Genomic DNA, 57,671 nt, shown 5'->3' with positions numbered 1-57,671 from the left:
GTAGGATGTCAAGATTTGATGAGAGGCGATCTGAATTTCCTCTGGCACCAAAATCTCGACATTACCATGAATTCGTGTCCTACAGGCAAGGCGATATCCCGCTTTCCATTCATCCTCCGAAAAAAATTCCCTGCCGCCGAAAGATTCAGCATCACCCTGGACAATGACACGACATTTTCCGCATGTGCCTTTTCCACCGCAGATGCTGTTTATCATGACCCCAGCGTGATAAGCAGCTTCAAGTACCGTTGTTCCAGGGGTCACTTCAACCGTCACATTTTGAGGTAAAAATCGTACCAATAGATGCATAACATCAACCGAATCAGATACAAGTTATTTAACAGTCATGCATTTTCAGAGCACCGGCAGGACAATTGTCCAGACATATCCCGCATGATCGACAAAAAATTTTCATGATCGTCGCTGTTTTTCCTTTCATCACGATCGCATTTGAAGGGCAGGAAGATGTACAGGCACCGCATCCCTGACAAATTTCTTCAACAACCCTTACGACCATCGCATCACCTTCCAGATAGCATGAATTCATTTTGATTAATGAACATTTAGCCGAAAACTTGCGCCCTTACGGAAAATTTGAATCGAACATATGATAAGCCATTTTTCGTTCACGAAATTTCTACCAATCTTGGCGATTGCCGTTCCTTCGATTGTCCGATCACTTGACAATAACTTCAATCATGTAGAAGGGACGGATCGCTGGCGTAACCGCATTGTATTTAGAGATGTCGCACAAATACCAATGATATCAACTTTACTCGAACTATTCATGAGGGAGGAGAAAAATGAATCAGAACAATCCTTATGAAATGGCTGTTAAACAGGCTGAAAATGTTGGAAGACTCCTCGGACTAGACCGCGATCTGATCGATTTCCTGAAAAGACCGCAACGTGAGCTTACAGTCAACTTTCCCGTCAGGTTGGACGATGGCAGAGTAAGAATATTCACGGGATTCCGCGTTCAGCATAATTTTGCGCGCGGACCATGCAAGGGGGGAATCAGATATCATCCAAACGTTTCGCTCGATGAGGTGAGGGCTCTTGCCATGTGGATGACTTGGAAATGTGCGGTTATGGGTATTCCATTTGGTGGGGCCAAAGGGGGCGTCATCTGTAATCCAAAGGAAATGAGCCGAGGGGAGATTGAGCGCATGACGAGACGCTACGTCACGGAGATTTCGATGATTATCGGACCTCACAAAGACATCCCAGCACCCGATGTTTACACCGATTCACAGACCATGGCATGGATCATGGATACCTACAGCATGAATAATGGATATACGATACCTGGGGTCGTGACTGGAAAACCGCTGGAAATTGGCGGATCCAAGGGACGAGATGAAGCGACTTCTCGCGGTCTGATGTATATGATACGAGAAGCCGCCAAAGTGAAGAATATTGAATTAAAAGGGGCAATGGTTGCCATTCAGGGTTACGGTAATGTGGGTTGGCATGCGGCGAGACTCCTTCATCAGGAAGCCGGATGCAAGATCGTTGCGGTGAGCGATTCAAGGGGCGGCATCAGGAATCAGAATGGACTCGATCCGATTAAGGTCTATGAACATAAGCAGAGGACTGGTTCTGTTCAGGATATGGAGGGGACGGATAACATCACGCAAGAGGATTTGCTTGAGACCGAATGTACAATCCTCATTCCAGCAGCGCTTGAAAATGTCATCAGAAAAGACAATGCGGATAAAATTAGGGCTGAAATTATTGCCGAGGGGGCAAATGGTCCGACGACACCAGAAGCAGATAGGATCCTCTTTGACAAAGGAATCATGGTGATTCCAGACATCCTCGCAAATGCGGGTGGCGTGACGGTCAGTTATTTTGAATGGGTGCAAAATCTGCAGTTCTATTTCTGGTCGTTGGATGAGGTCAAGAACCGTCTGTTGCAGATGATGACAGAGGCTTTCGAAACAGTGTACGGGATTGCAAGGAGTCAGAATGTAGATTTAAGGACTGCTGCCTACATGTTAGCAATGAAACGCGTCGCGAGGGCGATGGAACTGAGGGGATTCTATCCATAGGAGTGATCGGTGCATGATGGAAGCAGTCATATCACTGAAAATGCCAGAAAAATGGATCAAGGATGCGCTCATGCAATATCCTTCAGTCATCAAGATCATCGGCTCAAAGCCCGTCAACGGGCACGCAGTGAGAGATCTCGTCGAGATCGAAGTTGAGAGGGAAGAGGACGTGCCGTCAGTTATTGAATCAATTAGATCGAGTCCCAATATTTTCAATGTTGATATCACGCCTATTGAAAGGGGAAAGGTTCTCGCGATTTTCTCGACAACTGAGTGTGCTGTCTGTCGATTGCTTGCGCATACAGACTGTTTCCTCACCTCTTCAACTTCAACAAAGGACGGTCGGCTCGAATGGTCTTTGCTCCTGACAGAAAAGGAGCCACTTCAAAAGTTGATGAAAAATCTCGAGAAAGCAGGCGCGGAGCCGAAATTGATCAAGATTACGGAGATCAGCGACAAGGATGCGCTGACTGCGAGGCAAGAACAGATCACACGGATGGCCTTTGAAAAAGGGTATTTTGATTTCCCGCGGAAAATCAGTCTCAAACAGCTGGCTAAGAGTTTAGGTGTTTCGACATCGACGCTGTCAGAAATCTTGAGGAAAGGACAGAAGCGCATCCTCGCGAAATATTTCAGGGAGCACCGCGAGGTTTAGATTCGAAATCACCGAATGAATTCGGGAAAAGGTCTATCATAGGCATTCTATCATGATACGAAAGTAAAGTCCAAAGGGTCACTGGACATTGGACAGATTTAAATGCTGGTATTGTATCCCCTGAAGAACGGAGGTCATCGATTATGCCACCAAAGGTTGATGAAGATTTGTGTACTGGATGCGGAAGATGCGAAGAGGTCTGCCCTGCAGGCGTTTTCAAGATCGTCGACAGCATTTCAAAAGTCAAAAATCCCGACGAGTGCACTGAATGCGGTTCCTGTGTTGATGAGTGCCCCGTCGAAGCGATCAAACTTGAATAACTCTATTGAAAAAAGAAAACAGAATACGATTCACACAGTCCACATATCATCATGACAGTAAAGAAGATCGTACTATCATCAGAGCTTTCCGGCAGCGAAATAGTTAGAGCATTATGGATTCTCGCCAAAGAACATGGCATGTCTCTCGATTATCTTCCAGTGACGATCGCGTACGCGAACATCAGTTCGTCAGAGAGAAAGGTCTATTGCAATGTCCGCATCTCGTCAGGAAACGCGGCATTCGCGATCTCATCATCTGAAAGGAATGACGCGATCGATTCTGAATGTCGATATCGCGAAATTTTTCTTGACATACCTGATGAATCGATACACGCTTTTTCCCCCTTGATCGAAAGCCTTGGTGAAAAGATTGTAGACTATAGCGTAAGGGAATTAACTACGGAAAAGACGGAAACTCATGAGGAAAAAGTCGATTCGTACACCGCTCCCTCGCCAAGAGATTATTCAATTGGCTTCAGGGTGCTCGTGGTTGTGCAGGGAGAATATGGAAATAGGATATTCAAGAATTTAAAAAAGAGAGCTCCGCCTCATTGGGAAGTCTCCGCGTTGCAGGTATCGAAGGATCTTCCGACAATCATTGATGACGTAGCCGGATACCTTCCACAAGAGATTCCAGAAACGGATCTTCTTCTTTTTCTCTCCGAAGGCCCGAATTCTCCGCAACTGATACCAGAACTTGTGCGTCGATCGAAGGCGCGGGGGCTCATCGCTCCAATCGATAATAGCGAGTGGATGCCATTTGGGCAGGCTAACCAGATCAGCCGGATCATGGATCAATGGGGCGTCGAATATTCTTTTCCGAGGCCGTTTTGTTCTCTTGACCCGATTGGCAAGCAGACGATTGACGAATTTGCCCGATGGTTTGGCAAACCCCTCATTGAGATTGAAACCAAGGATAACAAAACGGCGAGCAATATCAAAGTAATCCGAGGTGTACCATGTGGCAATACGGAATACGTTGCGGAAAACGTGAAGGGGGTACGACTTGATGAGATCGTTGAGAAGGCCGCGCTCACTCACCATCACTATCCTTGCCTAGCATCGATGAAGATCGAGCCTGATTTAAACGACACATTGATGCACGCCTCAGGATTCATTACAAAGAATGTGTTCGAGGAGCAGGTGAAGAAATATCTTAAAAAGAAAGTGGGATATCTTGATCCGTCTCAATTCAGATGATGCAACGAGGATCGGTATCGTTTTTGGTTGATTTTGTGGCCGCTAATTCATCGTTTCTTCCAGATCAGTACGGGAAAGAAATAAATATCGTTTCTGTTATTGTTCACTTCATACCACCGCAAGGGAGGTTTAGCATTGGCAGACGAAAACACGGTATACATTGGAAAAAAACCAACAATGAACTATGTTTTGGCTGTTGTGACGCAGTTTAACAGCGGCTCGACCGACGTGATCATTAAAGCAAGAGGAAGAGCCATCAGTCGTGCGGTTGATGTCGCTGAGATCGTCAGGAACAGATTCATACACGACGCTGTGGTGAAGGATATCAAAATACAAACTGAAACAATTCCAGCAGAGGGCGGCGGCAGCGCCAATGTGTCTTCCATCGAGATCTACATGAGCAAGTAATGAAAAACTCGATGGATCGTTTAGGAAATTAGGTGCCGCTCTAGAGGAAACTTTCCACAGCTCTTTTTTTTATTTTTTTCTAAGTTAGCACTGTTCTTAGCGATCACCAACGGAACAGTACAGAGCTATCTTCCCATTTCAAGTTCGAATAAACTGAGATCCCTTTGTTCGAACGTGGAAGGATCGATTGGAAGCAATAGTATCGATTTTGATAAGACAACTTGATCTTTCACGTTTTGCAGAAACTTTAAAACATTCCTGAAGTCATTCTGTGTGATGAGATATTCAACGCCTTCAAGCAGAATAACCTTCGTCGATTTTAAATCATTTCCAGATTTGTCTGAAGTGAAAGTCTTCAGTATCGTCGAGAGCCTTGGTAGATCCGTTGGTGAAACGTACATCTGCTCATCGGCACCATCTTGCTCAGGTGGCAACATTTCCTCTTTTGTGAGCCACACCATCGGGACATTCAATGTAAATTTCCTTCTTACTGTTGAGGGGTGCGATCTCGTCACACAAAGGCCTTTGAAGCCTTTTTCTAAGAGTGATTTAAAAGAAATGAACGCTCTGTCAATTTCCTTTCCCTTAAGAATAAAAACCGATCCAGGAACAAATTCTGCGGGAACACTCGTATCTCCCGCTGCTCTGGCCTCCTCTTCGTCAAGCTGGCCAAGTTCCTCTTCGAACTTCTTTCTTTTCTGCTTTATTCTTGCACTGATTGAGCTACGCGATGACTTTGCGAGCACCTGTATTTCGCGTGCGCTGTAACCTTTCATCGTTAATGAGATCAGTTCTTCCCATGCCTCTTTCAATCCATCTTCATATCCCTTTAGATAGCCCTTCGCGTAGGACTTTTCATCCGGCACCGCATCCCTCAACACGAAAATGAATATCTCATCCGTTAAATCCTTTTGTATTGATCTGCACAAAAGCTTATCGTAAGAGCATCACTTCATGTAAGGTAATCATGCAGAAAAGTTTCAAAACACGTGGATTAAAAATCACGCCGAAAAATCTGGAAAAGGAATTGATTGAAAAGGCGAGAAAACTCGCCGAGAGTCCTTCAATCCTCTTTCCTAAGTGCATCTCAAAATGCAGGAAATGTTCTTTTGAAAAAATGCTCAGCAAGATGGAAAAGATTTCCGAATTCGGAGACGACACGGAACGCTTGATTTCTTTTGCCGGTTGGGGAGACCAGCTTGTTAGAAGCTACGCGGCCACGATATCGCTCAAGAATGCAACGAAGATCCCTTATCTCGCTTTTGTCGATTTGCCGATTGGAAAAATCTCGTACGCGGTGCGTGGAAAAGTTGACAAAGAGAAACTGATTGGAGTGCAGTATTTCGATGACCCAGAATTAAGGTTATTGGCTTTCTGGGATATCGCGCAAAAAGACAATTTATATCTTTATTCCTCTGAGAGCGGTTTCTTTTGTTCTTCGAACTCGCCAAAGGCGCCGATAGAATATGTCAGGGATTCATTGCGAACGGCGCCCTACAAACTCGACGATCACGGCCATTGTCCTCACACATCAGCGAGAATGAAATTCGAAATTCTATGGAAATCGGCAGGTCTCATCATATCAATATGCACAGAATGTCTCGGCGATGAGAATCTTCTGCACCACCTTATGAAAGGCATTGCTGGAAGGGATCCAGCATCAGACTTTGACGTGAGTGTCAAAAATGAATTCGAATGCCTGTCATCGTGCGAGGTGTGCAAGATTAAGGACAGTATTAAGGAAAGCGGTGCGTTGCACCGCGACTATGTCAACGGCAAAATCGGAGATCGCGAGTTTTTCGAATCATATTTGAAAGAAATCGTCATGCATCTTCAGAATCGAAGCGATCCAATTCTGATGATCGGCGAGAAATGCTTTGGATCGGATGTCGATGCATTCATTTCGCACTTGAGGGGGAACAATGCAGAAAAAGAGGCGCTCAAAGGTCTCCTTCTCAAAGAAAGGATTTCAATCATTTCGACTAGCGACCAGGCAGGAAAAATCATTGGAGAACTGTGGGATCAGTACGAAAAATTGCTTCTCGAACAAGTTGCCTCACCAGTTGTAATGGAAACGATACTCAATCACCGGTCAGACCTGAGTCCCGCTCAGATGATTAACGAGGCGAAGAGGCTGGAATTGGCGAATCAGGTTCACGCTCTTTTGCCTTCATATTCATCCCTTGGCGACATTGGACGATTGGCCGATAGGCTTGCGAGAATCGTCAAGACACAGGATAAAGAATCCTTGTTGAAAATCACAGAAAAGGAGCGGCAGCTTGACCATCGGGCACGCGCTGTGACTTACGCTTTCTTGAGCGTCGCAAATATTGGTGATCAGAAATCGTGGCAATATACCAATGAGGAGAAAAATTTCGGAACCTATCTTGCAAACTTTGCGAGTGAGCTCGTCAGAAGCGAAGGGGAAGCATACCATGAAGCACTTGTGCGGTTGATCGCGGCAACCGGTTCAATTGAACAGATTGTGCGAGAGGAGAGGAAATAAAATAGGAGGTCATAAATTATTCAAGAACACGCACGTCCACGACGATGTGAATTGTCGAAGGCCCGTAAGATTTCACCTCTCGCACACTGATGATCTCATACCGTCGCCCATTCATCGCATCGTCGATGCGACGCATTGGTTGTTCAGGAAATAGATCGATCGGACACGTTTCATGATAATGAATTGTTCCGCCGGATTTTATGAGTTCTAGCGCCTTAGGGAGGTAATGGTGTGTTGTGCCGATATAACCCATGATGATTCTATCTGCAATACCCTTGCCTGGCAAATGACGATTATCACCGAGGAATGCTGTAACCTTCGACTCGACGTGATTGAGGCGAATGTTTTCTTCCAGATAACGATAAGAGAGAGGATTGATTTCACAAGCGATGATCTTCCTCGCATTGGTATAAACGGCAATTGGTAACGTAAAATACCCAATGCCAGCAAACATATCGATGACCATCTCACCCTCACATTCAAGTTCGCTCATTCGCTTTCGCTCGTTGATGTTGCCGGAGGAAAACATGATCCTGGCGACATCGAGTTTGTATTTGATTCCATTCTCAACATGCACGGTCTCCGTCTCACTACCAAAAATCACCTTAAGATTCGGTTCCCGATATGGCCCCGTGATAATTCCGACTTCCCGACAAACGGTTTTGGCGCGCAAAACTCTTGCATAAATTTCTGCGATCTGCGCCTCGTAGTCGTCAAGTTCGGAGGGTATCTTCAGGACGAGAACATCTCCGAGTTTCTCCCATTTATCTGGTAAGTATGACTTGAGCTTATCAGGTATTTCGATGCGGTCTCTTATTTCTTCATAGGGTGATCTGTAAAACGTGCGCGGATGACTTTCCCCCTCAATGAGTTCCAAACCAAATTCTCTGATGGTTTCCGCATCGATATTCTCCTTCAGAGGGATGAGTATACTGTCTTGCTCCTCCAGAATCGCGAGGTCTTTTCTCACCGCATCCCGTGCGAAGAGACTTCGTCTGACCGCTTCCGCCCTGCGCTTTTCGACTTTCGCCAGTAACATTCCGGAGCTTCCAAAATCGACCTCCTATTTCTTTTTTTCCGGATCATCAGGTCATTTTCCTATAAAGGAGCGCAGAAGTTGCGGCGAGAATTTGAGAAGAGACGGCGCAGCCTTCAAAATAGATGGAGCGATGAGACTCGGAAAATCGATGTCCCCTGTCGAAAGAATTTCGATGACTTCCTCCCTTTTCAAGATCGATCCTATCTCATCGAGTTTTCTGTCATCAAGCCGGGTGAAAACCTTGCGGATACGGTATCCGCGATCCAATTCTCGACCGATCTGTCGTTTCCAAGCTCTCTGATATGTTGAGGTCAAGCGCGCAGAAAAGTCTTCCTCCTCAAAACAACGCAAGGCTGCTTCGGTCGCGCACTGTGCAGCAACGCATCCTGTATACAAGCCCCCTCCACTCAGCGGTTTGGCTTGACCAGCAGCATCGCCGACAATCATCAATCGATCAGCATATGTCTTACGCAAAGAGCCGATCGGAATGATCCCAGAACTCGCCCTGATTCTCCTGCGTTGATCGAGACCTAGCTGTTTGAGAAGTCGCCTAAGATAGTTCGCTGGTGTTCCAAATTGCTCTGAAATGCAAAGACCCAACCTCGTGAATGAACCACAGGGGATCATCCATGCAAAGAATCCTGGTGCTACTTTTTCGCCGAGGTACACTTGTACGGTATCCTGTTCATTCATTTCATAGTCAATGTCGACCTGGATCCCCTTCACCCTCTCCAAAGGTCGCCCGAGGCCCTCGATTTCGGAAACACGGGATCTATAACCATCAGCACCGATAAGGAGTTTGGTTGAAATGATTTGCCGCTCTCCATTCGTTTCAATAGCCAGTTTGAGTTTGTCTCCTTCATTCGAAAAGTCAATGAATTTTGAGCTGAGAGAAAATGATGCGCCAGCAGAAACGGCTCTTTCATAGCAAATCTGATCGAAACTTTTCCTGTCAACAACGAAAGCCTTTGTGCCCTTTCCTCTTACTTCTAGGACTAGACCATTAGGAAAATGAAAGTGTGCCGAAGATAATTTATTAAGAATTGAATCTTCCGTCCTGGTCATTTCAACTACTCGTGGCGTGATCAGACCAGCACATTGAACAGGAAGACCGATTTGCCCATGCTCTTCGATCACGAGGGACTTCAAATCACATCCAACACGTGCGGCGATCTCACAGCCGACGGGGCCACCGCCCACGATGACGAGATCGTACTCCATCGAACCGTCATGAAGTCCACGGATATATCTTATTTTTGTGCCAGCACAGAAATCATAAGAATTCAATTTGCGAGAATACCTAGAAATTATCTTTGTCATCGTTCGAGGTCATCGGAAGAACCAAAATGAAAATCTCATAATAATTCCCGTCGTTCGAATTGATTCTTTGCTTTGTATTGTTCCTCATAAAGGCGCTTGACCGTCTCCAAAGTGTCTGCTTCTTCTGGAGACTTATCGTTGCGGATTGACTTGATCCTCGCGAATCTCAATGCAACGCCCGATCGATACCTCGGACTCTTTTGAATTTCGTCAAATGCGACCTCGACGACGATCTCTGGTTTAACGAAAACTGTGGTCGACGTCTCTTTAACTTTAATCGATAGAAGTCTATTCGTCATCCATTCAAATTCATCATCAGTCAAACCCTTGAACGTTTTTCCAACGATTTCAAAGTCGTTCCCGGAAACAGCAGCAAGATAATAATCGCTGAGCCATCCCTTCCTTCTCCCGTGCCCCCAATCCGCGCCGACAACAACAAGATCTAGCGTCATGCTCTTTTTAATCTTTAACCAGTGACGTCCCCTCCTGCCAATGACATATGGACTGAATAGACTCTTCGCGACGAGACCTTCATGACCTTCAGACAGAGCACGTTCGAAAAAGTTCCTTGCCTCTTCACGATCATCAGTCACGATTCTTGGTGCGATGAATTCCGACGGCACTGTCTCTTGCAGAATACTCCAGCGATCGACGTATGGCTTATCGAGAAGAGATCGCCCATCAAGAAAGAGAATATCAAAGAGGAAGAGTTTGACCGGCACGAGTCTCATCATCTCATCAATTTGATGACTACGCATCATACGATGCATCAATTCTTGAAAGGGCAGCGGTCGATCGCGAAAACCGATGACCTCGCCTTCAAGAATGACTGACTGAGCAGAGATTGAACGGAGAACCATCTCAATAACATCCGGCAAACTGCTTGTCAATTCTGTGAGACGGCGGCTGAAAATTCTCACAGCTGTCCCCGACTTATGGATCTGAACTCTCACGCCGTCGAATTTGAACTCGAAAGCAGCCTTTCCGAGGATTTTCAGAGCCTCATCGGTTGATGGGGCAGTCTCCGCAAGCATCGGTTTGAGCGGTACAAACAGGTTGATACCAAGGGATTTAATCGCATTCCTTCCTCGCGTCAATGCAGTTTCGGCCATGAGTCCAATATCCCCTGATGTCATGTTGGCCATCCTGATCTCCTCAACTGGAACAGAAGATGCGTGAGCGATCGCCTCGATCATGATACCTTCGTTAGCGCCGATTCTCATTTCACCAGAAAGACTCCGCACAACGTATTCTTTCTCTTCCTCAGTGAGCCTTGCTAAGAGACCACTGAGGAAGTCTTTCTTGAATTTTCTCGAGCCCCCGCCCTTCGCGTCGGCAACTTTACTAATCATCGATGCGAATTCAGGAATTGTCAAATTCATTTCAACTGGAAGGCGCTGTTGATGAACCATCAGTGCATCAGCGATCGTGGAATATCCCACATGGAGTACTCTTGATTCAGATTCCGGTAGCGGTCTGCCCAGCAAGAATAGGACTGCAGGCTTAATTTCGCTTGCATCTAACCTTTTAAGGAAAGATGAGAGAAGCTCGATCTTTTTCTTTCTGCTTCTTGTCGATTCAATGTCCTTGCAAAGCGATACCAACGATGTGAGAGACGTTGGCACAGATTATAAATGATGCCTCATCGTCTTCAATCTTCGCGTCTTCTTGACACCCACCAATTTCTCATTCTCAGAAATAAGAATCAACGGTAAGAATCAACGGCCACTCACTTTTTCCCAATCCTTGAGGAAACGTTCGATGCCGACATCCGTCAAAGGGTGCCTGAACATTTTCTTGAGGACGTCGTATGGTACCGTTGCGATATGAGCGCCCATCATCGCTGCTTCGATCACATGACCAGGATGTCTAACACTCGCGACAATCACTTCTGATTCAAAATCATAATTGTCGAGAATATCCAGAATTTGCCCAACAAGTTCCATTCCGCTGTGGCCGACGTCATCAAGACGGCCAACAAACGGCGATATGTATTTCGCACCAGCCTTGGCGGCGAACAACGCCTGGGCCGGCGAAAACACGAGTGTCATATTGACCTTGATGCCTTCCTCTGACAATTTCTTCGTTGCCTTCAGTCCTTCCTCAGTCATCGGAATTTTTATCACAATGTTCCTATGAAGGGCAGCGAGAGATCGCGCTTCGTTGATTATCTCGTCTGCGGTGAGACTGACCGCTTCGACGCTGATTGGTCCATCGACAATATCGCATATCTGCCGAATCAACGATTTGAAATCAGTCTTTTCTTTTGCAACCAGTGTGGGGTTTGTTGTCACACCATCGAGGATGCCCCAGCTGGCAACCTCTTTGATCTGTTCGACATTTGCGCTGTCGATGAAGATCTTCATTTTCTCTTCCTCCTGATAACTTCCATCGCCGCTTTGACAATCTCATCACTCGTGAGGCCGTATTTGACCATTAATTCTTCGCTCTCCCCCGACTCTCCGAACGTATCGGGAATCCCGACTCTTTTCATCGGCACCGGGTAATTCTCGCAGAGGCATGTCGCAACAGCACTTCCCAAACCTGATAGAATGTTGTGTTCTTCCGCCGTAACAATCGCACCCGTCTTCTGAGCGCACCTGATGATCGTTTCTTCGTCGAGCGGTTTGATTGTACTCATATTGATGACTGATGCCGAAATCCCCATCCTCTTGAGCTCCTCTGCGGCATCGAGAGCGACAGCAACCATCTGGCCAGTAGCGATCACCGTCACATCATCGCCTGGAAGCATCTCGGTTGCTTTCCCGATCGAGAACGGTGTCTCTGGGGTTGTCACAACAGGAAAATCCACTCGACCTAGCCTTACATAGCAAGGTCCCGGCCAATCAACGACAGCCTTGATCGCTTTGTACGTCTCTGGTGCGTCAGCTGGAACTACAATGGTCATATTCGGCAAGGTGCGCATCAGTGCGATATCCTCCGCCGTCTGATGAGATGCACCATCCCCACCAACGGTGATCCCAGCGTGTGTCGCGACGATCTTAACGTTAAATTTCGTATAGGCGATCGACTGTCTGATCTGATCCCAACACCGACCAGTCGCAAAAACTGCGAACGATGATGCGAAGACGATCTTACCGCTAGCCGCCAGCCCAGCGGCGGTTCCCATCATATTCTGTTCTGCAATCCCACAATTGAAGAACCGGTGAGGAAATTTCTTAGCGAATTCCGCAGTTCTCGTTGAAGTGGAAAGATCCGCATCGAGAACGACGACGTCGGGTCTCATCTCTCCTATTTCGACAAGTGCCCGGCCGTACTCTTTTCGCTGGCTGGCGAGCGGTCTCTTCATATCTCCTCCCCTAACTCCCTCAATCCACGCCGAAGTTCCTCTTCGTTCGGCGCCTTGCCATGAAAGCTTATCGAATTTTCCATGAACGAGACGCCTTTTCCTTTAATCGTGTGCGCGATGATTACCGTTGGCCTACCCTTGATCGTTTTGGCTTCCTCACATGCATTCCAGATCTGTCTCATATCATGACCATTGATTTCGATGACATGCCAGCCAAAACTCGCCCATTTCTTTGCCAGCGGTTCAATCGACATGACGAATTCGGTTGGCCCATCGATCTGCAGACCATTTCTATCGATAAAAACGGTGATGTTATCGATCTTGTAATGCGCCCCAAACATCGCGGCCTCCCATATCTGGCCGCTCTCAATCTCCCCGTCGCCGCATAGGCAGTAAACACGGTAATGCTCTCCATTCAACTTCGCGGCAAGTGCCATCCCATTGGCGACACTGAGTCCTTGCCCCAGAGATCCGGTTGACATCTCAACTCCTGGTGTTTTTCCCCTGGATGGATGACCCTGCAGTCTGCTCCCTAGCTTTCTCAAAGTGAGAAGCTCGCTGACTGGGAAATAGCCACTTTCGGCCAATGCAGCATAGTACGCGGGAGCGGCATGACCTTTTGACAGCACGAAACGGTCCCGACCTTCCCAATCAGGCTGATATGGTCTGTGATTGAGAATTTTGAAATAAAGCGCGGAAAGAATATCGGCGCTCGAAAGCGATCCGCCCGGATGCCCCGATCCAGCTGCAAATGTCATGCGAAGCACATGTCTTCGAATAAGATTTGCCTTCTGTTCAAGATAACGCACGTCTTCATCGCTCAAAGTGGCCAAACTCAAGCACCTCGGGAAGGGGGATTGGAGAATAGCATGACTCCGATTAAAAAGCTTTTGCGCTTTTCTGATCGCTGTTTGACAGGTTTTCTGCAGATACAATTTTTAATGATTTGATAGAATATCAATTGATGATGAAAGGAGTTTTCAGAATCCCCTGCGGTTCAAATACGGTTCTTGCGAAAATTGTTGACAAGATTAACGACGACCAAGAGATTTTGGCACTCTGGAAGGTCTCTAATATCATGGCAATTGACAGAATGGGCTATAACGATCATGGACCAACGCATGTCAAGATTGTCGCCTCCATCGCACTTAAGATGCTGCGCCTCCTGATCGAAAGTGGAGAAAAGCCAAACATAGTTGAAGACCATGGGATGAGAAATGAAGATGCAGAGGTCGTCGTCGTTCTTGCGTCAGCACTCCACGATATTGGGCATGCGATCCATCGAAGGGCGCACGAAGATTTTTCACTGATACTGGCGCCACCGATAATCCGAAGAATTCTCTCTGAATTCTATTCGGAGCCGACGCTGACACTTCTTCTCGCGGAAATCATGCACGCGATGATCGCGCATCACGACGAATTTACGCCATTGACGTTAGAGGCGGGCGTCGTCAGAGTCGCCGATGCACTTGACATGGAGAAGGGAAGAGCGAGGATTCCTTTCAAAGCGGGAAGCATCAATATCCATTCAGTTTCGGCTCTCGCGATCGACAAAGTCTCAGTGTCGAAAGGTAAAGAAAAACCAATCAGAATCGAGATCAGAATGAACAATTCTGCTGGGATCTATCAGATCGATGAGCTACTTCGTGATAAAATCGAAAAATCTGGCATCAGAGATAAACTGTCCGTCGTCGTAGAGCTCCCTGATCAGGAAATGAAAATTCTTGAGAGTCTCAAACTCTAATCGCTTTCAATCCTTGGCGCAAGCAGATAACTGACTTCGCCCTTCCCATCAGCAATCTGGAACTCGAGTTTCACAGGAAAATCATTACCCAAGCTGATTTTGATCGTTGTGCCTGAGGGGATTGCCCGAATCATGTTCGAGAAGTAATCGAGCGGGAAGAGGCTTCGGACTTTCTCCTTGCATTCAAGTGAAACAAGAAGATCCTTAGAGAGCTTGAGACTCACGGAATCCGTATCACCCTCTGAAAACATCTCGAATCCGTCGGGCGATGCAGTCAGGGCGATGTAATCGGATATATTCTCCGCCGCTTTGATGCCTTTCTGGAGCTCATCGGAGGTGACAACAACTATTGCGGGCAGGTTGAGGTTGGGAACCTTGGGGTCAGACATGCCCGTTGTATCTACAAGATTCATTCTCCTTGTGATGTTTCCGACATTGATGACGAGCCTATTATGGTTCTCGTCCTGTTCAATCTCGAGGATTTCCCCTGCCTTCGCAAGTCTCAGAACTTCTTTAATCTTATCAAGATCGATCCCGAGTTCGGTATCGTCTGCTTTGTATTCTTCAAACGCACCCTTCTGAAGCAAGAGGTTAACCATGGCAACGTGCGCGGGATCGACGGCCTTCAAACTGAGCTTATCCGGCGCAATGTTAAACTTTGCTTCGTCTACAAGCGTCGAAACGACATCAACAATGCTTTTGAGAATCTCTGACTTCACTTTCGCATGAAGCATGAGTTCCCCCCATTGTTCGATAAGCGTTTATACAGTAATAAACCTTACTTAGAGCACTATTGACTGGAATTAATATTCTCTCCAAGAATATCCGCATTCCGTGCAGCGGTAAATACGCGTTTCGGGCTCATCGGCGGCTCTCGTTTGCCTTAGGACCCAAAAAGCTTCATTGTGTCCGCACTTCGGGCACTCGACCTTTGTTTTCGGAAGGGTCGGTGCGTTCGAGTCAATCACCACCAATTCCTTTTCTCGAATCCTCGTCGTGAAAGTTTGTCTTTCACCGTTCATTTTCTGTTCTTTGCCACATTTACTGCATCTGAATACGCCGTTCTTGGGAAACATTAATGATCTACATTCCGGGCAGAACATCGTTCAATCGCCAAGTGCCGTGGAAAAAGATTTCCCTATAAATATTCTTCTACGAAATTGCGCTTCATCTACTGATCATTGAAAATCATAGGTCTGCGGCGCTTCCATCTTCTCCGATGAAATTGATGCCACAGAGATCGAATTGTGTCCCGATTCTCGCTGATTTCCAGGAAACTCTAAAATCATTCCATTTTAGACTGATATTTGAGAAATAAAACGATTAAGATCCTTTTTCTGGCTTGGGATTTCACTTACATGAATTCCCAATCACCTGAGTTGGAATCGACTTTTTCTGGAGCAACGGACTTGCTCGTGCGTTTCTTCATCAGTGCCCTATTAATCAAGCCTTCTGGCAAACTAGCTGACTTCTTCACTTTTTTCTCAACCATTCGCTGCTTCTTAGCCATCAGATGCGCTCTTCTGTCAATGAGCTTCGCTTCCCTGGGCGACATCGATCTCGGTGATTCCTTTGATTCAATAATCCTGTGAGCGGATCTGAGTGGCGGAAGTTCCTCGTCACCGTATTCAACACTTGCTCCAAGCGCTTGAAGCTCGTCAAAGCTCATTCTTTCAGGTCCCTGCCGTCTCGGGCGAAGAGAAAAACTTGACCAGGAGGGTCGAGGGGAGACAGTTTCGTGCGGGAATTCGCTTCCTTCCACGACAACCGTTGTTCGGTGGCCGCCGTGCTGGGAAATGTATTCCATTTCCCTCCTGGTCTGATCAGCGATAATTCCTCCGATATACGCAAAGGCGATCGTCATCAGATAACTATCGAGCCTGAATGAAATTGTTGATTGAAGCAACGATACAAAATTGTGAAGGTACAGCGAAGCGAAATTCATGTATGAATCAAGAAGCGGAATATTTGAGGCCAGTGCACTCAGAATTGCTCCTGGGGTGATATTGATCCCGTTGATCGTCGTCGGAATCCAGCCAACATCGACGGCAGCGGTGATCGCAAAGATAATGGCCAGTGGAATGAAAGCTGCCATAACACCTTTCCATGGGCTTCCAGCTCTTCTGCCTCCAACATAGCCTGCAATCATCTGACCAATAATCGGAAGCCACCAGAGGAGAAATGATAAGATGAAGATGTATTTGACAGCACTCCAGAAACTGTAGACGACCTTTGTACTCTTGAACCTTTTCGATTCCTCGCCGTCATCCACCTCAGCGACTTTATATACGCTCCGGTGGATAATGTGATTAGCTTTTTGATCAATGATAGGATCTTTCTTTCTAAAGAGCACCCCAATCCCTTCGGTCGGACATGCGTCAGACGACAATTCTAATGTTGTTTAACATATTTATTTTTTTTGGATTTATCTATGAAGTTCTATCCACATTTTAGAGATACGATATTATGAGAATGAATTTTGTGGTTGTATTGCAGCGATGATATGAGTTGACAGTCCGTCAGACGCTACCGGGGGATATAATACCAAAGACCGTGTTCCTGCAGAGCTCGCCTCGTGCTTTCAAAGGTCACCTTGTCGCGCTTTGCCTGGTATTTTAGTATCTCATCCATCGACCATCCAAGATAATCCGCCAAACGCGCGAGCCTAGTGTATGGAAAAGCTTGCTTTCCCAAAAGTATTTGTCTGATGCTCCACCCAGGATGAACTCTTGAGCGATATCCGAGCTCTCTTCCTAACTTATTGATGCTACCAGCCTTATCAATCCCATATTTTATCAGCTTAACCCTGAAATCGGACTCCAACCAGATCCGCTCAGCTTTCAAATCCTTCTTTCCTAGATATATACCAGCACCTAGGACGGGATTGGACACAGCCTTATTATTTGAATTCGAATTATTAATCTTTTCTCCACCGATTCGTATCGAAATTATTTCGTATCATTAAGAATAGAACTTTCCTATCTGAATCAGCTGGAAGGGGTCGCAATTCTCTCGAAAGAGATCATTGAGGAATAGCAGGAAACAAAGTCAGTGATCCAGAATAATATTTTTCGGAATGTTTCAGTGGCGACGATATTCGAAAAGAGTTTATAGGGAAAATCATGAATTTTTATCATTGTAGTATTCTTATGCACAATTTGTGCTTGCCCTCTAGGTCTATTCCCAAAAATATGTAATCCTGCAATCCAATTTCTACCAAAAAATGCTTATATGTACGCTTTAGTTGGCGGTTTCGTGAAATGATGTTCAGAAAGACGGTCACCATTGAAACGAGAGGCGAAGAAGATCTGATCGACATCACCGATCATATAAGGAGTGCAATTAAAGAATCGGGGGTCTCCGACGGACTCGCCTGCGTTTTCGTCCCTCACTCAACAGCAGCGCTGATAACGATTGAAAATGAGCCGGGACTAAGAAACGACATCAGGAAAGCCCTCGAACGCATTGCGCCGAAGAATTTTAGTTATGACCACAACAGAGCTTGGGGAGACGACAATGGACATTCTCACATCAGATCATCATTTCTCGGAACCTCTCTAACCATCCCTTTTTCTGGAGGGTCTCCTGATCTGGGGACATGGCAACAGGTCGTTCTCGTGGAATTGGACATCAGAAGAAGAAGCCGAAAAATTATCATTCAGATTATAGGCGAGTAAAAAAAAGTGTATTGGAGCTGTTTAACATGATGATCAAATTTCTAGGCGGGGCTGATGTTGTCGGAAGAATGGGTATATTCCTTCGACACAAAGATGCAAATTTGCTTCTTGAATACGGAATGAGACCTTCAAAACCACCTCAGTATCCGATGCCGAGTCCTCCCGTTGATTATGCGTTCCTATCTCACTGCCATTTGGATCACAGCGGTATGGTTCCCTGGCTCTGCAAGAGATACGATACGGAAATCGTTGCAACCTCGTCGACAATGGCAATAACGAGAGTTTTGCTGGAAGATGCTCTCAAGGTTGCCGATTCGGAAGGATATCCCAGACCGTTTGAGAACACAGATATCAAGGCGGCCCTGAGGAATTTCACCACGATGGAATTCGGAGAGACTGTAGATGTGGCGGGATTTGAAGTAGAGATGCACAGTGCTGGGCACATACCTGGCGCAGCGATGTACGAATTGAGAGGTGACGATGTGACGCTATTCACCGGCGACATCAATACGAGAAACACTCAACTCGTCTGGGGAGCACATCCCGTAAAATGCGACAATCTCATCATCGAGGCAACGTATGCTGGCAGAACTCATCCAAACAGGGCAAAGACCGAAAAAAGATTTCTCGAAAAGATTGAAGAGGTCGTGGACCGCGGAGGCAAGGTCATCATTCCCTGCTTCGCCGTCGGAAGAACCCAAGAGGTTATGCTCATTTTGAGAGATGAAAAATACGATATGTGGGTAGATGGTATGGGAAGAACGGTCACGCGACTTTACCTAGACCAGCCTGAATATCTGCGCTCAGAGAAAAATCTCAGAATTGCGAAAAGCAGATTCAAGGAAGTAAGAACCCCAGCCGGTCGAGAGCGCGCAAAGAAAGGCGAGGTTATCGTGACAACTGGCGGGATGCTTGATGGTGGCCCCGTGATGGAATATCTCAAAGACATCAAAGATGATCGGAAAAGCGCGATTCTTTTGACTGGCTATCAGGTCGAAGGATCGAACGGTAGACAGCTCCTCGAGACGGGAATGATCGATATTTACGGGGTGAAGGAAAAGATCAAGTGTGAGGTGGAAGCATTCGACCTGTCAGCACACTCGGATCACAATGAATTGATCGCGTTTATTCGTGCCTGCTCGCCAAGGAATGTCGTGCTGTGCCACAGCGAGAACAGAGAAGTTCTCGCAAAAGAATTAGAAGGAGAATTCAATGTTTATCTTCCGAAACCAGGGGAAGAATTTGAATTGGGTTAATTTCCGTTTCCCTGACTGTTGCACCGGGAGATTCACGAAGCGGTGCAATTAGGCCACGGAGACATTAAAGCCCGTTATTTCCCCGGTAGATATGTAAATGCGCTTTCCCCTCTCCTTGTAAGGAAAGTTACCTTCCACGGCCCTTCCACCCGCACTTTGTCTTTCAAAATACCTGAAAGAATATCATGTTTGATTTCAATAACCACATCCGTGCTACTCCTTGCACCGGTGGAAAGAATCACGTCGCCTTCTGATCCGATCGAGACGGTCAATGATTCGCTTTCAGTCTCGAAGAGCCAATTCTGTTCTGTAGTAATATTTTTAAGAGGTAACCGCCCGAATAAAAAGATCCGATCTCAGCTTGACGAGGGTCTGTAATTTTTCCCTCATTCCACTGAGCAGGCCATAAAGGCATGACATTAATTGGTATGGTGCATCGAGCCTCCATTTATGTTATTCAAACATACTACTACAAAGTATATTTATAAAACAATAACTATAGAAAAAGAAAGAATGACGTCGAGGGAGTGCGTGATTCAGGTTGAGAGGAAGCGGTATTGTTGGAATGTACCAGCAACGATGGAATTGAAATAGGATTTAGCCAGATGATGAATAGATTTATATTAGAAAATATCCATCATAACTTGGATGAATGAGATTACTGACTATCTCAAGGAGGATGTAGGTTTTGGCGATATCACAAGTGACATCCTTCTCAAAGATGAAGTAGGCAATGCGAAGATCGTCGCGAATGAGGATGGTGTTCTCGCAGGTCTTGAAGAGGCAATCGAGATCTTCGAAAGGCTCGGGGTCAACACATTTCCGATGGCAAGAGATGGGGATAGAGTCACGAAAGGAGAAGATGTTCTTGTCCTCGAAGGACCTTTGAAAAAAATTCTGCTTGGCGAGAGACTCGCGCTTAATTTCCTTATGAAAATGAGCGGCATCGCCACAGCCACAAATAATATTCTGAAGGAGTGTAGAAAGTTTAACCCTAATATAAAAATCGCCGCGACGAGGAAGACCACACCTGGATTCAGAAAATACGAGAAGAAGGCAGTGATCATCGGCGGTGGAGATCCTCACCGTTATCGGCTCGATGACGCGATTCTCATCAAAGATAATCATCTGAGGGTCGTTGGAAGTATTACCGAGGCTGTGTCGAAAGCGAAGAGTGTTTCTTTCACAAAAAAGATTGAAGTCGAGGTCGAAACGATCGAGCAAGCAGTGGAGGCAGCCAAGGCTGGAGCCGACATCATCATGTTCGATAATATGCCGCTAGAACAGGTCGAAGTTGCGTCCCTTGCAGTGAAGAAACTCAATGATCGGATTCTCGTCGAGGTTTCTGGAGGCTTGACTCCTGAGACAGCACCAAAATATGCCAGACATGCGGACATTCTTTCACTGGGATGGATCACACACTCGTCGAAGGCGATCCATTTTAGCCTCGAGATCACAAGCGTCAAGACGCCCGAAACCGTCTAGAGAACAACTCTTGTCTTATGGTATCCTAAGCCAATTTCTTCCGGCGAGGCCCCCAGTGCGAGTGCCAGGAATTCGGAAAAATAGAGAACTGGAATACCTTGTTTTTGCCTAATGTCAAATTGAATAAAACAGAAAGGGCATGGCGTCAGAATGCAATTTGCACCAGCCGCAGCGAACTCATTGATCAATTCATCAAGTACCTTCGAAGACAGCACCTCATTAATACTGGATACTCCGCCACCGCAGCAATTTGGCCAATCCTCTTCCGCAACAACATCAGCACCGAGAGAACTAGCGATTTCGCTGAGTATCCGCGTATAATAACTTTGATCATACGAGGTCAATTTACTAGGCCGAACAAGATGACATCCCGGATGAATCGCGACTCGCATTCCCGCGCCTTGCCTCACGACGAGCTCATCAAGCTTTGTTCTTTTCTTGGCGATCAAATCTATGAGATGAATGATATCGATCTTACCAGTATATCTCCTACCGATCCCCGCAAGCACCTCGTTGACGCGATCTTTCATGCTTTGCGATTTGAGTGCGTGTTTTGCTTCTTTGAGGGACATCAAACATCCGTTGCACAGCGTGAGGATATTCCGATCATTTTCTTCAGCGATGGAAAGTAACCTTGCGGCCACAACCAACCATGTATCAACGGCGAGCGACCTTAATCCAATTGGTTCAACGCAGCACGTTGCACCAGGCAGCGGCTGATAATCAACCTGCATTTTATCCAGTACAAAGAGCGAGGATCGTTCGAGAAAGGGAAGTCTCGTTGGGATGAGACATCCGCGGAAGAGGTAAAAGGTGTCATTCAAAAGCCCAGCCTCCCCAATCGAGTTCTATTCACGATGAAAGTGATCTCAGTCATCGTTTTCTGATCGATATCAAAATCGTCGAGCTTCATTTCGCTTCTCATTTTTTTCGTCAAACCTGTTTTCGGAAATGAAAGACCGGTCTTCATGAATAATTTCGCTTCGTCCACATACTGCTTTGGAATATTACCTCTCTCTGAAGCGAGATTCCGAACCAATGTGATGATGAACGAGGGATTGACATTCAGTTGGCACCTTTCCGTGCAGCTCTGACACATCATGCAAAACCATATGGTCTCTTCCTTTTCAACATTGATTGCGCCTAACATCGCTCGTTCGATTATTTCTCTGGTACGAATGCCACCGTGCAGTTGGCTTGGACAGACGGCGGAACATTGTCCGCATTGGTGACATTCCCAGAGACTCAGATCAGACCAAACTTTTCCAATCGTCGCAGGGAGGAAAGGATCAAAAACGGATTTTCTCACAGTAAATGCTGATATTTCCGCTCGTTTATACTCTTTTCTTCCGAAAAGACTGAAAAAGGATCGATGTGAGGAATCCCGTAACCATCAAAGTAAATGACTACTATACCAACTTATCATGGAGATCGAAAAAGAGAGATGCCAGTTCTGTGGAAGGCAGGCGAAGCATTTTCTCTTCGCAGCATTCGTCTGTGATAGCGAAGATTGCATCGAAAAAGCGAGAATTGAAAGAGGTGGTCCGGGCGGCCATATGAAAAAGAAAATGAAAGGGGAAATTATCTTTGAGGAAATTGATAAAAAATAAGAAGACTTTTCTGGAGCTGTTACTATCATCTACGCTAATTTCTGTAGTTAGGCGTTAAAATATTAAAGTAAGAATCCTCTCCACTACGCAGGTGTCATATTGACAGATGATGTAAAATTCTGCCCATATTGCGGAGAAAGAGTGCATTCCGCAGCGAATTACTGCCCGAAGTGCGGAGCGCAACTTCCAGTTCAAGAAAGTCAACCGACTGGACAGCAACAATATCAGCCACAATACCAGCAACAATATCAAATGCCATATCAACAAGGTTATTCGACGCAACATCCGCGAAAGACGAGACCCGAAGGGGCGATTGTCCTCTCGATGATTGCAGGCGTTTTCATCATGATCAACGGATTGATCGTTACAATTCTTGGCGCTTTCATGACATTCATGTTCATGCCAGCGGGAATCATCGTTTTGATCGCTGGATTGATTCTTGGATTGGTCGTCTTTATAGCTGCAATCAAATTGAGCCAGAATCCAGAAGAACACATCACGTGGGGAGTCCTCATCCTGGTTTTCTCACTGCTGAGCATCGTCATCGGTGGAGGCTTCATCATCGGGATGATCCTCGGCTTCATCGGTGGTCTGCTGGCAATCGTCTGGAATGCATAAACTCTTTTTGATTGATTTTTCTTTTTCTTCATTCTACTGAAGAAGATCCTTTCTTGCTTTCTTCGCGTTTTTCGCGATATTCCTCGTCGAAACCATGTGGGTATGAAGGCCAAGTATCTTGTCCTTGATTCCGAAGGAGAGGCCGATCAGCTGATTGAGATGGAGTACAGGGATTTCGAATCTTGTTTTCAACCGCTTTTGTCCCTGATCAAGCTGCAAATGACAAAACGGGCAGATATCGAGAATGCAGTCTGCGCCTGCTTTCTTGATGAAGTTGAGTTTTCGCTGGAGAATTGCCATCGAGAGATCTTCATTCCCACTCCAAACCCCGCCACCGGCACCGCAGCAACTCAGTTTTTCCGGAAAATCCACGCTCTCACAGCCGAGACATTCAACGATTTTCTCGAGAATTTCTGGTCGCTCAGGGTTCTCGCCGCCATGAGCCGAGGGCTTCAGATAATGGCACCCGTAGTGAATCGCAACCTTCAAATCGAGCTCAACCTTCACCGCCTCTCTGATTTGTGGAAGTCTTTCTTTGATGAGATCGACGAAATGAATCACCCTTGTGGTCCCCTGATATCTCATCTCGATCATACCGAGGAATTTATTGACTCTCTCCACAGATTCAGGATGTTCCTTGAGGTATCTGTCTGCAGCACCAAGTGTCCCATAGCAGCCGTTGCATATCGTTAGGAGGGGGATTCCCCTCGCTTCAGCGGTCGCGATGTTTCTTGCGGCAATAACAAGCCACGAGTCAAAATCGTAGCTCCTGATGACACCAGGAGCTGGGCAACATGTGTATGGATCTTCAACAAGCTCGATTCCTAGCTCCTTGAAAACGATAGAAGTCGCTTTCTCGATCGAAGGATACAGATTCTTCGCGATGCATCCAGGAAAGAGTGAATATCTCACTTTTGAGCCTCCCGGATCATGTTGATAATGTCGATCGATTCCATTAATCGCCGAAATTTCGATAGCGCTTCTTCGTTATGAGCGACATCAGCTGGCTCTTTCGAAAGTCCAAGCAGCGACCTTATTTTTGAGATCTCGGGCGTCAAGGGAAACCCATTTGATGTGTCATATATGGCCTTGATCGCAGTGAGATGAATTCTTGGAAAATTACCCCGTCTCGCGGCGAGGTTTCTGAGAAAAATAATCGCGTCCGTCACCTTGACGCCTTTCGGACATCTTTCCTGGCACGTGTAACAAGTGGTACAGCTCCAAAGCTCATTCAGATCGAGGACATCGATTCCGGATTTGGCCATATAGATGATCATTCTCGTTTTTAGATTTGATTCGAAGCCCGCTGGGCATGAGGCCGAGCACTTCCCACATTGCATACATTTCCTCAGATCAAAATTTTTAATGATAGACGGAAGATCAAGCGCCATTTGAATTCCCCTCCAGAGCCTTCGCAATTATCTCGACGATATCAAAAACCTGCAGTTTCCCCTGTTCTTCAAGATTAAGCTCGCAGAATGGACATGAAGTCACGACGAAGTCAACTCCGAGTTCTTCTGCTCGCTTCATTCTTTTCTTGCTCAGCTCTGCAGCCAGTTCTCTCCTTGAAGACCTCACCCCACCACCTCCACCACAGCACATTGCACGATCTCTCGATTCTGGAAATTCGACGAGTTCGATCCCTGGAATTTCCCTCAAAACGATTCTGGGATCATCGTACACTTCCATTTTCCGACCGAGGTGACACGGGTCGTGGTATGCGACTTTCGCGACGTATCGTTTAAGACGAAGTTGACCAACATTGTCCTTTAAGAATTTGGAGATATGGATGACACCGATGCCCGTATAATCCCTTGCAAGCGTTGAGTAACAACCAGCACACGAAACGATGACTTTCCTCCCTCCGATGATCTCTTTATTCTTCTCAGCGAGAAAGGAGAGATCGTATCCTGTCCTCTTGAGCACGCTACCGCAACAGACAAGTCCATTAGGAATCTCGTAATCTACGCCAAGGGCATCGAGGATTGACATTGTGTTGCGCATCAGCTGCGGTCGCCTATAGACCGCGACGCAACCTGGGAAGTACACGTATTCTGCATTTTCTTTTTTTGATGCAAAGGGAGTTCTCTCGCCGAAAACGTTTCCCGTCAACCTCACATTTTCAAATATCTTTTTATGTGGGTCAGGATTGAGGTTATGTTTGACAAAGGAGGATCTGAGGCTTTCAATGATCGAAACAACATCAAAATGAAAGTCACATTCGATCTTACACCGCTCGCAAGTTGTACACATGAACGCGTTTTCGCACGAACTAGCAAGAAGATGCCTTGCAAAATCCTTGCTTCGCGCAACAGGATTCAACCGCTGCCCCTTTTCCCTGAAATCTATTCCAACGATGGAAAAATCGATTCCAAGCGCCTCAGCAACTAGTTCCTGAAAATCAAGGATTGTGATTGCTGGGGGTACATTGCTGTAGGATTCCTCGTTGAAAACACATTCGAGGTGAATCCTGCATTTCGAACAAGATGTCACTAGAATTTGCGCACCGGTCTCAGTCGCCTCACTCAATCTCTGAACTCTGATCTCTTTCGAGACACTGTTACAATTGACCCAAGCCGATACGCCGCAACATAAAGAGTTCTCCCTTGAATGATTCATTTCCCTAAAAATCGAGATCTTTTCGAGAATTTCACGGGGTTTGTCGTACATCGAATGAAAGCGCCCGAGCCTGCACGGATCGTGGAATGTCGTGATTAACCGCTTTTCAGGAAGGTCGTTGATTTTATCAGAAATGAACTCAGAGATATGAATCGCGTTAAGACCATGGAGTTCTTTCAGTGAATGATAGCATTCGGCACAACCCGTAATGACAGAACCATTGATTTCCCTAGTTAAACGATTCCTAATCAAATCAAAATGATCGAGTTTACCCGCGTAATAAAGATCGTGTCCGCAGCATCCATAAACGATCTTCGGTGATACACCAAAATGATTTAGGATCGCAACACCCGCGTTCGCCGCTCGAACATAAGAAGTCCCCCAGCCAAGGAGTTCGTCAAAGATCGGAAGGCAGCCCGGGAAATAATAGATCTCGTCCCTGCCAGTATCGAGTTCAGAGCTCAACCATGATTTCACCTTTCCCCTCGCCATCAATTCTTGAGCAAGAAGGAAAACATCCCTGTGCGATCCTCGTGACGGTGCCGCATACCTATGAAGCCGGACCACATCACCGATATCGAGGTTAACAGGGCAAACGGACGAGCATTTTTTACAGATCGTGCAATCGGTCTTCTCAGTTTCAAGAGGATTACATGGCTGAGCCTGCATCAGGTTTCCTCCGTGTCCTTCAAGATTTTCTCCACGGCCTCAACAAATTTCCCACCTTCAGATGAAGAAATGTTGAAAAATTGAAGTCGGTGGCTGCCAATACCCATAAAATCGAGCGCTCTCTTTGCCATCTCCACCCTCTTAGCCGCGTGTCTATTTCCATCGATGAAGTGACATTGACCATCGAGACACGCGGCGATCATGACACCTTTCGCACCATATTCAAAAGGAAGTAACATTTGCGCGAGCGAGATCCTTCCGCTGCACGGCACCTTAACGACTTTGATTGCTGTCGAATAATGATACTTTGCCGCACCCGCGAGATCCGCCGCATTATATCCACATTGTTCGCATGCGTAGGCGATGATCGAATCGATATCGTATTCAATGATGCCGGCAGCTGCAGATTCCAGTTGAAGATCGTTGTTGAATCTGAGGTCGATCGCGTTTGAAGGGCAGTCCGCTGCACATTTGCCGCATGCCTTGCACGCAATTTCGATCACTTCGTATTTGCCTTCATCCTTTTTGATGGCGTCATATGAACATATCTCAGCACACTTTCCACACCGGATGCAACGCGCCTGGTCGATTACCGCGGTGATCAGATCAACGATAAGTTCATCTTCCTTTAGGAAGCTTGAAGTTCGAGATGCAGCGGTGCCAGCGTCAGTGATGCATTCCTGTATCGGCTTCGGGGCTTCGGCTGTTCCACAAACGAAAATACCAGACAGTGCGGTGTCAACAGGTGCGATTTTCACGTGAACTGGCGCGATAAAACCATCCTTCCCTGTGACCAGCGAAGCGATCTTCGCAATCTGCTGCGTACCTTCAGAGGGTTCCATTGCAACTGAAAGCACAACGAGATCACTAACGATCTCACGTGGCCGACCGAGGAAGGTATCTTCACACTTGACGACCAGCTGATGGCCGATTGGAACGATCTCGCCAACGTTCCCACGTATAAACTCAACACCGATCTCCCTCGCTCTGTCGAAGTATTCCTCATATCCTCTGCCAGAAGCTCGAAGATCGATGTAGCAGACTTTCACGTCGATTTCGGGATGATCTCTCTTAATGAGGCTCGCATTCTTCACCGCATACATGCAACAGATTTTCGAGCAGTACTCTCTTCGTTTCATATCCCTCGATCCAGCGCATTGTACGAACGTCACACTCTTTGGCGCCGTTCCATCGCTGGGCTTCACCAACTTGCCCTGCGTCGGTCCCGCGGGACTCAGCATTCGCTCGAGTTGCAACCCCGTGATGACATTTGGATGTTCGGTTCGGTACTCGCTCCCGCTCAGATCATACTCCCTGTATCCCGTTGCAACAATGACCGCCCCTACAGTGATTTCAAAAACCTGTTCCGTATCCTCATCGAGAATTGCCCCGGGTCCGCAGACCTCGATGCAACCCCTGCAGTCCATCAATCCCTTCAATCTCAGGCAGTGATCCGCGTCGCGCAGATACTTCAAAGGGACGGATTGGGCATTCGGTATGTAAATTGCTTTTCTCAAACCAAGACCAAAATCGAATTCATTTGGAATGACCACAGGACAGACATTGATGATTGATATGGCGCCAAACCGACACGCTCTGACGCAATCCCAGCATCCGACACATTTCAAGGTATCATACTTCGGTTTTTCCTTCGGTGCTGGTTGGATGAGCGCATACGTCCTGCATTTTTTCACACAAGCGCCGCAACCGGTGCATTTTTCGAGGTCGATGCGAATTCGATCAACCATATACGGTTCCGTGATGGGAGGCCACCTGGCTTCAAGATTTCCTTTCGAACAGTTGCCACAGCCCGTGCACCTGTCGTAATCGACGAATCTCGCTCTCTTTTTCAATCGAATACGATACTCACCAGGCCGACCGCGCACCTCCTCCACATCTGTCATCGTCCACAATCTGATTTTTCGATGCGCCAACACCCTGTTTAAAATCGGCGAGATCGTACACATCGCGCAGTCGTCCGTTGGAAAAGTGCGGTTAAGTTTAACCATATTCCCGCCGATGACAGGTTCCTTTTCGATGAGCTCAACATCGATGCCCTTATCCGCGAGTTCGAGGGCCGCATGAATCCCCGCGATGCCCGCTCCAATCACAGCGACGCTCCTTTTAAGAGGCACTCTGATGGAGGCAATCGGCTCATGAAATTTCACCCTTTTAATTGCACCGTGGATGAGCGCTTTCGCTTTCTCAGTCGCAAGACTTCGATCACTCGTTGTCCAAGCGCATTGTTCTCTGATATTGACCATTTCCCAGAGATAGGGGTTGATGACCTGACCAACACATTCCCTGAAAATCTCGCCGTGATGCTTTGGCGAACAGGCGGCGATGACGACCCTCTCGAGATGATTTTCCCTCGCTGCGTTGATAATCATCTCCTGGCCAGCTTTCGAGCAAAGAAAAAGATGATCCACCACGTAGGTGTTCTCGGAGGAGAAATGTTTCTTCAGCGATTCTATGTCAACAACACCGGCGATATTTGTTCCGCAATGACAGATGAAGAGACCGATCATTACTTTTCCCTCTATTCATACCTCCGAGATTTACCTTCACGAACCAACACTCTGATGTTCAGAGTTATTGAAGACCAAGCCTCAAATGCTGAAGGCGATTCTCGCAACGCGCGAGAGAACAAAGAGCCCCTAGGCATCATAATATCAAAGTCGAGAGAGAATTCCAATCTAATTCAACTTTTCTCGCTTTGAGTCTTGCAGCTCCGCTTTACCTCGCTCGTTTGACGACATCCGGGAGGCCGCAAGCACGTGGATATCAACGATGTCAAAGCGATAGGATTCGTCATAGTTGTTCTTTTCATACTGAGCGCAAGAAAGATGCGCTAGACATTTCGGGCAGGCCGTAACGAGTGTTCCGGCTCCGGTTGCTCTCGCCTCCTCAATTCTCTCAAGCTGCCAATATTTTGTCCATGAGTCACAGTTCACCCAAGATGCGACGCCGCAACACACACTGGTATGCCCAGACCTTGGCATTTCGAAAAAATTGCTGATCGAGTGCAAGATCTTTCTCGGTTCGTCGATAATATTTGAATGCTTAGCTAACCTGCAAGGATCGTGAAAAGTTGTCGACAAAGTGTTATCTTTCTTCAAAGTGAGAATTCCGCCAGCAACTGCGTCGCCCATCATCGCGGTCAGATTCTTGACCTCGAAATCGAGCGGACCGAAGAACTGAGGATAAACGAACTTGAGCGTCGAGTAACACTCTGGGCAGAATGCGATGACCTCTTCTGCGCCTGATGATCCAATCGCTTTCAAATTCAATTCGGCGAGCTGGAGAAATAACTCGTCATCCCCAAGCCAGTACTGATCGTGTCCACAACACCTTTCCGACTCCAAGACATTCGGCTCGATTCCCATCGCATTAAGGAGCTTCACCGCAGCTCTCGGGATTTGAAGGAAATCGATATTGAGGTGTTTGAAAATGATATTTAAATAAGGCGTGCAGCCGACGAATAACAATACTTTCGAGTTTTTGCTTATCCTTAAATCAGAAGTCAACCAGCTCGATGTTTTTGGGTGGAGATAAGGCTTTGAAGAAAGGCGTGCGATGAGGTCGAATGTATCACCGTGGGTCATCATCGGCGATGCGCGCTCGACAGACAGTTTTCTGATCGTTCTCATGATTTCATGGAATTTAACACGAGAGTTACAGAGAGCACTACATGTCCCGCACGTGACGCAATCCCACATCTCTCTGCTTGACAGATGCTCATCGTAAAGCAGGAGATGTTCAACGACCGTTCGCGGCGAAAAATCGTTTTGGCGGTGGGATACTGGACAAGCCCACGAACACTTTCCGCAATCGATACATTGTCTTATCCCATATTCTTCAATTTTATCTCTGATCATCTTGAGATTCACCCCTGAAAGGACCGAGCGATCGTATCGTCTCTGTGAAATCCTTTGCTGTCTCAGCAAAAAGAGCACCTTCAGATGCAGATATCCATTTCAATAACAGCCTTCTTTTATCAATGCCAAGAATCTCCATAATCTCCAAGGTCGTTTCAATTCTGCTTCTTGCGCATTCATTGCCAGAAATGTAATGACAATCACCTGGATGACATCCCAGAACCATGACACCATCGGCACCTTGCTCAAAGCACTTGAGAATCATTGACGGTTCAATCCGACCTGTGCACATGACGCGGAGGATGCTGATACTCGGAGGATATTGAAATCTCGACAGACCTGCTGTGTCCGCACCCGCATACGCGCACCAATTGCAGCAGAATGCGATGATTTTTGGAAGCCAGGTCATTCGCATCCTCCTAGCAATGCGGTGATCATCCTTTTCATATGATCGTGCGAAAAACCCTTGACATCAATTGCGTTGGTGGGGCAGGAAGCTGCGCATGTGCCACAGCCTTTGCAAATCGTCCCGTTGATTTTTGATTTTCTAATCGACCCTTCGGTGATCAGTCGGGCGGCCCCGAATTTGCAGATTGCTTCGCACTCACCACATCCCCTGCATCTATTCTCATCTACAACACAGATCATCGGAGACGTCAGAATTTTCTTTTTCGAGAGTATGGCAGCGGCTTTCGCCGCGACCGCGGAACCCTGGATCATCGCTTCGCCGAGATTCTTCGGGTATTGGGCACAACCGGCAACGAAGATTCCTTCGGTTGCAAATTCAACTGGAGCGAGTTTTGGATGTTTTTCCAGAAAAAATCCCTCTTCGTCTGTCGGAACCTTCAAAATTGTGCGGAGATCCGCGATCGAATCACCGGGGACAAGAATATCAACTTCAACAACGAGATCCGTTTCCAATGAAATCAGCCCGTCAAGAACGGAGTTAAAAACGAGACGGTTATTTTGAAACTCAATGATCTTGTCATATTCAAAAAAGCGCACGCCTTCGAGGCATGCCTCATAATATAATTCCTCCGCGCCCCGTTCGTAAAACATAAGGTCGGTGTATAAAATGTTGACTTCCTTTCCCTGCCTACGTAATTCGATTGCTTGGAGCAGAGTTTTATAACAACAGAATCTCGAGCAACCGCGTTTTTCATTTCTTGCACCGAGACATTGGATGAATGTGATATGTTCTGGGAGTACATCATTCTGTTTAATTTTTTGATCGAGTTCCACACTTGTGATTGAATCCCTGATGATTTTCTGGCCATTGCATCGAAGTGATGCACCAGGCGCCAGAATGATCACACCGGCGTGAATCTCAGCGCCATTAGATAGGACGATGCTGAAATCACCGACCGCACCGTTAACTGCCTTAATGGTACAGTTCGTCCATACCGTGAGCCTCTCTTCATCGACCAGTGAAAGAAGCGCTCGAAGCGCTTCGCTATCGTCAAAATCGATATCGAGATTTTCGATCGAAAGTAGTGAACCGCCGAGTTTGTTGGATTTTTCCACAATCACTACGTCGAATCCCTGCCGCAGGAGATCCGATGCGGCCTTCAGACCAGCGGGTCCTCCCCCAACGATCAGCGCCCGATTTGTCACTTCGATTGCACCAGGCTCCAGCGGCTCAAGCAGCGATGCCTTAGCAATCGCAGCCTTGATCAACGCGATCGCTTTTCTCGTCGCCTGGTCGCGTTCATACCGATGAACCCACGCGCAGTGTTCCCTGATATTGACCATTTCGAAAAGGTATGGATTAAGCCCGCCTTTTTCGATCGTCGCGCGGAACAGCGATTCATGCGTCCGTGGTGTGCATGACGCGACGACGATTCTGTTGAGCCTCTCCTGCCGAATCATTTCTGACAGCATCGTCAAAGCGCTGTCAGAACACATGAAAAGATGCTCACCAACATATACAACGCCAGGGATTCTCCTCACAGCTTCAACGACTTTCCCGATATCAACGACTGACGCGATATTTGTGCCGCATCTGCAGACGAAGACGCCAATTCTAGATTCTTCTGATTTCGGAGATTCGATTTTCTTTTCTCCAGCGATACTTTTTTCCGCTGTTCCGCTCTCCAACTTCCTTAATTCTTGTGAGACCATAAGGGCATGGGATGCAGCAGCAGACGCTGTGGCGACACTGTCTGAGATATCCTTCGGACCTGTGCAACATCCCGCCGCGAAAATGCCTTCCCTTGTCGTTTTGACAGAAAACGGTTTCTCGGTTGCGATAAAGCCGTCCCTGGCGATTTTGATGCCAAGGACCTTCGCGAGATCTGAAAGTCCCTTTGGCGGAGATGCTGCGATGGCGAGGACGACCATGTCGGCCTCAAGTAACTCAATCATTCCAGTTCTCACATCCTCGACTCTGACTTGAAGCCTCTCGCCATCTTCCAGAATCTCCGCAACCTTTCCCTTAACGAATTTGATGCCCTCTTTTCTTGCCCTTGCCAGATAGCGATCAAATCCCTTACCGTAAGTTCGAAGACCCATATGGCAAATCCAGATGTCCTCGATCGACGGTTCGTGCTCGAGCGCAACAAGTCCCTGTTTAATGGAGGTCATACAGCAAAATCTTGAGCAATAAGGGCGAAATCTCGAATCCCTCGAGCCGACACATTGGGCGAAAACAATGCGTTTCGGCGCCGTGTTTATCCGCGGGATGATCAATTTCCCGCCCGTCGGCCCCGATGCGCTAAGAAGACGTTCGAACTCAAGCGACGTGAGTATGCGGGGATGTTGTAAGCCTTGCAAAGGAAGAAGCTTGCAAGGGTTTAAGAGCTCAAAACCAGCAGCAACAATGATTGATGAGACCTCCAGCACCTCAGTCACCGGCTTCGCATCAAAATCGACCGCATTTGCAGGACAAACTTTACTGCAAACGCCACATCTCTCTTTGTTTAAGAAGAGACAGTGCGACGAATCAATAAGGTACTTGAAGGGGACGGCCTGTGGGTAAGGAAGATAAATCGCCTTTCTTTCGCCAAGACCTTCGTCGAATTCATTTGGTACTTTTACGGGACATTTTTCTGCACAGATCCCGCATGCCACGCATCGATCCTCACGCACATATCGAGGCGCTTTGCGTATCGTCAATTTAAAATTTGGTGCTTCACCATCTAAGGCGATCACCTCCGACATCGTCATGATTGTAATCAGCGGATGTCTGCTCGCCTCGACCAATTTCGGAGAAAGAATGCAGGCGGAACAGTCGTTCGTTGGGAAAGTTTTGTCGAGTTTGGCCATATGACCGCCGAGTGCAGGACCTTTTTCGATCAACAACACTCGTACCCCAGCATTCGCGACATCAAGTGCGGCCTGAACGCCGGAAATGCCACCCCCGATGACCGCGACTGGTTTACCCGACAAATCAGCACCCCGCGACCTCTCGTGTTAGGCGCCGATCGATGAAAAATTTTTTGATTCGAATGAGATCACCATCAAATGATAGATTTCAACTGAGCCCAATGTGTCCCTTTAGCCTTTTTTTATTAAATGATGTCTTAACGATGCGAAATAGCAATTGAAGAACTGTGCAGACGAAGATGAAAGAGCCCTCAGAAGTTGCTCGGCGGTCATCATGCCTTGAGTACCTCCTCGTTCTATCCTCATCTGGCGCATCAAAGAGATACATTCCTTGAATCTTTCAATTAATTTATTCTGCTGTTCAATTCGCAGATCGATTTCCGTTGCTTTTCTCAATCGCTTCCATACACCATCAAGAAAGTAGCCAAAACGCTCATTGTCCCAAATTTTCCTCCCGATTCTCCATTCCATCCCCCCCATTCCGAGGCACATTAACCTAGCCGATGAAACGACGGATCGGAGTTCTCTTGAAATCGGCTGCATCCCGGCCACCTCAATATTTTGTGATAGAGAATATCGATGATTACGGAATTCCTCTTCATTATTAATCGCGCTCCCGATCACCGAGGCGCCCATCGGATTACCAGGGTATTCGAAATGCGGGCCAAAAAGGTAGAGAGTACCTCTACCATAGGATTTCCTTAATGCTGCAATCTTGTCGATGACGATCTGGCTAGCCATCTCTTCAGGAACTAGAAAAATCGTCTTCTCAGTAAAAGATCGATAATACGCTAGAACCTCGGCGTCTGAAACATCATACCAACATGGTCCACCGTAAAGAGGTGCCGTGAACTCGGTGCCAAGGCATTCGACGACTAATGGTCCGCGCACCGGTTGAAAGACGTACGAGCAGCCATACTTCGTCACGAATCTTTCGCCGTTACAAAATCGGCTATCGAGGCTACTAGTTAGATTCGTTATCCTTCCCTTAACGAGATTGAAATGATTTAATGGCTCGAGTGAAGAATGAAGAGGAAGATAGGCACCGGCGCAGATCCCAATGTATTGTCCTCCACGAACGATCCATTCTTCCAGACTGCGTAGACGAGTTGATCCAATTGCATTCGCAAGGCCGAAAGTATCTCCGCCAGAAATAAAGAGGACATCCGCTGGGATGTCCGAACAAATGTCCTCCTTCTGGATAAATTTCAAATTGTAATAACCCAGATTTTCGAGCGAATCAACGAGCCAAATCCATGAATGTGACGCCCCATCGCCAGTGTAAATCGCGATTCGTGACGATTTCCCATCGATCAGTCCACGCAAATTTCGCTCGATGCACTCTTTGGCCGACAGGAGTTTCATCGATTTCAAGATGAAGATATCAACGCAAAATAAAGTTCTTTATCAATTTTTCATCTTTCCTGCGATATGCCACGGCAAGAATAATTTATCCCTGATGTTCATTTCAGATCGGCAATGAAAATCGTGGGCTTTTCAAAAACGTCGTTGATCGACTGGGACGGTTGCGTCGCCTCAACGATTTATCTTCCAGGCTGTAATTTCCGTTGTCCTGCCTGTCACAACAGGGACCTCGTTATCAATCCCGATAGCCTCGAGGAGATTTCTCGGGGGGAAATCGAATCGTATATCAGAGCGAACGAGGATTTTATCGACGGTGTGGTTATCACTGGCGGCGAGCCAACGATTCACAAAGATCTGAGAGAACTGATCACATGGCTCCGCCGTCTGGGAATGAAAATCAAGCTTGACACCAATGGGAGCCGACCTGAGGTGATCAAGGAGTTGATTGAAGACGAACTTCTCGATTTCATTGCAATGGATATTAAAGCCCCGCTCAACGATAAATACAATGACGTTTCCGGTGTCGAAGCACCGCTCGAAGAGATAAAGAGATCGATCTCCCTGATTATGGAATCTGGGATCGATTACGAATTCAGAACGACCGTTGTGCCAATTTTTCTTAATGAGAATGATATTGAATTGATCGCAGCGTTCATCGGTGGAGCAAAGAAGTATGCACTCCAGCAGTTCCGCCCGAAGAACACGATTGATGAGCGATTGAGGGTACTCAATCCATATTCTACGGAGAAAATCAGAAAAATGGCCGAGGTCGCGAAATCATACGTGAAAAGGGTTGTCATCAGGGGGGAGGTTTAAAGAGAGTTATCAGGAGTGATACTAAGTTCCAATATCTTTTAGTATCATTCACTGTATGAAAGAAAATAGATCGGCCCGAACGGTGTTCGGAGAGCCGGCTCGGAGGGGTTCAATTGAGTTCAAACGAAAGGATCAGAACCTTTGTCGACGGATTTGACAAAATATTGGAGGGTGGGATACCCGCTGGACACATTGTTCTCATTGCTGGCACCCCTGGAACCATGAAGTCCTCTCTCACATATTACATTCTTTATCATCACGCGCTTGAAAATGGGAAAACTGGCGTTTACGTAACCTTGGAGCAATCGCGGGAAAGCCTCCTTCGACAGATGGAAAAAATGGGAATGCCAACAGAGCCCGTCAAGGACAAGTTGCATGTTCTTGACCTCAGCTTGATCAGAAAGAAATTAAGACAAATCTCTGGTGCCGGTTCGTGGCTTCAGGTTTTCAAAGCTTACCTGCAGAATTTGAGCGAAAATCTGAAATACGAGTTGCTAGCGATCGATTCGCTCGATGTGCTTGAAACGATGTCGGAAATATCAAACAGGAGGACGGAGCTTTTCTACTTGTTCCAGTGGCTGAAGGAACTCAACGCCACCGTTTTCCTGATTTCTGAGGCTTCGCCTGAGAAGATTCTCGAGGGTACATTTGGCGAAGGATATCTCTCTGATGGGGTTATCACCCTGAAAATGCAAGTTGTCAGAGATGTAGAGACTCAAAGGCGCATTCGATGCGTTAAAATGAGAGAGACGAATCACGATCCTTCATACTACACCTTGCTGTTTAGCGGTAACAAATTCCAGGTAACAAAAGTCATCAGCGAATGAGGCCTGGTGAATCAATGAAAAAGCGCTACGAATGCCCGAGATGCGGTGCAGGCATCAAACCTGATGATATCCAATGTGATCGATGCGGCGAGATTTTAAAGCCGATCGAGCCGCAATCAGAAACTTTGCCAATTTCGGTGACTGTTGAGAAGGTCATCAGTGAGGAAGAGATACCTGTTGTCTTCGGACAGTCGGAATATCTTTCACTTTCAAGACAAAAGCAGCTGTTGATCCAAAAGGAAAAGGAGATCACCAAAAAGGAAAAGGAACTGATGGAAAGAGAGAATCGATTGATGGAGGCGATCGAATCCCTCGAAAAAGATAATCGTGCGCTGGAAGAAGCGATGAAGCGGTGCACGGAATTTGAAGCGGAGCTTCGCGCTCGTGAAAAAGTGCTAAGGGATAGGGAAAAGGAACTCGATGCACTTGCAGAAAAACTTGAGAAAAGCATGAGGGAACTCGAGATCTCGACGGATTCTGGCAGGAAGATGAGAATCAGCACAGAGGAATTTGAAAAACTCCTCGCATTGAGAGAAGATTATCAAAAAGCGCTGGAAGAAGGACTAGCCAGAATGAAAAAACAGGTGGAGGAGGAGTTACGAGAGAGGTTTGAGAAGCTTTCGCAGCTTGAACAACAGCTGAGGGCAGCAGAGGCTTCTTTTGAAAGGAGGGTTACATGCGAGACAAAAACCGCTGAAAAAGGAATTACCGAAGAGCCGAAAGAAATTGTCGCTGGCACTGTGGATGTTAGTAAAATAATTGATGAGCTTAAGAAAGAAATCGACGTTCAGATCGGGGCCGGATTTCCAGAAAAGCCTGACGACGTGAGAATCCGCACGCATATCGAAAGGCTCGATGCGGCCCTCGATGGGGGAATACCGAAGGGCAGTGTTGTCCTTGTTAACGGCTCGGCAGGCACGATGAAATCGACACTCACTTATGCGATCCTTCACAACTGCGCCGTCCTGGATAACATTAACAGCATGTATTTTTCACTTGAACAAAGCCGAGAATCGCTGATTCGACAGATGGAACGATTAGGGATGCCGAGAGAGCAATCGAGAGACAGGCTGATGGTTGTGGATATGATTGATTTACGCAAGCGGATGGCCAAGGAGAGAGGTGACTGGCGCAGTATCCTTATGAGATATGTAAGCAATGTCAAGAAGGAATGGGACTTTCAGCTATTTGTGCTCGATTCACTAGAGTCTTTCAAGTCGCTAGCTGATTATCAATTCACAAGGCAGGATTTGAAGGATCTTTTCGACTGGTTCAAATCGCTAAACATTACCGTCTTCGTAATTTCCGAAAAACCGATCACTTCACTGCTTGAAAACGTGGAGAGCGAGGTTTATCTAGCTGATGGGGTGATCGAACTCCATATGAAGGAACTCGATCATGGACGAATGCAGCGCTGGTTAAGGGTGATGAAGATGAGAGGCGCGAACATCGATCCGCGCTTCTTTTCGTTCTCGCATGACGGGTCGCGGTTCAACATATCTGTGCCGATTGTAAACAGCCATGATTCCCCTTAAAATAAATGATGCGAGTGAGATAGTGACGAAAGATTAAATATTCCAGATGTCGTAATCGCTATCTGCGGGATGGAAAAGTATGGTGCATATTGAAAGGGTCCGGACTTTCATCCACAATTTTGATGAGAATCTTCAGGGAGGTATTCCAAAGGGGCAGGTTGTTTTGATCACAGGCACACCCGGAACGATGAAGTCCTCCCTTGCCTATAGCATCCTTTATCACAACGCATTGCAAAACGGAATCAAAAGCGTCTATATGACACTTGAGCAATCGAAAGACAATCTGATGCAGCAGATGACAAGTATGGGAATGGATGACGAGAGGGCAAAAGAGTTTATTCATATATTAGACCTCGGACTCATCAGGAAAAGTCTAACCCAGTTGAGCGCGAAGGGGACTTGGCTGCAAGTCTTCAAAATGTATGCGGATAGCCTCAAACGGAGCATCGGGTACGAGTTACTTGTGGTGGACTCCCTCGATGTGTTGGAAATGGCTGCCCAGATGGGTGAAAACCGGCGTACAGAGCTCTTCTATCTCTTCGAATGGCTGAGGAATCTTGGTGTAACTTCATTCCTCATATCCGAGACCTCTCCAGAGAAGATGCTTGAAAACAAATATGACGAGGGATATCTTGCGGATGGCGTCATTAGCTTGAAACTGCAGGAAATTGGCGAGACTGACATTCAGCGCAGGATTAGGGCGGTTAAGATCAGAAGTACGAACCATAAGACAGGGTACTTCTCTCTGCTCTTTAGCGATGGTGTGTTCAGGGCGACTCAGGTTATTACTGAATGATGGCCAGCATAAAGCAGACCGTCAAACATTAATAGAAGATTGATCTTTTTCGGATTCTGGGCTCATGGTCTAGTGGTTATGACGTCGCCCTCACATGTCATCTGATGACTGAGAGCGGCGAAGTTCCCCGGTTCGAATCCGGGTGAGCCCATTTTTCCGTCTTCTTCTAGACAATTGGTATTTCGAAGTTCGATCGGATATTTCGCCAAAATTAAAACATGCCAAGTATTCTTGCACTTAATCCAAGATGGTAGACAACCGTAACCAACAGTTAATCTCATTGAAGCTCCAAACGAAATTCGAACAGCCAGATCAATCATAAAAGACTTGCGACCTCGGAATCGCTAACCCATCGATGATGATCTTCTCGTAAAAGGCCAGTGCACTATCGACCTCATCCATACCTTCGATCACCGCTACCCCACTCTTCAGAAAACTGACTTTTATGCCTGGATCAAGACTGAAAGTCACACCGAGTTCTGCGTTTATCTGGATCACCGCTTTCTTTTCTAATAAGTATGACTTTAGTTCCCTCATGTTGAGGTTGAGATCGTGTCTCGGTGCGATGAGGAGACTTCTCTTCCCATCCCTTGCGCAGAGCTCCGTAACCATAGGCTCTTTCAACAGCACTGGCGGCGAAGATGACTTGGATCCACAGACTCGACAGTCCTCAGACCTTTGGATCTCTATCTCGTCGAATTTCATGTCCCAAATATCACAACAGAACAGCTTGTCAGCCAGCTGAGGCTTTTCTCCAAGTGCAATCCTAACAACTTCTGAGACTTCGACACTCGCAATGATTCCTAACACCGATGGGTGAACACCGACGACTGCGCATTTCTCAACATTTTCCTCCTCGATACCTCCCTGGAAGCATTCAAGACATGCGCTCTCGTGGGGAATTATAGTCTTCACGGTGCCATACGTCATGATCGCCGCTCCGAAGACATATGGAACTGATGCTTTCATACATGCTCTGTTAATCGCATATCGCGGCGTTATCCGATCCAAGCCGTCTACGACAACATCCATGCCTTTAATGACGTCTTCCGCCGTGCCAGAATTCACCGCAACCGTCAATGGTTCAATCTTAATCTCTGGGTTTAACTCATGGAGTTTTTTTGCCGCAACTTCTACTTTAGGATAACCCAAGTTGTTAACATCATAGAGGTATTGCCGGTGAAGGTTCGACAGCTCGACGACATCACAGTCGACTAAACGAAGATGACCGATGCCCATCGCCGCTAACTGAAAAACGACGGGGGATCCCAGACCGCCTAGGCCCACAACGCAGACCTTCGCTTCGATAAGCCGCCGCTGCCCGCGATAACCGATCTTGTCCAAAACGATCTGGCGCGAGTACCGTTCGATCTCCTTGTCCGAAAGACGACGCAGACCTTCATTGGGCATCGAACTCATCTCGAGTCCTCCTCTTTTAGAATCATCATGCACACTCTCCTCGTTGAATCTTTCTCATTTGCAGTTGTTGACCTTCACCTTTTCAATTGGATGATGACATTTGCAATCCCCAGAATTCCATTTCGTTGGATAAGTTTTCTAAATCGACAATTCGAGCCTTCATAACTACGAAACGAAAATCTTTATCCACATCGGGATAATAATTACTCGAATCCAGGAAAGCAAATCCTGAGAGCATCTCCTTAGCTCATTTAAAAATAATTTGTTGTCGAACGCTGTGATGAGATAAATGATTTTTTTCAATAATTCTTGAATTCTAAAAGAGAGGAGCAGTTTCTACTTAAGGTAAGAAAGACATGACTTTAGCGGGTGGAAAGGATGAAAGTAACCACCGTGGCTCAAATGAGAGAAATGGATCGACAAGCCGTTGAAAAATATGGGATTGACGAGCTTCTACTTATGGAGAACGCAGCTCTTGCTGTTTATGAAGTCATTATGAGAGAATTGAATGGCGTCGCGGGAAAGAATTTCGTCGTGTTTTGCGGTCCAGGCAACAACGGTGGCGACGGTCTTGCTGTTGCCAGAAAAATCGATTCAAGCGGAGGCAGAGTCAAAGTATTTCTGCTGCGCCAGAAAGACGAATTCAAGGGGATTGCGAAAAAGAACCTCGAAATGGTCGAACGAAGGAATTTGGAAATTGTTGTGATCAACTCCGCTGAAGATGCTGCCTCGGCAATTGCACAATGCGATGCAGTCATCGATGCAATCCTCGGCACCGGTATTACGAAAGAGGTTACGGGGATTTTCAAAGAAGTCATCGAACTCATCAATCGCTGCAAGAAGCCGATTTTCAGCGTTGACATTCCATCTGGCATAAGTGGGGATAGCGGACTCGTCATGGGGGTTGCAGTGAAAGCAAATTACACGATTACATTCGGTCTTCCGAAGATCGGCAATGTCGTTCACCCGGGATACGAACACTCAGGAAAGCTGTTCGTTTCGCATATTTCATTTCCTCCAGCACTTTATAATGACGATTCAATAAAGGTCGAGATCAGCATCCCTCAAGAGATCCCATCGAGAAAACAGGATGCGCACAAAGGAACTTTCGGTGAGATGCTGTTCATTGCTGGTGCCAGAGCGTATCTCGGTGCTCCTTATTTCTCAGCAATGAGCTTTCTCAAGGCTGGCGGAGGGTACTCAAGACTCGCGACACCGATCTCCGTATCATTCTTCATCGCCAGCAAGGGAAGCGAGATCGTTATCATTCCTCAAAAAGAGACCGAAACCGGCAGTATCGCACTCGAGAACAAGGAATCATTACTTGAGCTCGCAAACAGGATGGATATGGTGATCGTCGGACCAGGTCTTTCGCTGAACGAGGAGACACAGGAGCTGGTAAGATGGCTAACTGAAAGAATCGAAAAACCCCTTCTCATCGACGGCGACGGTATCACGGCCGTCACAAAGAATCTCGACTGCGTTAGAAAGAGGAAAACAACAACAATTCTTACCCCTCATACAGGCGAGATGTCAAGAATCACTGGCATAAAGACTTCCGAAATCAGGAAAGACAGGATAGGCATTGTCCAGAGGACGACGAAGGATCTGAATGCGATCATCGTCCTGAAGGAAGGAATCTCATTTATAGGCTATCCGGACGGCAGAGTCTATATCAACATGACTGGCAACTCAGGCATGTCCACAGCTGGCAGCGGCGATGTTTTAACGGGAAGCATCGCGGCGATGTACGGACTTGGATTGCCGATCGAGGAAGCTGTGAAAGCTGGCGTTTTCATACACGGACTCGCTGGCGATATGGCCGCAGAAGTGATCGGACAGGATGGGATGACGGCCCAGGATGTCCTCAACTTCATGCCAGCAGCGGTCAGATACTATCGAACCCATTATGAAGAGATACGCAGAACCCTCTATGGCAAGATCACCGTCGTCTGACGCATCCCTTCGAACACGAGTACGAAGCACGACCGAGCTTAGCCTGCGCGTACATTCGCTTCACAGAGAATCGACGATTCGAATCACATCACCATCTTATGATCAAAAGAATAAGAAACCCGATCACTTTCAGCAACAAGAATTATATGAATCGACAGTGAATTCGAATCGAATTTCCTGGCTTTTTCTATTATCTAGCATCTTCGATTCATTCGACTCGGAAATCATCGCTCGATTGTCTCAACAGACCTTAATTTAATATCCCTCGTTCCCCATGCAGAGGCAGAGGATTGAATTCATGAGCAAGAAATTCAGGCTCCAGGGAGTTTATCCCGCTCTCGTAACGCCTTTTGACAAAAAGGAGGAGGTCAACGAGGAGGCTTTTCGCGCTCTCATCAGAAGTGTTTTCGACCACGTAGACGGATTCGTCCCATGCGGTACAACCGGTGAATTTGAATACATGAAATACGAAGAGAGGAAACGAATTTTCGACATCTGCATTGACGAGGCGAATGGCAAGAAACCGGTCATTGCTGGAACCGGTGATCCTTGCACCCGGAACGTCATCGAATTGTCAAAGTATGCCGAAGACGCTGGTGCTGACGCTTGCCTTGTCGTCACACCTTATTTCCTTCATCCCTCCGACAAAGGAATCTATGAACACTTTTACCAGCTATCACGTGCAGTTGACATTCCAATCATCATGTACAACATCCCGCAGACAGTCGGTGGCTATCTTCCAAGGAGAGTTATCGAGGACCTCGCCGAGATCGACAACATCGTCGGTTTGAAGGATTCGTCAGGGAATCTAACTTACACAATGGAGGTCCTCGAAAAGGTTGGCGATAAGATCGATATCGTCGTCGGTCATGATGAGGTCGTGCTTCCAGCGCTCGCAGGAGGATGCACCGGGATGATTCTCGCGAGCGCACAGATTTATCCTGATATCTGGCAGAAGGTTTACAGGGCCGTCAGAGAGGGGAATCTCGTGGAGGCGAGGAAACAGCAGTTGAAGGTCCAAAAGCTCTCGAGAATTTTCTGTAGGTACGGCGGGCCAGTACCAATCAAAATCGCGCTCAAGTACATGGGACTCGATATGGGGAAGACGAGGAGCCCCCTGAAGGAGGGCGGTGTGATTCTCCACGAGGATCGAGAGGAAATCAGGCTCGAGCTCGAGAAAATCGGCAAGATTCCAGTGTCTGAGCCGCCAGTCGAAGCCCCTGAACTCCCCCTCGAGAAGAGATTCGAAGATATCGGAATTTCTGCAGCTGAACTCAGCAATAATATGATCTACATTGGAAGTGCGTCCGCTGGTACTGGCATCAACAAGGTGCGCGTCGACCTCGTTGCCGGTCCGAAAGACGGGGCTGTCGGCGTCGCATTCGCAAGCCAACTCGTGTATCTCAGAAGGGGATATGAAGCACTGCCAGCGATCCTTGAACCGAATCTATCCGCGAAGCCGAGTTGCCTAATTGTTCCAACGGTCGAACTCAAGAACCTCCGTCAGGCAAACATCATGTACGGTCCAGCCCAGGCAGGAATCGCGAAAGCGATTGCAGATAAGGTAGAGATGAATGTGATCCCGAAAGATATCATCGACACGCATGTAATGCTCGTTAAAGCTTTCGTGCATCCAAATGCTCTCGAACGGGGGATCCTTTACAAAAACTTCTACGATGCGACGGTGCGCGCGATTGATATGGCGTTCGGAAGGGGGGTGATGTGAATGCCCAGGGCTGAATGGTTAAAGGGGATCTATCCAGCGATCGTGACACCTTTCAAGAAGGATGAAACGATCGACGAGGAAGCACTGAGGAATCTCGTTGATTTTCTCATCAAGGATGTCAACGGTTTCGTCGTTGCTGGAACGACAGGGGAATTCGTTTATCTGACGGATGAAGAGAGACTAAGGACACTTGAGATCGTCATTGATCAGGTCAACAAGAGAGTCCCTGTGATTGCTGGTACAGGTGCGAGCAGCACGAAGGCGACCGTCGAGTTAACGCAGAGAGCAAAGGATATGGGGGCGGATGCGGCGCTCGTTGTCACTCCTTATTATTTCAACCCAACGTGGAAGGAGATCTACGAGCATTTTGACGCGGTCAACGAGGTTGGCCTTCCGATTATCCTGTACAACATTCCACAATGCGCCGGCATGCACCAGCAGTGGTGGACAACAGAAGGACTTGCGTACCTGGATCATGTTATCGGTGTCAAGGACTCGAGTGGCGATCTGCCTTACATGACCGCGCTCTTCGAGAAGATACGAGGAAAAATCAATATTCTCTGCGGTTACGACGAGGTGGGAACTGCTGCACTGCTCAGCGGTGCGGACGGACTGATACTCGCAAGTGCCAATCTCATTCCTGATATCTGGCAGAAAATCTATCAGCATGTCCAAAGGGGTGAAATCGAAGAGGCGAGACAGCTTCAACAGAAGATCCAGAAACTCGTCAGGATCATCGCGAGGACCAGCGGAAATCAAGCAGTCAAGGAAGGGCTGTGGATGATGGGCATCGATGTCGGATATTCGCGAAGACCGACGATGCCTGGAGACGCATTCAGGCACGAGGATAGAGAGGAGATGAGAATCGAACTGGAAATCCTAGGTAAGATCAAGCCGAGGGAGACCACTTACATTCTCGGAGACAAAAAAATAATCACAAGAGTTCCCGCGACACCTCAAACACCCACGGTCGTTGAGAATTTCTCGCTTAAAGTCGGCGAAGGTTATGCTGGGCCGCCTTATCACGAAATTGCCCACACAGACCTGTTGATCGGTATCAAAGGAGGACCGGTCGACATTGCGATCGAGAGAGCACTCCAAGCCGACGCAGGCCAGGGAAAGATGAGAATCGTTCACGATCTGCCTAAAACCTTACTTGTCCCGACAGTCACGCCGAGAACGAAGAAACAGGAAGAGCTGCTGTATGTTCACGCCGTCGCTGGACTCAAATGGGCCATCGAGGCGAGCATCCAGGACGGTTTCCTGCCGAAGGAGATCCTCGACGACATCGTTCTCCTCGCGAATGTTTTTGTTCACCCCGCAGCTGCCAACAGGCACAGGGTGAAGGTCAACAATTACAAGGCGGCGAGATATGCGATCAGAAAAGCAATCGAGGGAAGACCGACGCTCGACGAGATCTTCTATCAGAAAGAATCAGTGAGGCATCCATTCAAATACACGCCATAATCGGATTGTGGACTCAGAAAAATGCAGGGGCTTCGCGCCCCGATATCTATTTATTTTTTACAAAAACTCGAAAGATTTACTTCAGCGATACTAAAAGGTCATCGGTCATTCTCGAACTTGCGTCACTTTGAGCTGTTGAATCTATTTCGATCGGCAGATCAGGCATGGCTTTTTGATGCTGGTTCGACTAAATATTTACAATGGCTGTAGCCACTCGCAAGGCACTCCGCATCGACCACGATGTTTAAACACATGCCCGTGCGGTTCTCGAGGATTGCTCCAATGATTCCCTCATTAAGAATGCAAAAGCTCCTTCCGGTCTCAGGCATTCGATGACAATTGTATTCATCTCTGATGATCAATACAAGAGGTCTAACTGAGTAAACGCAGACCTCACCAAGCTCGTGTGTTTCGTAAAACTCCTGAATTTCTTTGATAAGTTCTTCAAGAGAATTCGATTTCATCCGTTTCGAAATCTCCGTCCCAATCATCTTTCCGATGTCTTTGAGCATCGGCTCCATTCTAAGTCCTATTGACTCCATGCCAAGAATGATCGACCTGATAACCCCTTTGAGAAAAGTGCTCGGCATGCCGATTGATCCTGCGATCGTTTTTCCGATAGCATCTTTTAAATCGTCTCTCGGGCTAGTCGAGGAGCCGATGGGTTTTGATATCAAATGATAAATTTTCCTTCTACTGTCGGTCGGATCCTCCCTACATGCAATCAGTTTTTCTCTGACCAGTTCTTCCAGATGTCCAGAAATCGTTGACTGCGCTTTACCTGTGATGTTCGCGATGTCGCTAAGGCTCAGCTCTTTATCTTGCAATTCGCTCAGAATCCTTTGACGCAGAGGATTTGAGATTTGCTTCAGACCGTTTGAAGTCAAATAGACCTGGAAGAAACGATCCATTACTACATCACCAGTGTTCTGCATTATGGATGAATCTGACATGAGGAAATTCATATTTTACACTCCTGAAGGAGTATAAGAATCATTCCCTCGCTGGATGGTACATCCACATTAAACAATCGATAAATTTGAAGATGCTGGGTATTTACTATTTTTGACAAAATATATCCAGAAAGAATGTTGTCTCCGGGTGGAGCATATATCCACCTTGATGAAACCAATATTTTTTCTAAGTCGAGGTCAATTTCAGGATGTGAGAGCTTGAGGGTCATTGTTGAAGGAAAGCTGACTGAAGTGAGAGCGGTATGGTTCGAGAATAATAAGGTAAAGATGATCGACCAGCGAATACTTCCCCTCGAATTCAAAATTTTGTCATTTTACAAATGCAGCGAAGTGGCCGAGGCGATAAGGAATATGACGATCAGAGGCGCTCCCTCAATCGGTGCGGCAGCTGCCTACGGTCTAACTCTTGGTGCTCTTCGTGGTGACAATTTGGAAACAGCAACGAATATGTTGAGACGAACTCGTCCGACTGCAAACGATCTTTTTTACGCGATCGACTACATGCTCAACGCCATCGCATCCGGCAAAGATCCTATCACGGCCGCAAATGCTTATGCCGATGCGATCGTTGAAAAATGCAAAAGAATTGGAAAACACGGCTCATCGCTCATAAAAAACAATTCTAAGGTGATGACCCACTGCAACGCAGGGGCTCTCGCTTCTGTCGATGTTGGTACGGCCCTCGCACCGCTCCGCATTGCACGCGACGAAGGAAAAAATTTTTTTGTCTATGTTTCGGAAACAAGACCTCGTCTCCAAGGTATGAGACTCACCTCATGGGAGCTGCTGAATGAGGGAATTCCCCACGCGATCATCGCCGATGCCGCTTCTGGACATTACATGAAAAAAGATGTTGATGTTATCATCGTCGGCGCCGACAGAATCGCGTCAAATGGGGATTTTGCGAATAAAATTGGAACATTCGAAAAAGCGGTCCTTGCCAAAGAGCTCGGAATACCTTTCTATGTCGCAGCACCCGTTTCAACATTCGATTTCTCCATCGAAAGCGGGGACGAGATACCTATTGAGAGCAGAAGCGAGGATGAAGTAATGGAAATAGAAGGACGAAGAATTGCACCTGAGGGTGCAAGCGCGCTCAACCCAGCATTCGATGTGACCCCGAACAAGTATGTGACCGGATTCATCACAGAGATCGGCATTCTCAAGCCGTCTGAGATCTCTAAAATGAAAATAAAGAGATGAGATGAATGACCATCGAAGAAAAGCTGAGAAAAGAGATAGTCAGGTACGGAAGATTGCTTTACGAAAGAGGTTTGAACACGGGCATGGCAGGCAATATCAGCGCGAGAGTTGACGATGATCGCATACTCATCACACCCTCTGGTCGATGCAAGGGTTTTCTGAAAGAAAATGAAATTCTGATCGTAACGATAAAAGATGGAAAGGCGTCTGGAAAGGGAAAACCGTCCATCGAAACCCCCATGCATATCGCGATTTACGAGAGAAGGAAAGATGTTGGAGCGGTGATCCACACCCATCCCATATACTCAACTGTACTCGCAGTTGCTGGCGTACCTCTGAAAACCGCATTGACACCTGAGGGTCCTCTTGTACTCGGAAAAGTGCCGCTCATCCCATACAGAGTGCCGGGCACACATGATCTCGGTGAGTGCGTCGCGGCAATGATCGGCGACAACAATGCCTGTCTGCTGGAAAAACACGGCGCTTTGTCCGTTGGTTCGAATCTTGAGGAAGCTTTCTTGCGCCTTGAAACACTCGAATTCCTCGCAACGATTCAGGTTCACCTGACGCATTTCGGTGAAGTCGAAGAACTGCCGGAAGAGGCGTTGAAGGCGATCAATACGAAAAAGTGACAACAAAAAGAATAGGGAGCGTGGATATTCACTACCAATGATTCTCGTTACGAAATGGTTCGGGGTTTTTCTTTGCGACGGACAGAAAATCAAGAAATACATCCTCTTCGAAAAAAATCCGAAGACCATCGCACAGAAGCTCGCCTCTATCCAGAAGGGTGAAATTTTACCGGAAGAGAGAGAACTCGCTCAAAAAAGAGTGCAGGTCGCTGATATTCGACTCGCTGAGCTGGGAAAGCCGGTGTATGTTGACACTTCCTTCATCAAGCCAGAAGATTTCTCATTTTCAGAGACACTGATGCATGAAGCGATGGTTGAATTGGGCAAATTGAGAACGAGAGAATCAGTTCAACCTGATCGGTTAATCGTGCAGGCAATCAGGGCGATCGACGACATCAATGAATCAATCAACGTGATGAGCGAAAGGCTGCACGAATGGTATGGCCTTCATTTCCCTGAGCTCAACGATTATGCGAAAGAGAAGAAATACACTGATCTCATTGCCAGGCACGGCAGGCGTGAGAGCATAATAGAGGAAATTGGCGTCGAAATCGAATCAATTGGAGGAGAAATGCTAGATGAAGATCTCGATGCGATCAGAATGCTCGCCTCCTCAATTCTCAAACTTTACGACACAAAAGAACACTTTGAAAACTACATTTCCCGCAAAATGGAAGAAATCGCACCGAATCTGACAACACTGCTCTCCGCCAACCTTGCTGCCAGACTGATCTCTCTTGCAGGAAGTCTTGAAAGGCTGTCGAAACTTCCGTCCAGCACTGTTCAACTGCTCGGTGCGGAAAAAGCAATGTTTCTTCATTTGAAAAATCATAAGAAGCCGCCGAAACATGGGATTATATATCAGCATCCTGCCGTTCACAGAGCTCCCTACTGGCATAGGGGAAAGATCGCGCGCTCCCTCGCATCGAAAATCACGATTGCGGCAAGAGTCGATTACTGGCGAGGAGAATTCATCGGCGATCGACTTGTTGAAGAGCTGGATAGAAGGAAAAAGGAAATTGAAGATAAATATCCGGCACCGCCGAAGAAACCGCACGGCAAACGCTGACATGAGCAAACTATTTAAATCGCATTCTGTTACCAATGGCTGATAGACATGACATGGACGCAGGCTGAAGTAAGGGAACTCAAAGAAGGAAGGTACATCCTCATCGATGATGAACCATGCAAGATCATTTCAATCACGACATCAAAGCCAGGGAAGCATGGCGAAGCGAAAGCTCGAATCGATGCGATCGGGATATTTGATGAACAAAAGAGAAGTATTGTTCATCCTGTGAAACACAAAGTCCAGGTGCCTATTATTGACAAGAGAAAAGCGCAGGTTCTAGCGATCGTCGGCGATGAGGCACAGCTCATGGACCTTGAGACATACGAGAATTTTCAGTTACATATTCCAGAAGAACTTAAGGGACAATTGAAACCTGGCGAGGAGGTCATGTACCTCGTTGCAATGGGTAAGAGAAAGATCACCAGGGTCTGATATGAATATTTCAAATCTGCGGTTCGCGGATGCGAACGCTTCCTTTGATGACGCATCATTTGTCATCATGGGCATCCCATTCGACCGGACAACCTCATTCCGCCCAGGCGCTCGGTATGCTCCGAACGCAATAAGAATCTCCTCTTACAACTTCGAGACGCTACTTTTCGAGCATGGGATTGACCTCGTTGATATCCCTATACACGATGCTGGCGACTTCGAGGAAGTGGGAACTGTTGACGATATGGTCGACGGTGTTCTCGAAGTTGCAAAGAAGATTGTAAAGGCTGGGAAATTCCCTCTCTTCATAGGCGGAGAGCACTCAGTGACAATACCGACGGTCAGGTCATTTGACGACATCGGTGTCATCACAATTGACGCACACCTCGACTATCGGGAAAGCTATCTAGGCCTAAAAAACAGCCACGCCTGCGTCACCAGAAGAATTTCTGAACATGTTGGATTAGATAATGTTGTAGTTTTTGGCGTCCGTTCGATTTCTTCCGATGAAATAGGAGATAGGATGCCAAAATACTTCGATGCCTTCACGATCAGGGAGATGGGGGTCGAAGAGGCGTTCAGGAAGGCATTGAGCCTGATAAAAAAAGATAGGATTTTCTTCTCTCTGGACATCGACGGCATCGATCCGGCCTACGCTCCTGGGACTGGAACGCCAGAACCTTTCGGTCTTTCCCCTTATGATGTGAAGAAATGCCTTAACATCGTTGCCCCCAAACTCGTCGGCTTTGATGTGAGCGAAGTTTCGCCACCATATGATAACGGGAACACCGCTGCTCTCGCGGCCAGGATGATGAGAGAAGTGATCGCGGTCGTGTGGAAACAACGATCGTTGCGGTGATCAAATGGATCTTGCACCGCTTATCTCCGCCTTCATTCTGATCGCACTGACGGAGATCGGCGACAAGACGATGATCGCCGTCATTACCCTCTCCTCAAAACATTCCCGCCAGTCGGTCTTTATCGGGGCAATGCTCGCTCTGGGAACCGTCTCCGCTATCGGCGTTTTGATCGGAGATGCCCTTTTCGAAATTATTTCGAGAGAAATCATCGAGATCGCGGCAGGCGCCTTGTTTATTCTTGCGGGCCTCTTAATGCTACTCCTACCTGAAAAAGAGGAGAGGATTGAAAAGGTGAAATACGAGCGGATGGGCGGTCTTCTTGGCTCATTCATTTTCGTGACACTAATGGAGCTCGGAGACAAGACACAGCTTTCTATCATCGCTCTGTCTGCTGAGTCTGGTGCAGGCTTCTTTGTGTTTACTGGTGCGATGGCGGCATTCGCCCTCATCACGCTCATCGAGGTCTTTTTTGGCGGCGAGATCGGCAAGAGGGTCGATCGAAAATACATAAAAATCGCCAGCGGTGCTGTCTTCTTGGTCTTCGGCCTCATTTTCATCATTCAGGCATTGATATAGGCGTAGGTCAAGGGCTAGAACTCAATCATTGACTCTTTGAATGATCTCACGAAGCATCGTTTTGAATTCCGCGAAATAGTGCTTCGCATCTGCCTCAGTCATACCCTCGACGATCAAACGAAAAATCGGCTCGGTACCGGACGGTCTGATCAGCACCCAGCCATCGTCGAAGAAAATTTTGATGCCATCCGTCGTGTCGATCGTCTTTTCGCGAAAGCGATTGCATAGTTGTGCCATAACATCCTGCTTAATCTCATTTCTGCATTCGACCTTCCCCTTGATCAGAGAGTACCGTGGTATTTCATCCAAGAGGCTTGATAATTTCCCTTCCTTCGATACTATCTCTAGCATCTTTGCAACGGTCATGAGACCGTCACGACAATACTGATGCTCAGGGAATATCAAGCCACCATTCTCTTCGCCACCGAAGACCGCACCAGTGCTCTTCATTTCCCTCGCGACGATTGGAGCGCCGACTTTCGTGTATTTTATTTGTCCGCCTGCAGCAATCACCACGTCCTCAACGCACCGCGAAGTACTCACAGGTGTGACGACGAGCCCTCCTCCTCTTGACCTAACAATACTTCGCGCGATCAGCGCAAGACTTCGATCGCCATGCACAAATTTCCCGTTCTCGTCGATGAAAATGGTTCGATCAGCATCGCCGTCATGTGCAATTCCAAGATCTGCAGAGGTCTTCTTCACAAGCGCAATCAAATCCGAAAGATTCTCTTCCGTTGGTTCACTCGGTCGACCTGGAAAAGTGCCCTGTGGGTTGCAGTTGAGTGTGATAGCTCGAACCCCGAGTGATTCGAGAAGCCGGGGTGTTGTGATGGAGCCCGCGCCATTTGCGCAATCGACGACAACCGTCATCGACGCCTTTCGAATCGCATCCCGATCAACATGTCCTGCAATCGAGTCAAGATATAGATTGGGGGCGTTTGATTGATGGTGTAATGATCCAACCGTGTCCCATTCTTTGACGGCGAAGGAGCGGTCAAAAAAGATCTTCTCGATTCTCTCTTCATCCTCTCTTGCCATTTCTGTGCCATCTGCCGCGATACACTTGATTCCGTTGAATTCCGGTGGATTATGAGAAGCCGTTATCACAACGCCACCATCGAGTTTTCTTGCTTTAACATAGTACTGGAGTGCTGGCGTCGGGAGAATGCCAAGATCGAACACCCTCACCCCTGTTGACATCAACCCTGCAGATACTGCACATTTGAGCATTTCTCCCGAGATGCGCGAATCCATTCCGATCGCTAACTTTCCTCCAAGCGCAGTGCCTATTGCCCTACCTAGATCCATTGCGAGCTCGATACTCATTTCCGAGTTGACAATTCCCCGTACGCCGTTTGTCCCGAAGAGTCTACGCATCACCGATGATCCCTTACCTTGCCCGGTGCTGTTCGGCCGTTAGAAGAATATGTATGATATCCGCTGTATCTTTGCAGCTGTCAGCCGAATTCTCGATTCCATGCAGAATGTCCCTCATAAGAAAGATCGCTCTTGGATCCATTTGCGCAAAAAGAATCTGCTTCTTTGTGTCGAAATACATCTCATCAAGATTATGTTCTGCAGTCTCAACCTCACGCTCGTGTTTAACAACCTCCTCCTCGTTGACGCCAAGGTTGTCGATACTCATTTTCAGCATCCGTGTGGCCCGCTCGAGTTCGGCCGTCATCGCATGGTACTTCTCCCAAAGAGACTTCGGCACTTCCACGCCTGCTTCGATAATCATCTGTAGATTCAATGCCGCCTCTTTGCCCCAATCCGCCACATAGTCCATCCTGCGCACAAGATGCATCAAATCTTCCCTTTCCCTCGCATCGAGATCGCCCTTGCTGAGCTCTTCGCTGATCGTCGACTCATAAAAATCTGCTTCTTTTTCGGAGACGAGAAGTCTCTGTATCGCCTCAAGCGCCTTCGTCCTTTCACCATTGCCGATTGCCGCAATCGCCCTGTTGAGCTCCGCGATCGTGTCGCTCACGCGAAGCGCATGATTTCTGATTCCGTTCATCACCACAGACTCACGACGCCTACTGAACCAATCCAACAGTGATCTCTTTTCACTCAAGACTTATCGCCTCCTCGATTCCGCCCGGACCCCTTGCGAACACGAGCGCCGAGTCCTTTTCGAATGATAAATGAATTTCATCCCCAATATTATATTCACGTTTTTTTGACGTTGGAATGTCAAATTCAATGGTTTCCTCTGTTTTTGCCTTGGCAATCACACGAATGAATGTGCCGATATACCTCATATCGGTAACGACTGCCTGGATTCCGTGTTCAGAGGAAAAGAGATTTTCTGGCCTGACTGAGACAACGACGGCATCGCCCTCCCTGAAATTTGAAGGGGAGGCAGCGATCACCGTTCCGTCTCTCAGTTCAACCTCCGTCTCGTTTTCACAAGCACGTGTTACCCAACCCTCAAGCAGATTCGTTTCGCCGATGAAATTCGCCGTGAAAATATTTTCAGGCCTTGTATAAATTTTCATCGGCGTCCCGATTTCAACGATTTTCCCGCTTCTCATTACGACAATTCTGTCTGAAACACTCATCGCCTCTTCTTGGTCATGTGTGACATGAAGTGCTGTGAGACCAAGGGACTTAACGAGTCTTCTAAGTTCATATCTGAGGTCAACCCTGACCCTCGCATCGAGCGCCGAAAGCGGTTCATCAAGAAGAAGCAGTTTAGCCCCTGTCGATAAAGCGCGCGCAAGCGAAACTTTTTGTTGCTCGCCACCACAAAGGGAAGAAGGGAACATCTTCATCTTGTCGAGCAATTTGACAAGATCGAGATACTGATGCGGGATTTTTTCCAATTCGTTTCGATCAGCGCCCTTGACCCGGAGACTATAAGCGACATTCTCATAAACATCGAGATGCGGGAAAAGCGCGATGTTTTGAAAAACGTAACCGATATCGCGTTCTTCTATTGGCACACCCCTCATATTCTTGCCATCAATGAACACCTCGCCAGAACTGGGTTCGAGAATGCCGGCGATGATTTTTACGAGCGTTGTCTTACCACACCCAGAAGGGCCGAGGATCGTCACATATTCCCTGTCCTCAATTCTCAGATTAACGTTTTCTGCTGCAATGACGCGTCCCCATTTCATCGTGACGTTCCTCAATTCCACCGTCGGCATCTCATTCCACCTTCAACTCCTCATCAAGGTTGCATTTCTCGAGTGAAAAGATAGAGGCCTTTTCGGCATCCCAGCGTATACCGACCTCGTCTCCCACCTTGATTCTGTCGAGGAACTTCGCCGGTATCTTTGACGAGCATCGTCCCATTCCCTTGATCGAGATATCCACAAAAAGATTGCGCCCTTCGAACAGAATTCGCTCGACCGCGCCAGTCAAATAACCATCCTCAGATTTCACGATCTCGGTGTTGCCAACCTTAACCGCGATGACAACACATTCGCCCGCTTTATAATGCGAGTGTCGAGCTGGCATCGTCCTTCCCTGCTTATCTTTAACAAGAGTCACATCATTGCTGCTGACGACAACACCTCTAAAGAAATTCGACTGGCCGACAAAATTCGCCACAAATGGCGAATTGGGATAATCAAAAACCTCCTCGGGGGTTCCGATCTGTGCGATCTTTCCTTTCCTGATCACTGCGATTCGATCGGCCATGACCAGGGCTTCTTCTTGATCATGAGTCACATGAATCGTCGTGATGCCGAGAGACTTTGCAAGGGAACGAAGCTCTCGTCGCAGACCCAATCGCAGCCGCGCGTCGAGAGCCCGAAGTGGTTCATCTAAGAGGAGAACTTCCGCACCCGATGCGAGTGCCCTCGCGAGTGCTGTGCGCTGCTGCATCCCCCCACTTAATTCTCTCGGGTAAGCATCGGCTCGGCGCGAGAGACGAACGAGGTCAAGCATCTCAGCCAGTGTCCGCTTTTTTACTTCATCTGGCCAATCTCTGATATTCGGCCCAAAAACGATATTCTCTGCGACCGTCATATGAGGGAAAAGTGAGTATGTCTGAGATAAAAAGACCGCCTTGCGTTCCTCTGGTTCGACATGCGTCACTTCTCTGTCATCGAAATAAATTTTCCCAGAATCAGGAGTAGTAAGACCAGCGATAATCCTCAATGTCGTCGTTTTGCCAGCTCCCGTGGGTCCAAGAAGACACAGATACTCACCGTTATGAACGGTGAGATCGAGATTATCAAGAGCCTGAGTTGAACTATACGATTTCTTGATACATTCTAGTCGTATCTCTGGCATTTAGACGCTCCTCCCTTTCTTTCTCGTCAGATACCGCAGCAGGAGCATCGCAGCATAAGATACGGAAATGAGTGCGATGCAAGCTAGACCGGCAAGGTAGTATTCCTGGCCTTTCACAAGCTCAACGATATAAACAGGCGCTGTCAACGCCTCGCTAACAACCGCCTGCGTAGCCCCAGTCTCACCAAGGCTTCTCGTGAAGGCCATAATCGAACCTGCGAGAATGGAGCTCTTGATCATTGGATAAAGCACGCGACGGAATGCCTGGATCGGTTTGGCGCCGAGCGTTCTCGCCGTTTCTTCATACGAGGGGTCAATCTCTTCAATCGCACCAGCAACATTCCTGACGACGAGCGGATAAGTGAAAGCAACGTGGGCCATGATAATCAGCAAAGTTGGAACGGCGGGAATGAAAGGTTGATCGCTATAAAATTGGCCAAGGGAAAACCCTAGTGCTGCCGTTGGAACGATCAACGGCACATTAACAAGGACGTCGAGCACGCTTGATATTTTTCTTGATTCACTTCTCACGATGAAAAACGCAAGCGGAATGCCGAAGGAGAGGTCGATAAGGGTCACGACAAATGCGATTCCAAAGGAATAAAAGAGACTGCTCCAGAATCCACCCCAGTCACCACCCGATGGTGAAGCCGTTGCAACATATGAAAAAATGAAAAAAGAAGGAAGCAAAACAAAGAAAAGAAGAAAAATGAGAGAAAGAGCGTCTTTCAATTTCGGGGCGAAGCCCCGACTCAAAATTTTTTCTGGTCGCGGCCAGACCTTCCCGAAAGGCAATCTTACTTTCATCACGATGACCTTCAATATCGCAAGAAGAATGAGTGCGATAATGATGAGCAAAATGCTGACGAACGATAGCTGCGGAATCAGTTCAGGATGAGTCACCGATAGTTTCTTCCATTCACCTATGAGAGTTGGTCCTGTGTTAAACCCAGCCGCATTCGCCATCGTCGCGAGGGCAATCATCGTTCCGCCTGTTTCGCTAAGACTGCGCGAAAAACAAAGAATGATACCCGTCACGAGACCAGCCCTGAAAAGCGGAAGGGTGATCGTCCTTGCCGCGGTTAGCTTGCTTGCACCGAGTGTCTGGCCTGCGATTTCGTATGTGACATCAATCTGTTCGAGAATCGCTGCAAGGGATCTTACCATGTAGGGATAAGAGAAAACGATATGCAGGAGGATGACAAGGAGCATCGGCGATGAGACTGCTCCGAGTGCAAAAGGCGGTGCCTCGATCGAGGGGGGCGTCGTTGCCCAGAAGATGGCGCTCGAGAAACCGAGCGCGGCGGTCGGAACAGCAAGCGGCATATCAATCAGCGTGTCAAGAAACCTCTTACCTCTGAACTCCTTGCGCACGAGGAGCCATGCGAGCGGAAGGCCGACAATGAAATCGACAACGGTCACGATCGTTGCGATTTCAAACGAGGCGGCAATCGAACTGAGGATGATATTGATCGTCTCACGGTCGCTGAGTACATTGGTTTCAATCGCGCTCCAGTGTGTGAAGACATATGAAAGAATATAGACGGTTGGAAGTATGACAAAGACGAGGAAAAAGAAAATAATGAAAGCGTTCCAGCCCTTCCGAAACGACTTTTTGCTGATAATGTTGAGTATTGTGTCGATGTAACTCATTTCGGTCCCTGGTACGCGTTACCTGAAACGGTTTTCAAGATAAATATGTAACTTGTTTCGAAATTTGTATAATATCTGGACTATCTGTATAAGATCCTGCCAGGGAAAATCCGCGCCGATGCGAATGTGGTCTATGCAAACAATCCACCATCAGATTCGAAGTCAGACCAAGATTGAATTCTCCACGGTCTCTCCATCATCCACTCTTGCGTTCGGCCCAATGATCGAATTCCTCACGACAGCTCCCCTTCCAATGACACTGTTTTCCATCAGCAGACTATTCGAGATTTGCGCCCCATCATGAACCACTGAACGACCGCAAATGCAGACACCGGGACCGACAGTCGCAGAACCGATCTCAGCATTAGTCATAAAATTCGGGGGAATGATTTTTGCCTGAGCATCGATTTTCGAGTCCA

General features: G+C 47.3%; 57 protein-coding genes and 1 tRNA gene (2 of these 58 only partly in view). 26 read left to right on the top strand and 32 right to left on the bottom strand.

What is annotated here, in order from left to right; all coding sequences use genetic code 11:
• A protein-coding gene (locus H5T41_08035; protein ID MBC7108718.1) for a DUF4445 domain-containing protein crosses the window boundary here: on the bottom strand, positions 1–300 show its 5' portion. Its footprint begins 1,641 nt before the window's first position; the window shows 300 of its 1,941 coding nt (coding positions 1–300); its start codon is at positions 298–300; the stop codon falls past the left edge of the window.
• Positions 301–337: 37 nt separating this feature from the next.
• Positions 338–517, bottom strand: coding sequence for a 4Fe-4S binding protein (locus H5T41_08030; protein ID MBC7108717.1), 180 nt, complete (start codon positions 515–517; stop codon positions 338–340).
• Between the two features lie 286 nt (positions 518–803).
• Here H5T41_08030 and H5T41_08025 point away from each other — a divergent pair, with 286 nt between their 5' ends.
• From H5T41_08025 to albA, 5 genes are all read left to right on the top strand, one after another.
• Positions 804–2,054, top strand: a complete 1,251-nt coding sequence (locus H5T41_08025; protein ID MBC7108716.1) for a Glu/Leu/Phe/Val dehydrogenase — start codon at positions 804–806, stop codon at positions 2,052–2,054.
• A 13-nt stretch (positions 2,055–2,067) separates the two neighbouring features.
• The gene (locus H5T41_08020) at positions 2,068–2,709 is read left to right on the top strand and encodes a helix-turn-helix domain-containing protein (protein MBC7108715.1); all 642 of its coding nucleotides are present in this window, start codon (positions 2,068–2,070) and stop codon (positions 2,707–2,709) included.
• Positions 2,710–2,852: 143 nt separating this feature from the next.
• Positions 2,853–3,029, top strand: a complete 177-nt coding sequence (locus tag H5T41_08015) for a ferredoxin family protein (GenBank protein ID MBC7108714.1) — start codon at positions 2,853–2,855, stop codon at positions 3,027–3,029.
• A 51-nt stretch (positions 3,030–3,080) separates the two neighbouring features.
• On the top strand, positions 3,081–4,229 hold the full coding sequence (locus H5T41_08010; GenBank protein MBC7108713.1) for a hypothetical protein: 1,149 nt from the start codon (positions 3,081–3,083) through the stop codon (positions 4,227–4,229).
• A 135-nt stretch (positions 4,230–4,364) separates the two neighbouring features.
• Complete coding sequence (gene albA / locus H5T41_08005) at positions 4,365–4,637, top strand: DNA-binding protein Alba (protein MBC7108712.1); 273 nt, start codon at positions 4,365–4,367, stop codon at positions 4,635–4,637.
• 125 nt (positions 4,638–4,762) lie between these two features.
• On the opposite strand, the gene H5T41_08000 is transcribed toward albA, so the two are convergent.
• Positions 4,763–5,503, bottom strand: coding sequence for a DUF835 domain-containing protein (locus H5T41_08000; GenBank protein ID MBC7108711.1), 741 nt, complete (start codon positions 5,501–5,503; stop codon positions 4,763–4,765).
• A 101-nt stretch (positions 5,504–5,604) separates the two neighbouring features.
• Here H5T41_08000 and H5T41_07995 point away from each other — a divergent pair, with 101 nt between their 5' ends.
• The gene (locus H5T41_07995; GenBank protein MBC7108710.1) at positions 5,605–7,143 is read left to right on the top strand and encodes a hypothetical protein; all 1,539 of its coding nucleotides are present in this window, start codon (positions 5,605–5,607) and stop codon (positions 7,141–7,143) included.
• Positions 7,144–7,159: 16 nt separating this feature from the next.
• On the opposite strand, the gene H5T41_07990 is transcribed toward H5T41_07995, so the two are convergent.
• The 6 genes from H5T41_07990 to H5T41_07965 all read right to left on the bottom strand — a co-directional run bounded on the left by H5T41_07990 (position 7,160) and on the right by H5T41_07965 (position 13,636).
• Positions 7,160–8,182, bottom strand: coding sequence for a class I SAM-dependent methyltransferase family protein (locus H5T41_07990; protein ID MBC7108709.1), 1,023 nt, complete (start codon positions 8,180–8,182; stop codon positions 7,160–7,162).
• A 51-nt stretch (positions 8,183–8,233) separates the two neighbouring features.
• Positions 8,234–9,502 (bottom strand): NAD(P)/FAD-dependent oxidoreductase, encoded by a 1,269-nt coding sequence (locus tag H5T41_07985; protein ID MBC7108708.1) that lies wholly within the window; start codon positions 9,500–9,502, stop codon positions 8,234–8,236.
• A 35-nt stretch (positions 9,503–9,537) separates the two neighbouring features.
• Positions 9,538–11,106 (bottom strand): ATP-dependent DNA ligase, encoded by a 1,569-nt coding sequence (locus tag H5T41_07980; protein MBC7108707.1) that lies wholly within the window; start codon positions 11,104–11,106, stop codon positions 9,538–9,540.
• Positions 11,107–11,220: 114 nt separating this feature from the next.
• A complete protein-coding gene (gene fsa / locus H5T41_07975) occupies positions 11,221–11,868 on the bottom strand; it encodes a fructose-6-phosphate aldolase (protein ID MBC7108706.1) in 648 nt (215 codons plus the stop codon).
• Positions 11,865–12,812, bottom strand: coding sequence for a transketolase family protein (locus H5T41_07970; protein ID MBC7108705.1), 948 nt, complete (start codon positions 12,810–12,812; stop codon positions 11,865–11,867). Before H5T41_07970 ends, fsa begins: the two co-directional genes overlap by 4 nt.
• Positions 12,809–13,636 carry a transketolase gene (locus H5T41_07965; GenBank protein MBC7108704.1) on the bottom strand — a complete coding sequence of 276 codons (828 nt, stop codon included), beginning with the start codon at positions 13,634–13,636 and terminating at the stop codon, positions 12,809–12,811. The genes H5T41_07970 and H5T41_07965 overlap by 4 nt, the downstream gene beginning before the upstream one ends.
• Positions 13,637–13,776: 140 nt before the next feature.
• On the opposite strand from H5T41_07965, the gene H5T41_07960 reads away from it, so the two are divergent.
• Entirely contained in the window at positions 13,777–14,556 is a 780-nt protein-coding gene (locus H5T41_07960; GenBank protein ID MBC7108703.1) for an HD domain-containing protein, read from the top strand.
• Here the strand turns inward: H5T41_07960 and pcn are convergent.
• The 4 genes from pcn to H5T41_07940 all read right to left on the bottom strand — a co-directional run bounded on the left by pcn (position 14,553) and on the right by H5T41_07940 (position 17,448).
• A complete protein-coding gene (gene pcn, locus H5T41_07955) occupies positions 14,553–15,290 on the bottom strand; it encodes a proliferating cell nuclear antigen (pcna) (GenBank protein MBC7108702.1) in 738 nt (245 codons plus the stop codon). The genes H5T41_07960 and pcn overlap by 4 nt on opposite strands.
• A 69-nt stretch (positions 15,291–15,359) precedes the next feature.
• Positions 15,360–15,659 (bottom strand): transcription factor S, encoded by a 300-nt coding sequence (locus tag H5T41_07950; GenBank protein MBC7108701.1) that lies wholly within the window; start codon positions 15,657–15,659, stop codon positions 15,360–15,362.
• Positions 15,660–15,910: 251 nt separating this feature from the next.
• Positions 15,911–16,945, bottom strand: coding sequence for a hypothetical protein (locus H5T41_07945; GenBank protein MBC7108700.1), 1,035 nt, complete (start codon positions 16,943–16,945; stop codon positions 15,911–15,913).
• Between the two features lie 137 nt (positions 16,946–17,082).
• Positions 17,083–17,448: a hypothetical protein gene (locus H5T41_07940; protein ID MBC7108699.1), complete on the bottom strand. Its 366-nt coding sequence runs from the start codon at positions 17,446–17,448 to the stop codon at positions 17,083–17,085.
• Between the two features lie 368 nt (positions 17,449–17,816).
• On the opposite strand from H5T41_07940, the gene H5T41_07935 reads away from it, so the two are divergent.
• Together H5T41_07935 and H5T41_07930 are read left to right on the top strand one after the other, a co-directional pair.
• Positions 17,817–18,233 carry a YjbQ family protein gene (locus H5T41_07935; protein ID MBC7108698.1) on the top strand — a complete coding sequence of 139 codons (417 nt, stop codon included), beginning with the start codon at positions 17,817–17,819 and terminating at the stop codon, positions 18,231–18,233.
• Between the two features lie 29 nt (positions 18,234–18,262).
• Positions 18,263–19,489, top strand: a complete 1,227-nt coding sequence (locus H5T41_07930) for an MBL fold metallo-hydrolase (protein ID MBC7108697.1) — start codon at positions 18,263–18,265, stop codon at positions 19,487–19,489.
• Between the two features lie 74 nt (positions 19,490–19,563).
• Here H5T41_07930 and H5T41_07925 read toward each other — a convergent pair whose 3' ends face one another.
• Positions 19,564–19,761 (bottom strand): hypothetical protein, encoded by a 198-nt coding sequence (locus H5T41_07925; GenBank protein MBC7108696.1) that lies wholly within the window; start codon positions 19,759–19,761, stop codon positions 19,564–19,566.
• 376 nt (positions 19,762–20,137) lie between these two features.
• Between H5T41_07925 and nadC the strand changes: the two genes are divergently transcribed.
• The gene (nadC, locus tag H5T41_07920; protein MBC7108695.1) at positions 20,138–20,974 is read left to right on the top strand and encodes a carboxylating nicotinate-nucleotide diphosphorylase; all 837 of its coding nucleotides are present in this window, start codon (positions 20,138–20,140) and stop codon (positions 20,972–20,974) included.
• On the opposite strand, the gene H5T41_07915 is transcribed toward nadC, so the two are convergent.
• Entirely contained in the window at positions 20,971–21,798 is an 828-nt protein-coding gene (locus H5T41_07915; GenBank protein MBC7108694.1) for a hypothetical protein, read from the bottom strand. The two genes, nadC and H5T41_07915, sit on opposite strands and share 4 nt — an antisense overlap.
• The gene (locus H5T41_07910; GenBank protein MBC7108693.1) at positions 21,795–22,283 is read right to left on the bottom strand and encodes a 4Fe-4S dicluster domain-containing protein; all 489 of its coding nucleotides are present in this window, start codon (positions 22,281–22,283) and stop codon (positions 21,795–21,797) included. Before H5T41_07910 ends, H5T41_07915 begins: the two co-directional genes overlap by 4 nt.
• 115 nt (positions 22,284–22,398) lie before the next feature.
• Here H5T41_07910 and H5T41_07905 point away from each other — a divergent pair, with 115 nt between their 5' ends.
• On the top strand, positions 22,399–22,584 hold the full coding sequence (locus tag H5T41_07905) for a hypothetical protein (protein ID MBC7108692.1): 186 nt from the start codon (positions 22,399–22,401) through the stop codon (positions 22,582–22,584).
• A 141-nt stretch (positions 22,585–22,725) separates the two neighbouring features.
• Positions 22,726–23,202 carry a hypothetical protein gene (locus tag H5T41_07900; GenBank protein ID MBC7108691.1) on the top strand — a complete coding sequence of 159 codons (477 nt, stop codon included), beginning with the start codon at positions 22,726–22,728 and terminating at the stop codon, positions 23,200–23,202.
• Between the two features lie 33 nt (positions 23,203–23,235).
• Here the strand turns inward: H5T41_07900 and H5T41_07895 are convergent, their stop codons facing one another.
• The 8 genes from H5T41_07895 to H5T41_07860 form a co-directional block, all read right to left on the bottom strand.
• Positions 23,236–24,114: a CoB--CoM heterodisulfide reductase subunit B gene (locus H5T41_07895; GenBank protein MBC7108690.1), complete on the bottom strand. Its 879-nt coding sequence runs from the start codon at positions 24,112–24,114 to the stop codon at positions 23,236–23,238.
• Positions 24,111–24,593, bottom strand: a complete 483-nt coding sequence (locus H5T41_07890) for a 4Fe-4S dicluster domain-containing protein (protein ID MBC7108689.1) — start codon at positions 24,591–24,593, stop codon at positions 24,111–24,113. The genes H5T41_07895 and H5T41_07890 overlap by 4 nt, the downstream gene beginning before the upstream one ends.
• Positions 24,583–26,490: a hypothetical protein gene (locus tag H5T41_07885; protein ID MBC7108688.1), complete on the bottom strand. Its 1,908-nt coding sequence runs from the start codon at positions 26,488–26,490 to the stop codon at positions 24,583–24,585. Before H5T41_07885 ends, H5T41_07890 begins: the two co-directional genes overlap by 11 nt.
• Positions 26,490–29,018: a hydrogenase iron-sulfur subunit gene (locus tag H5T41_07880; GenBank protein MBC7108687.1), complete on the bottom strand. Its 2,529-nt coding sequence runs from the start codon at positions 29,016–29,018 to the stop codon at positions 26,490–26,492. The genes H5T41_07885 and H5T41_07880 overlap by 1 nt, the downstream gene beginning before the upstream one ends.
• Before the next feature lie 168 nt (positions 29,019–29,186).
• Positions 29,187–30,368 (bottom strand): (Fe-S)-binding protein, encoded by a 1,182-nt coding sequence (locus H5T41_07875; GenBank protein MBC7108686.1) that lies wholly within the window; start codon positions 30,366–30,368, stop codon positions 29,187–29,189.
• Positions 30,355–30,783 (bottom strand): hydrogenase iron-sulfur subunit, encoded by a 429-nt coding sequence (locus tag H5T41_07870; protein MBC7108685.1) that lies wholly within the window; start codon positions 30,781–30,783, stop codon positions 30,355–30,357. The genes H5T41_07875 and H5T41_07870 overlap by 14 nt, the downstream gene beginning before the upstream one ends.
• A complete protein-coding gene (locus H5T41_07865) occupies positions 30,774–33,755 on the bottom strand; it encodes a CoB--CoM heterodisulfide reductase iron-sulfur subunit A family protein (GenBank protein ID MBC7108684.1) in 2,982 nt (993 codons plus the stop codon). The genes H5T41_07870 and H5T41_07865 overlap by 10 nt, the downstream gene beginning before the upstream one ends.
• Before the next feature lie 108 nt (positions 33,756–33,863).
• Positions 33,864–35,057 (bottom strand): hypothetical protein, encoded by a 1,194-nt coding sequence (locus tag H5T41_07860; GenBank protein ID MBC7108683.1) that lies wholly within the window; start codon positions 35,055–35,057, stop codon positions 33,864–33,866.
• A 114-nt stretch (positions 35,058–35,171) separates the two neighbouring features.
• Here H5T41_07860 and H5T41_07855 point away from each other — a divergent pair, with 114 nt between their 5' ends.
• The 5 genes from H5T41_07855 to H5T41_07835 all read left to right on the top strand — a co-directional run bounded on the left by H5T41_07855 (position 35,172) and on the right by H5T41_07835 (position 39,182).
• On the top strand, positions 35,172–35,873 hold the full coding sequence (locus H5T41_07855; protein MBC7108682.1) for an anaerobic ribonucleoside-triphosphate reductase activating protein: 702 nt from the start codon (positions 35,172–35,174) through the stop codon (positions 35,871–35,873).
• A gap of 113 nt (positions 35,874–35,986) precedes the next feature.
• A complete protein-coding gene (locus H5T41_07850; GenBank protein MBC7108681.1) occupies positions 35,987–36,700 on the top strand; it encodes an AAA family ATPase in 714 nt (237 codons plus the stop codon).
• A 14-nt stretch (positions 36,701–36,714) separates the two neighbouring features.
• Positions 36,715–38,235 carry an AAA family ATPase gene (locus H5T41_07845; GenBank protein MBC7108680.1) on the top strand — a complete coding sequence of 507 codons (1,521 nt, stop codon included), beginning with the start codon at positions 36,715–36,717 and terminating at the stop codon, positions 38,233–38,235.
• A gap of 79 nt (positions 38,236–38,314) precedes the next feature.
• A complete protein-coding gene (locus H5T41_07840; protein MBC7108679.1) occupies positions 38,315–39,031 on the top strand; it encodes an AAA family ATPase in 717 nt (238 codons plus the stop codon).
• A gap of 58 nt (positions 39,032–39,089) precedes the next feature.
• Positions 39,090–39,182, top strand: a tRNA-Val gene (locus H5T41_07835).
• Between the two features lie 161 nt (positions 39,183–39,343).
• Here the strand turns inward: H5T41_07835 and H5T41_07830 are convergent.
• Positions 39,344–40,450, bottom strand: coding sequence for a HesA/MoeB/ThiF family protein (locus H5T41_07830; GenBank protein MBC7108678.1), 1,107 nt, complete (start codon positions 40,448–40,450; stop codon positions 39,344–39,346).
• A 378-nt stretch (positions 40,451–40,828) separates the two neighbouring features.
• On the opposite strand from H5T41_07830, the gene H5T41_07825 reads away from it, so the two are divergent.
• The 3 genes from H5T41_07825 (at position 40,829) to dapA (H5T41_07815) (ending at position 45,599) form a co-directional block, all read left to right on the top strand.
• A complete protein-coding gene (locus H5T41_07825) occupies positions 40,829–42,406 on the top strand; it encodes an NAD(P)H-hydrate dehydratase (GenBank protein MBC7108677.1) in 1,578 nt (525 codons plus the stop codon).
• Between the two features lie 298 nt (positions 42,407–42,704).
• The gene (dapA, locus tag H5T41_07820; protein MBC7108676.1) at positions 42,705–44,132 is read left to right on the top strand and encodes a 4-hydroxy-tetrahydrodipicolinate synthase; all 1,428 of its coding nucleotides are present in this window, start codon (positions 42,705–42,707) and stop codon (positions 44,130–44,132) included.
• Positions 44,133–45,599 carry a 4-hydroxy-tetrahydrodipicolinate synthase gene (gene dapA, locus H5T41_07815; GenBank protein ID MBC7108675.1) on the top strand — a complete coding sequence of 489 codons (1,467 nt, stop codon included), beginning with the start codon at positions 44,133–44,135 and terminating at the stop codon, positions 45,597–45,599.
• Between the two features lie 158 nt (positions 45,600–45,757).
• On the opposite strand, the gene H5T41_07810 is transcribed toward dapA (H5T41_07815), so the two are convergent.
• On the bottom strand, positions 45,758–46,534 hold the full coding sequence (locus H5T41_07810) for an ArsR family transcriptional regulator (GenBank protein ID MBC7108674.1): 777 nt from the start codon (positions 46,532–46,534) through the stop codon (positions 45,758–45,760).
• 237 nt (positions 46,535–46,771) lie between these two features.
• Between H5T41_07810 and mtnA the strand changes: the two genes are divergently transcribed.
• The 6 genes from mtnA to H5T41_07780 are packed head-to-tail and all read left to right on the top strand — an operon-like array spanning position 46,772 to position 51,348.
• Positions 46,772–47,776 carry an S-methyl-5-thioribose-1-phosphate isomerase gene (gene mtnA / locus H5T41_07805; GenBank protein MBC7108673.1) on the top strand — a complete coding sequence of 335 codons (1,005 nt, stop codon included), beginning with the start codon at positions 46,772–46,774 and terminating at the stop codon, positions 47,774–47,776.
• 5 nt (positions 47,777–47,781) lie between these two features.
• Complete coding sequence (locus tag H5T41_07800; protein ID MBC7108672.1) at positions 47,782–48,408, top strand: class II aldolase/adducin family protein; 627 nt, start codon at positions 47,782–47,784, stop codon at positions 48,406–48,408.
• A gap of 37 nt (positions 48,409–48,445) precedes the next feature.
• The gene (locus tag H5T41_07795; protein MBC7108671.1) at positions 48,446–49,477 is read left to right on the top strand and encodes a ribosomal biogenesis protein; all 1,032 of its coding nucleotides are present in this window, start codon (positions 48,446–48,448) and stop codon (positions 49,475–49,477) included.
• A gap of 48 nt (positions 49,478–49,525) precedes the next feature.
• On the top strand, positions 49,526–49,912 hold the full coding sequence (locus H5T41_07790) for a translation initiation factor IF-5A (protein MBC7108670.1): 387 nt from the start codon (positions 49,526–49,528) through the stop codon (positions 49,910–49,912).
• Between the two features lies 1 nt (position 49,913).
• The gene (speB, locus tag H5T41_07785) at positions 49,914–50,771 is read left to right on the top strand and encodes an agmatinase (protein MBC7108669.1); all 858 of its coding nucleotides are present in this window, start codon (positions 49,914–49,916) and stop codon (positions 50,769–50,771) included.
• A gap of 4 nt (positions 50,772–50,775) precedes the next feature.
• A complete protein-coding gene (locus H5T41_07780; protein ID MBC7108668.1) occupies positions 50,776–51,348 on the top strand; it encodes a TMEM165/GDT1 family protein in 573 nt (190 codons plus the stop codon).
• A gap of 21 nt (positions 51,349–51,369) precedes the next feature.
• On the opposite strand, the gene glmM is transcribed toward H5T41_07780, so the two are convergent.
• The 6 genes from glmM to H5T41_07750 all read right to left on the bottom strand — a co-directional run.
• Positions 51,370–52,728: a phosphoglucosamine mutase gene (glmM, locus tag H5T41_07775; protein ID MBC7108667.1), complete on the bottom strand. Its 1,359-nt coding sequence runs from the start codon at positions 52,726–52,728 to the stop codon at positions 51,370–51,372.
• 13 nt (positions 52,729–52,741) lie between these two features.
• Positions 52,742–53,428 carry a DUF47 family protein gene (locus H5T41_07770; protein ID MBC7108666.1) on the bottom strand — a complete coding sequence of 229 codons (687 nt, stop codon included), beginning with the start codon at positions 53,426–53,428 and terminating at the stop codon, positions 52,742–52,744.
• On the bottom strand, positions 53,421–54,506 hold the full coding sequence (locus tag H5T41_07765; protein MBC7108665.1) for an ABC transporter ATP-binding protein: 1,086 nt from the start codon (positions 54,504–54,506) through the stop codon (positions 53,421–53,423). Before H5T41_07765 ends, H5T41_07770 begins: the two co-directional genes overlap by 8 nt.
• A 1-nt stretch (position 54,507) precedes the next feature.
• A complete protein-coding gene (locus tag H5T41_07760) occupies positions 54,508–55,599 on the bottom strand; it encodes an ABC transporter ATP-binding protein (GenBank protein MBC7108664.1) in 1,092 nt (363 codons plus the stop codon).
• On the bottom strand, positions 55,600–57,252 hold the full coding sequence (locus H5T41_07755) for an iron ABC transporter permease (protein ID MBC7108663.1): 1,653 nt from the start codon (positions 57,250–57,252) through the stop codon (positions 55,600–55,602).
• 162 nt (positions 57,253–57,414) lie between these two features.
• Positions 57,415–57,671, bottom strand: the 3' end of a protein-coding gene (locus H5T41_07750; GenBank protein MBC7108662.1) for an NDP-sugar synthase. It continues 673 nt past the right edge of the window; only the last 257 of its 930 coding nucleotides appear in the window; its start codon lies off the right edge, out of view; the stop codon is at positions 57,415–57,417.

The sequence above is a fragment of the Methanomassiliicoccales archaeon genome, from assembly GCA_014361295.1.
Lineage (GTDB): Archaea > Thermoplasmatota > Thermoplasmata > Methanomassiliicoccales > JACIVX01 > JACIVX01.
The sequence above is the reverse complement of the archived record's forward strand: the minus strand, read 5'-3'. Positions and strand labels throughout refer to the sequence as shown.

What these genes read in the sequence shown, in the direction of transcription:
- H5T41_07795 (MBC7108671.1), top strand. Translation starts at nt 48,446, where the DNA reads ATGATTCTCGTTACGAAATGGTTCGGGGTTTTTCTTTGCGACGGACAG.
- H5T41_07970 (MBC7108705.1), bottom strand. Translation starts at nt 12,812, where the DNA reads ATGAAGAGACCGCTCGCCAGCCAGCGAAAAGAGTACGGCCGGGCACTT.
- H5T41_07985 (MBC7108708.1), bottom strand. Translation starts at nt 9,502, where the DNA reads ATGACAAAGATAATTTCTAGGTATTCTCGCAAATTGAATTCTTATGAT.
- H5T41_07905 (MBC7108692.1), top strand. Translation starts at nt 22,399, where the DNA reads ATGGAGATCGAAAAAGAGAGATGCCAGTTCTGTGGAAGGCAGGCGAAG.
- H5T41_08025 (MBC7108716.1), top strand. Translation starts at nt 804, where the DNA reads ATGAATCAGAACAATCCTTATGAAATGGCTGTTAAACAGGCTGAAAAT.
- H5T41_07855 (MBC7108682.1), top strand. Translation starts at nt 35,172, where the DNA reads ATGAAAATCGTGGGCTTTTCAAAAACGTCGTTGATCGACTGGGACGGT.
- H5T41_07870 (MBC7108685.1), bottom strand. Translation starts at nt 30,783, where the DNA reads ATGCGAATGACCTGGCTTCCAAAAATCATCGCATTCTGCTGCAATTGG.
- H5T41_07800 (MBC7108672.1), top strand. Translation starts at nt 47,782, where the DNA reads ATGACCATCGAAGAAAAGCTGAGAAAAGAGATAGTCAGGTACGGAAGA.
- H5T41_07840 (MBC7108679.1), top strand. Translation starts at nt 38,315, where the DNA reads ATGGTGCATATTGAAAGGGTCCGGACTTTCATCCACAATTTTGATGAG.
- H5T41_08030 (MBC7108717.1), bottom strand. Translation starts at nt 517, where the DNA reads ATGGTCGTAAGGGTTGTTGAAGAAATTTGTCAGGGATGCGGTGCCTGT.
- H5T41_08020 (MBC7108715.1), top strand. Translation starts at nt 2,068, where the DNA reads ATGATGGAAGCAGTCATATCACTGAAAATGCCAGAAAAATGGATCAAG.
- H5T41_07950 (MBC7108701.1), bottom strand. Translation starts at nt 15,659, where the DNA reads ATGTTCTGCCCGGAATGTAGATCATTAATGTTTCCCAAGAACGGCGTA.
- H5T41_07935 (MBC7108698.1), top strand. Translation starts at nt 17,817, where the DNA reads ATGATGTTCAGAAAGACGGTCACCATTGAAACGAGAGGCGAAGAAGAT.
- glmM (MBC7108667.1), bottom strand. Translation starts at nt 52,728, where the DNA reads ATGCGTAGACTCTTCGGGACAAACGGCGTACGGGGAATTGTCAACTCG.
- H5T41_07880 (MBC7108687.1), bottom strand. Translation starts at nt 29,018, where the DNA reads ATGATCGGTCTCTTCATCTGTCATTGCGGAACAAATATCGCCGGTGTT.
- H5T41_07860 (MBC7108683.1), bottom strand. Translation starts at nt 35,057, where the DNA reads ATGAAACTCCTGTCGGCCAAAGAGTGCATCGAGCGAAATTTGCGTGGA.
- H5T41_07810 (MBC7108674.1), bottom strand. Translation starts at nt 46,534, where the DNA reads ATGCAGAACACTGGTGATGTAGTAATGGATCGTTTCTTCCAGGTCTAT.
- H5T41_07930 (MBC7108697.1), top strand. Translation starts at nt 18,263, where the DNA reads ATGATCAAATTTCTAGGCGGGGCTGATGTTGTCGGAAGAATGGGTATA.
- H5T41_07990 (MBC7108709.1), bottom strand. Translation starts at nt 8,182, where the DNA reads ATGTTACTGGCGAAAGTCGAAAAGCGCAGGGCGGAAGCGGTCAGACGA.
- H5T41_07960 (MBC7108703.1), top strand. Translation starts at nt 13,777, where the DNA reads ATGATGAAAGGAGTTTTCAGAATCCCCTGCGGTTCAAATACGGTTCTT.
- H5T41_08010 (MBC7108713.1), top strand. Translation starts at nt 3,081, where the DNA reads ATGACAGTAAAGAAGATCGTACTATCATCAGAGCTTTCCGGCAGCGAA.
- H5T41_07995 (MBC7108710.1), top strand. Translation starts at nt 5,605, where the DNA reads ATGCAGAAAAGTTTCAAAACACGTGGATTAAAAATCACGCCGAAAAAT.
- H5T41_07755 (MBC7108663.1), bottom strand. Translation starts at nt 57,252, where the DNA reads ATGAGTTACATCGACACAATACTCAACATTATCAGCAAAAAGTCGTTT.
- H5T41_07780 (MBC7108668.1), top strand. Translation starts at nt 50,776, where the DNA reads ATGGATCTTGCACCGCTTATCTCCGCCTTCATTCTGATCGCACTGACG.
- H5T41_08015 (MBC7108714.1), top strand. Translation starts at nt 2,853, where the DNA reads ATGCCACCAAAGGTTGATGAAGATTTGTGTACTGGATGCGGAAGATGC.
- H5T41_07875 (MBC7108686.1), bottom strand. Translation starts at nt 30,368, where the DNA reads ATGATCAGAGATAAAATTGAAGAATATGGGATAAGACAATGTATCGAT.
- dapA (MBC7108676.1), top strand. Translation starts at nt 42,705, where the DNA reads ATGAGCAAGAAATTCAGGCTCCAGGGAGTTTATCCCGCTCTCGTAACG.
- dapA (MBC7108675.1), top strand. Translation starts at nt 44,133, where the DNA reads ATGCCCAGGGCTGAATGGTTAAAGGGGATCTATCCAGCGATCGTGACA.
- pcn (MBC7108702.1), bottom strand. Translation starts at nt 15,290, where the DNA reads ATGCTTCATGCGAAAGTGAAGTCAGAGATTCTCAAAAGCATTGTTGAT.
- H5T41_07845 (MBC7108680.1), top strand. Translation starts at nt 36,715, where the DNA reads ATGAAAAAGCGCTACGAATGCCCGAGATGCGGTGCAGGCATCAAACCT.
- fsa (MBC7108706.1), bottom strand. Translation starts at nt 11,868, where the DNA reads ATGAAGATCTTCATCGACAGCGCAAATGTCGAACAGATCAAAGAGGTT.
- H5T41_07825 (MBC7108677.1), top strand. Translation starts at nt 40,829, where the DNA reads ATGAAAGTAACCACCGTGGCTCAAATGAGAGAAATGGATCGACAAGCC.
- H5T41_07765 (MBC7108665.1), bottom strand. Translation starts at nt 54,506, where the DNA reads ATGCCGACGGTGGAATTGAGGAACGTCACGATGAAATGGGGACGCGTC.
- H5T41_07830 (MBC7108678.1), bottom strand. Translation starts at nt 40,450, where the DNA reads ATGAGTTCGATGCCCAATGAAGGTCTGCGTCGTCTTTCGGACAAGGAG.
- H5T41_07890 (MBC7108689.1), bottom strand. Translation starts at nt 24,593, where the DNA reads ATGGCGCTTGATCTTCCGTCTATCATTAAAAATTTTGATCTGAGGAAA.
- nadC (MBC7108695.1), top strand. Translation starts at nt 20,138, where the DNA reads ATGAATGAGATTACTGACTATCTCAAGGAGGATGTAGGTTTTGGCGAT.
- speB (MBC7108669.1), top strand. Translation starts at nt 49,914, where the DNA reads ATGAATATTTCAAATCTGCGGTTCGCGGATGCGAACGCTTCCTTTGAT.
- H5T41_07790 (MBC7108670.1), top strand. Translation starts at nt 49,526, where the DNA reads ATGACATGGACGCAGGCTGAAGTAAGGGAACTCAAAGAAGGAAGGTAC.
- H5T41_07885 (MBC7108688.1), bottom strand. Translation starts at nt 26,490, where the DNA reads ATGCAGGCTCAGCCATGTAATCCTCTTGAAACTGAGAAGACCGATTGC.
- H5T41_07760 (MBC7108664.1), bottom strand. Translation starts at nt 55,599, where the DNA reads ATGCCAGAGATACGACTAGAATGTATCAAGAAATCGTATAGTTCAACT.